At 43.7% G+C, this 51494-nt stretch carries 48 protein-coding genes (1 of these 48 cut by a window edge); 25 read left to right on the top strand and 23 right to left on the bottom strand.

Annotated elements, in window-relative coordinates; translation table 11 throughout:
* Positions 1-693 precede the first annotated feature (693 nt).
* A complete protein-coding gene (locus AC1RRY_RS18230; RefSeq protein ID WP_492821951.1) occupies positions 694-1278 on the top strand; it encodes a hypothetical protein in 585 nt (194 codons plus the stop codon).
* A gap of 219 nt (positions 1279-1497) precedes the next feature.
* On the opposite strand, the gene AC1RRY_RS18225 is transcribed toward AC1RRY_RS18230, so the two are convergent.
* The 3 genes from AC1RRY_RS18225 to AC1RRY_RS18215 all read right to left on the bottom strand — a co-directional run bounded on the left by AC1RRY_RS18225 (position 1498) and on the right by AC1RRY_RS18215 (position 3295).
* Positions 1498-1758: a Kazal-type serine protease inhibitor family protein gene (locus tag AC1RRY_RS18225; RefSeq protein ID WP_492821953.1), complete on the bottom strand. Its 261-nt coding sequence runs from the start codon at positions 1756-1758 to the stop codon at positions 1498-1500.
* A gap of 118 nt (positions 1759-1876) precedes the next feature.
* Positions 1877-2752 carry a PorP/SprF family type IX secretion system membrane protein gene (locus AC1RRY_RS18220; RefSeq protein WP_492821955.1) on the bottom strand — a complete coding sequence of 292 codons (876 nt, stop codon included), beginning with the start codon at positions 2750-2752 and terminating at the stop codon, positions 1877-1879.
* 198 nt (positions 2753-2950) lie between these two features.
* Entirely contained in the window at positions 2951-3295 is a 345-nt protein-coding gene (locus AC1RRY_RS18215; protein ID WP_492821957.1) for a zinc ribbon domain-containing protein YjdM, read from the bottom strand.
* A gap of 205 nt (positions 3296-3500) precedes the next feature.
* On the opposite strand from AC1RRY_RS18215, the gene AC1RRY_RS18210 reads away from it, so the two are divergent.
* Positions 3501-3776 (top strand): hypothetical protein, encoded by a 276-nt coding sequence (locus tag AC1RRY_RS18210; RefSeq protein ID WP_492821959.1) that lies wholly within the window; start codon positions 3501-3503, stop codon positions 3774-3776.
* 184 nt (positions 3777-3960) lie between these two features.
* Here AC1RRY_RS18210 and AC1RRY_RS18205 read toward each other — a convergent pair whose 3' ends face one another.
* Positions 3961-4881, bottom strand: coding sequence for a helix-turn-helix domain-containing protein (locus AC1RRY_RS18205; RefSeq protein WP_492821961.1), 921 nt, complete (start codon positions 4879-4881; stop codon positions 3961-3963).
* 2 nt (positions 4882-4883) lie between these two features.
* Positions 4884-5681, bottom strand: a complete 798-nt coding sequence (locus AC1RRY_RS18200) for an SDR family NAD(P)-dependent oxidoreductase (protein WP_492821962.1) — start codon at positions 5679-5681, stop codon at positions 4884-4886.
* 414 nt (positions 5682-6095) lie between these two features.
* On the opposite strand from AC1RRY_RS18200, the gene AC1RRY_RS18195 reads away from it, so the two are divergent.
* Entirely contained in the window at positions 6096-8522 is a 2427-nt protein-coding gene (locus tag AC1RRY_RS18195; RefSeq protein ID WP_492821963.1) for a TonB-dependent receptor domain-containing protein, read from the top strand.
* A 269-nt stretch (positions 8523-8791) separates the two neighbouring features.
* Here the strand turns inward: AC1RRY_RS18195 and AC1RRY_RS18190 are convergent, their stop codons facing one another.
* The gene (locus AC1RRY_RS18190; protein ID WP_492821965.1) at positions 8792-10174 is read right to left on the bottom strand and encodes a phage portal protein; all 1383 of its coding nucleotides are present in this window, start codon (positions 10172-10174) and stop codon (positions 8792-8794) included.
* A gap of 250 nt (positions 10175-10424) precedes the next feature.
* Between AC1RRY_RS18190 and AC1RRY_RS18185 the strand changes: the two genes are divergently transcribed.
* The 3 genes from AC1RRY_RS18185 to AC1RRY_RS18175 all read left to right on the top strand — a co-directional run bounded on the left by AC1RRY_RS18185 (position 10425) and on the right by AC1RRY_RS18175 (position 13538).
* Entirely contained in the window at positions 10425-11300 is an 876-nt protein-coding gene (locus AC1RRY_RS18185; RefSeq protein ID WP_492821967.1) for a chymotrypsin family serine protease, read from the top strand.
* Positions 11297-12376: a hypothetical protein gene (locus AC1RRY_RS18180; RefSeq protein WP_492821969.1), complete on the top strand. Its 1080-nt coding sequence runs from the start codon at positions 11297-11299 to the stop codon at positions 12374-12376. Before AC1RRY_RS18185 ends, AC1RRY_RS18180 begins: the two co-directional genes overlap by 4 nt.
* 433 nt (positions 12377-12809) lie before the next feature.
* On the top strand, positions 12810-13538 hold the full coding sequence (locus tag AC1RRY_RS18175; RefSeq protein ID WP_492821971.1) for a YfaP family protein: 729 nt from the start codon (positions 12810-12812) through the stop codon (positions 13536-13538).
* Between the two features lie 306 nt (positions 13539-13844).
* On the opposite strand, the gene AC1RRY_RS18170 is transcribed toward AC1RRY_RS18175, so the two are convergent.
* The gene (locus AC1RRY_RS18170) at positions 13845-15401 is read right to left on the bottom strand and encodes a hypothetical protein (RefSeq protein ID WP_492821973.1); all 1557 of its coding nucleotides are present in this window, start codon (positions 15399-15401) and stop codon (positions 13845-13847) included.
* Positions 15394-15861, bottom strand: coding sequence for a terminase small subunit (locus AC1RRY_RS18165; RefSeq protein ID WP_492821975.1), 468 nt, complete (start codon positions 15859-15861; stop codon positions 15394-15396). The genes AC1RRY_RS18170 and AC1RRY_RS18165 overlap by 8 nt, the downstream gene beginning before the upstream one ends.
* 274 nt (positions 15862-16135) lie before the next feature.
* Between AC1RRY_RS18165 and AC1RRY_RS18160 the strand changes: the two genes are divergently transcribed.
* The gene (locus AC1RRY_RS18160; RefSeq protein WP_492821977.1) at positions 16136-16906 is read left to right on the top strand and encodes a DUF2490 domain-containing protein; all 771 of its coding nucleotides are present in this window, start codon (positions 16136-16138) and stop codon (positions 16904-16906) included.
* A 61-nt stretch (positions 16907-16967) separates the two neighbouring features.
* Positions 16968-17366, top strand: coding sequence for a VOC family protein (locus tag AC1RRY_RS18155; protein ID WP_492821979.1), 399 nt, complete (start codon positions 16968-16970; stop codon positions 17364-17366).
* Positions 17367-17496: 130 nt separating this feature from the next.
* Here the strand turns inward: AC1RRY_RS18155 and AC1RRY_RS18150 are convergent, their stop codons facing one another.
* Both AC1RRY_RS18150 and AC1RRY_RS18145 read right to left on the bottom strand, forming a co-directional pair.
* The gene (locus AC1RRY_RS18150) at positions 17497-18219 is read right to left on the bottom strand and encodes a carbon-nitrogen hydrolase family protein (RefSeq protein WP_492821981.1); all 723 of its coding nucleotides are present in this window, start codon (positions 18217-18219) and stop codon (positions 17497-17499) included.
* A 396-nt stretch (positions 18220-18615) separates the two neighbouring features.
* Positions 18616-20049, bottom strand: coding sequence for an IPT/TIG domain-containing protein (locus AC1RRY_RS18145; RefSeq protein ID WP_492821983.1), 1434 nt, complete (start codon positions 20047-20049; stop codon positions 18616-18618).
* Between the two features lie 423 nt (positions 20050-20472).
* Between AC1RRY_RS18145 and AC1RRY_RS18140 the strand changes: the two genes are divergently transcribed.
* From AC1RRY_RS18140 to AC1RRY_RS18125, 4 genes are all read left to right on the top strand, one after another.
* Positions 20473-22719, top strand: a complete 2247-nt coding sequence (locus AC1RRY_RS18140) for a TonB-dependent receptor (protein ID WP_492821985.1) — start codon at positions 20473-20475, stop codon at positions 22717-22719.
* A 168-nt stretch (positions 22720-22887) separates the two neighbouring features.
* A complete protein-coding gene (locus tag AC1RRY_RS18135) occupies positions 22888-24333 on the top strand; it encodes a serine hydrolase (RefSeq protein WP_492821987.1) in 1446 nt (481 codons plus the stop codon).
* A gap of 339 nt (positions 24334-24672) precedes the next feature.
* Positions 24673-25416, top strand: coding sequence for a hypothetical protein (locus tag AC1RRY_RS18130; RefSeq protein ID WP_492821989.1), 744 nt, complete (start codon positions 24673-24675; stop codon positions 25414-25416).
* Between the two features lie 126 nt (positions 25417-25542).
* A complete protein-coding gene (locus tag AC1RRY_RS18125; RefSeq protein WP_492821991.1) occupies positions 25543-25995 on the top strand; it encodes a YciI family protein in 453 nt (150 codons plus the stop codon).
* Positions 25996-25999: 4 nt separating this feature from the next.
* Here the strand turns inward: AC1RRY_RS18125 and AC1RRY_RS18120 are convergent, their stop codons facing one another.
* Positions 26000-26368, bottom strand: coding sequence for a winged helix-turn-helix transcriptional regulator (locus tag AC1RRY_RS18120; RefSeq protein ID WP_492821993.1), 369 nt, complete (start codon positions 26366-26368; stop codon positions 26000-26002).
* 122 nt (positions 26369-26490) lie between these two features.
* Between AC1RRY_RS18120 and AC1RRY_RS18115 the strand changes: the two genes are divergently transcribed.
* A complete protein-coding gene (locus AC1RRY_RS18115) occupies positions 26491-27360 on the top strand; it encodes an SDR family oxidoreductase (RefSeq protein ID WP_492821995.1) in 870 nt (289 codons plus the stop codon).
* Positions 27361-27500: 140 nt separating this feature from the next.
* Here AC1RRY_RS18115 and AC1RRY_RS18110 read toward each other — a convergent pair whose 3' ends face one another.
* Entirely contained in the window at positions 27501-28469 is a 969-nt protein-coding gene (locus AC1RRY_RS18110) for an alpha/beta hydrolase (RefSeq protein ID WP_492821997.1), read from the bottom strand.
* Between the two features lie 550 nt (positions 28470-29019).
* Between AC1RRY_RS18110 and AC1RRY_RS18105 the strand changes: the two genes are divergently transcribed.
* The 7 genes from AC1RRY_RS18105 (at position 29020) to AC1RRY_RS18075 (ending at position 38510) form a co-directional block, all read left to right on the top strand.
* A complete protein-coding gene (locus AC1RRY_RS18105; RefSeq protein WP_492821999.1) occupies positions 29020-30615 on the top strand; it encodes an Ig-like domain-containing protein in 1596 nt (531 codons plus the stop codon).
* 290 nt (positions 30616-30905) lie between these two features.
* Positions 30906-32390 carry an Ig-like domain-containing protein gene (locus tag AC1RRY_RS18100; RefSeq protein WP_492822001.1) on the top strand — a complete coding sequence of 495 codons (1485 nt, stop codon included), beginning with the start codon at positions 30906-30908 and terminating at the stop codon, positions 32388-32390.
* Positions 32391-32576: 186 nt separating this feature from the next.
* Positions 32577-33401, top strand: coding sequence for a KilA-N domain-containing protein (locus AC1RRY_RS18095; RefSeq protein WP_492822003.1), 825 nt, complete (start codon positions 32577-32579; stop codon positions 33399-33401).
* A gap of 546 nt (positions 33402-33947) precedes the next feature.
* On the top strand, positions 33948-34379 hold the full coding sequence (locus AC1RRY_RS18090; protein ID WP_492822005.1) for a MarR family winged helix-turn-helix transcriptional regulator: 432 nt from the start codon (positions 33948-33950) through the stop codon (positions 34377-34379).
* Between the two features lies 1 nt (position 34380).
* Positions 34381-35700 (top strand): TolC family protein, encoded by a 1320-nt coding sequence (locus tag AC1RRY_RS18085; RefSeq protein WP_492822007.1) that lies wholly within the window; start codon positions 34381-34383, stop codon positions 35698-35700.
* A gap of 134 nt (positions 35701-35834) precedes the next feature.
* Positions 35835-36947 carry an HlyD family secretion protein gene (locus tag AC1RRY_RS18080; RefSeq protein WP_492822009.1) on the top strand — a complete coding sequence of 371 codons (1113 nt, stop codon included), beginning with the start codon at positions 35835-35837 and terminating at the stop codon, positions 36945-36947.
* 3 nt (positions 36948-36950) lie between these two features.
* Positions 36951-38510 (top strand): DHA2 family efflux MFS transporter permease subunit, encoded by a 1560-nt coding sequence (locus tag AC1RRY_RS18075; RefSeq protein ID WP_492822011.1) that lies wholly within the window; start codon positions 36951-36953, stop codon positions 38508-38510.
* Between the two features lie 364 nt (positions 38511-38874).
* Here AC1RRY_RS18075 and AC1RRY_RS18070 read toward each other — a convergent pair whose 3' ends face one another.
* From AC1RRY_RS18070 to AC1RRY_RS18040, 7 genes are all read right to left on the bottom strand, one after another.
* Complete coding sequence (locus AC1RRY_RS18070) at positions 38875-39591, bottom strand: hypothetical protein (RefSeq protein ID WP_492822013.1); 717 nt, start codon at positions 39589-39591, stop codon at positions 38875-38877.
* 149 nt (positions 39592-39740) lie between these two features.
* A complete protein-coding gene (locus tag AC1RRY_RS18065; RefSeq protein WP_492822015.1) occupies positions 39741-40583 on the bottom strand; it encodes a hypothetical protein in 843 nt (280 codons plus the stop codon).
* Between the two features lie 361 nt (positions 40584-40944).
* A complete protein-coding gene (locus AC1RRY_RS18060; protein ID WP_492822017.1) occupies positions 40945-41316 on the bottom strand; it encodes a hypothetical protein in 372 nt (123 codons plus the stop codon).
* A gap of 251 nt (positions 41317-41567) precedes the next feature.
* Complete coding sequence (locus AC1RRY_RS18055) at positions 41568-42320, bottom strand: FkbM family methyltransferase (protein WP_492822019.1); 753 nt, start codon at positions 42318-42320, stop codon at positions 41568-41570.
* 232 nt (positions 42321-42552) lie between these two features.
* Positions 42553-43305, bottom strand: coding sequence for an FkbM family methyltransferase (locus AC1RRY_RS18050; protein WP_492822021.1), 753 nt, complete (start codon positions 43303-43305; stop codon positions 42553-42555).
* A gap of 150 nt (positions 43306-43455) precedes the next feature.
* Complete coding sequence (locus AC1RRY_RS18045; RefSeq protein ID WP_492822023.1) at positions 43456-43941, bottom strand: CinA family protein; 486 nt, start codon at positions 43939-43941, stop codon at positions 43456-43458.
* Positions 43942-43954: 13 nt separating this feature from the next.
* Entirely contained in the window at positions 43955-44611 is a 657-nt protein-coding gene (locus tag AC1RRY_RS18040) for a DUF6766 family protein (protein ID WP_492822025.1), read from the bottom strand.
* 221 nt (positions 44612-44832) lie between these two features.
* On the opposite strand from AC1RRY_RS18040, the gene AC1RRY_RS18035 reads away from it, so the two are divergent.
* From AC1RRY_RS18035 to AC1RRY_RS18025, 3 genes are all read left to right on the top strand, one after another.
* Positions 44833-45372 carry a YciE/YciF ferroxidase family protein gene (locus AC1RRY_RS18035; protein ID WP_492822027.1) on the top strand — a complete coding sequence of 180 codons (540 nt, stop codon included), beginning with the start codon at positions 44833-44835 and terminating at the stop codon, positions 45370-45372.
* Positions 45373-45747: 375 nt separating this feature from the next.
* A complete protein-coding gene (locus AC1RRY_RS18030) occupies positions 45748-46212 on the top strand; it encodes a YdeI/OmpD-associated family protein (protein WP_492822029.1) in 465 nt (154 codons plus the stop codon).
* 233 nt (positions 46213-46445) lie between these two features.
* The gene (locus tag AC1RRY_RS18025) at positions 46446-47186 is read left to right on the top strand and encodes an Ig-like domain-containing protein (RefSeq protein ID WP_492822031.1); all 741 of its coding nucleotides are present in this window, start codon (positions 46446-46448) and stop codon (positions 47184-47186) included.
* A gap of 253 nt (positions 47187-47439) precedes the next feature.
* Here AC1RRY_RS18025 and AC1RRY_RS18020 read toward each other — a convergent pair whose 3' ends face one another.
* The gene (locus AC1RRY_RS18020; RefSeq protein ID WP_492822033.1) at positions 47440-47790 is read right to left on the bottom strand and encodes a winged helix-turn-helix transcriptional regulator; all 351 of its coding nucleotides are present in this window, start codon (positions 47788-47790) and stop codon (positions 47440-47442) included.
* A gap of 72 nt (positions 47791-47862) precedes the next feature.
* On the opposite strand from AC1RRY_RS18020, the gene AC1RRY_RS18015 reads away from it, so the two are divergent.
* Entirely contained in the window at positions 47863-48942 is a 1080-nt protein-coding gene (locus AC1RRY_RS18015) for an alkene reductase (protein ID WP_492822034.1), read from the top strand.
* Between the two features lie 68 nt (positions 48943-49010).
* On the opposite strand, the gene AC1RRY_RS18010 is transcribed toward AC1RRY_RS18015, so the two are convergent.
* From AC1RRY_RS18010 to AC1RRY_RS18000, 3 genes are all read right to left on the bottom strand, one after another.
* Positions 49011-49367: a VOC family protein gene (locus AC1RRY_RS18010; RefSeq protein ID WP_492822036.1), complete on the bottom strand. Its 357-nt coding sequence runs from the start codon at positions 49365-49367 to the stop codon at positions 49011-49013.
* Positions 49368-49539: 172 nt separating this feature from the next.
* Positions 49540-49953 carry a hypothetical protein gene (locus tag AC1RRY_RS18005; RefSeq protein WP_492822038.1) on the bottom strand — a complete coding sequence of 138 codons (414 nt, stop codon included), beginning with the start codon at positions 49951-49953 and terminating at the stop codon, positions 49540-49542.
* Between the two features lie 266 nt (positions 49954-50219).
* Entirely contained in the window at positions 50220-50648 is a 429-nt protein-coding gene (locus AC1RRY_RS18000; RefSeq protein ID WP_492822040.1) for a hypothetical protein, read from the bottom strand.
* A 211-nt stretch (positions 50649-50859) separates the two neighbouring features.
* Between AC1RRY_RS18000 and AC1RRY_RS17995 the strand changes: the two genes are divergently transcribed.
* Positions 50860-51494 carry the 5' portion of an NYN domain-containing protein gene (locus AC1RRY_RS17995; RefSeq protein ID WP_492822042.1) on the top strand. 139 nt of this gene lie beyond the right edge of the window, so only the first 635 of its 774 coding nucleotides appear in the window; its start codon is at positions 50860-50862; the stop codon falls past the right edge of the window.

Here is a 51494-nt window from a genome sequence, read left to right as displayed (position 1 = left end):
CCACAGGAATTGAAACTTGTCTGGACGAACCAGAATCAGAAACTTTTCCGTGTCATAATCGCACCATACAGGAATTGAAACTCATGGCTATTTTGGTATTGTGTATCAACTCTCCTGTCATAATCGCACCATACAGGAATTGAAACGTGTAAATCATGACCCAAAAGCCATTAAAAGTCATTGTCATAATCGCACCATACAGGAATTGAAACTAACTGAAAATGAAGTTTTTTAACAGAACTAATAGCGGTCATAATCGCACCATACAGGAATTGAAACTTGTCTGGACGAACCAGAATCAGAAACTTTTCCGTGTCATAATCGCACCATACAGGAATTGAAACAAGTTAGCGTTTACTCCGTAGGTGCCTCCGGATATTGGTCATAATCGCACCATACAGGAATTGAAATGCTGTATAAGCCAGTTTGTTTGTGCCTACCTCGAACGAGTCATAATCGCACCATACAGGAATTGAAATACAGTTAACTTGCCATCCTTGTTAGTGTCCATAGCTGGTCATAATCGCACCATATAGGAATTGAAACTTTTTATTTATATAATACCTGCCTCCGTGCGGGCCGGTCATAATCGCACCATATAGGAATTGAAATTACCCTTGTTGTAAAGGTCTAAAATCTGCCCCGCCTGTTACAATCGCACCATATAGGAGTTTAAACTAAATCTTAAAAATCATGAAGTATCACACGAACAAAGTTTACTTTAAAACTATTGTCACTGGAATTGAATTGATGCAGGCAAAATTTACTGTTAAAGAATTCAGTATTACAAGTGGGCAAGATCCTGATAATAAAAACAATGCAGGTGATGTTCACAACATTAATTTTAACGACGACTATTTTGGTTTCGATGTTGGAAGAAAACATTCGAAAAGCGTTGCTAAATGGTTTTCAGACAAAATTAATGGTGATCAAACCACATTTAATCATAGCCCGGGTGAGTTAAATTTTGCATTCTTAGGTACTTTAGAGGTAAAAGCGAATTTTGACGGTTATCCAGATTTGAAGGAGAATTATTTTGAATTCCCCGATATTATGTTGGCTCAGGGACATTCTTTCTTCAGTAACAATTGGTGGTTTGGGGGGGGGAATTGTAGCCACGTTGACGAATGGCTTGTTAAAGTTAAGTCAAAAGAGCTAATAATAGATAATAGCATATACAGGTTTAAGCGCGGTGGAGACGGAGCGAATGATGGAACAGCTGTAAACAAAGTAGAAATACCCTATTTTAACTTGGAAATGAAGACGATACCAGCATAAAATTCTATTGAATTGATCCGAGGAAACCCATTTTGCTAAAGTAATCCTTTATATATCTTTATTTTAGACAGGACGCGACATACGGAGCGTGCTAGAATTTTTATTGCAGTATAAGCAACTCAATAACAAAACCGAAATTGCCATTTTCGTTTTCATGGTCTCTTCAATTTTAGCTCATAATCCAAAATCCATACCAGCATTTTTATCCCCCTTCAGGGGCTAGGGGTGGTTATTTACACCCCCTTTAGGGGCCGGGGGTTTACATTCCCCCTCCGTAAATTTCGTTATCCCACGGGCTTTGGCTTCGCAGGCATTTCCGTAGGTTTTGTTATTACAACCGCACACAGGCTCGTAGATAGCATTACAAATGGTGCTGTCGCGCGGGGTTTCATTGCACAAACCCATCGAATTGGTTTTCTGATTACAACCAAAGCAAGCCAGTAATAAGGCAAATGGTATGAATGCTTTTCTAGTTTTCATGATACCTTCAGTTTTAGTCATAATCGCAAAAAAGCATACCAGCCATTGTATTCCCCTTCAGGGGCTAGGGGTAGTTATTTTTCATCCCCCTTTAGGGGCCAGGGGTGGCAGTTATGCTTCATCCCCCTTTAGGGGTTAGGGGTAGAATATACCTGAGCCAGACGCTGTGGTACTTAAAATCGGTTTCATCCAGTGCATCACGCTGATACCCGACCATCAGCCAGGGCAAGGGTTTTATACCCGCTCCGAAACGTTGCAGTTTCACCTCCCCAAACCGGAAGCCCTGCACACTGACAGCCCCATTGATGTAAAGGAAGTCTTTGTATCTGAGCGCCACATCGGTTGATAGCACATCGGCCGGACTCATCGACCCGCCGGGTTTAAAAACTCCTACCTGCAGATACGCCGTAGGTATAAATTTCAGATCACGATGCAAATAAACCGTGTATCCTCCCTGTAGAATCAGCGCGCGGTAGGCGGCATGTACCACGTCTCCCCTGTATATACCTATGGCATTGTGTGGAAACGACAAACCCACATAGTTTTCTTTATTTTTGCTCTGTAAGGCTACTCCGGCACCGTATCTAAACACCTTGCCGCCATTAAATTCAAGCGGATCATACACCCCCAGGTTCACGCCCGCAGCAAAGTTGGTATGCCTGCCTACTTCTATCTCATAGGCATAGTTGAGCCCGAGCAAATTGCCGCTTTGCTCCTGCCCGAAAACATACATGCCAAAATGGTGCTTACTTTGATACGGGTGAAAAGTACCCGCTGCCAGATACTGATAATTCTTAAATGTAAACGTATCGGCAGGGAATTTAACGGTATACTGCCCCGGCGAAAAGGACACCAGCGCATGGTTGGCAGGGGCATTTACCAACAGGGCTGCATTGGTAATCTGTTTGTCTAAATACCATTGCCTGAACTCACTGACGGTCTGTGCATGCACACCGCCCGACAGCAGTAGCAGTAGAATAAGCAATCGTTTCATGGGCTGTTTACGTATAATGCATTGTGTGATTATATGTATCAACGCAACTGCCGTTTGATTGTTATCACCCGTAAAACAATGTTATTGAATGGCAAAAGGTCACACCGGAAACCGTGATTTTTCCGGGTTCAGAAGGAAGGGAATGGTTTGTTTATTAATGAGTAGAGCCGGCAAGATTACCGGCTCTGTGCTCAATTCTCAGGCTTTTTTTACAAATTCAGATTTCAGGCGCATGGCTCCGAAACCGTCTATTTTGCAGTCAATATTATGGTCGCCGTCGGTGAGGCGTATATTTTTTACCTTAGTGCCTGCCTTTACAGGCTTGGGAGCTCCTTTAACGGGCAAGTCTTTGATTACCACCACCGAATCGCCGTCGTTCAGTTCATTACCATTGGAGTCCAGCACTTTCAATCCACTGTCTTCAGTTTCTGCTTCCGTTTCTTCGGGATTCCACTCATAAAAACATTCCGGACAAATCAACATGCCGTCGCTCGGATACACATACTCACATTTACATTTCGGACAAGGTGGAAATTCAGACATACTATTTTATTTTTCTGTTTATAGAGGAAAATACCAGACACAAAAATACGGATAATATATGGATTACTAAACAATACCCGGGCTGTAAAAAACAACCGGTAAACGAACTGCTATATCTCGTTCTCCGGCTATTAAAGCTCCCCTTTAGGGGCGGGGGGCTCTGGCATATTTTTTTTAACAGAATTCTTCATAAAACAGTATAGCCATGAAAACAACAACCATACTGACGCTGATGCCCGCACTGATGTACACAGCCAGATTCTTTAATTTATTTATGAATCCAGGCGACGGCACTTCTTATAACGGCGGAGAGGTGGACGACGAAGACATACTGGAAGACGAGAACCTGGAAGATGAGGATTTATCGGAGGAAGCCCCCGAACCACAGACAGATGCCCTCAGCTATGTAGCCAACGACCAAAAAACTCCACCCGAAAGGGAAGAATCAGAGTTTGAAGCCAATGATTTGGATGAGAAGTGAAGGAATTGTCGATTTTCGATTGCAGATTGTCGAATTGTGGTCCATTACGATGAACATTCTGTCGGCAACAAATGAAAATTATTGCCACTAAGTTCACAAAGCACACAATGTCTCACAATAAAATATCTGATTCCCTGCAATCGCTCATTCATTAATTCGACAATCTGAAATCGAAAATCGATAATTAATTAAACGCCGTTCTATATTCCAGCGGTGTCATTTTCGTTTTGCTTTTGAACAATTTATTGAATGACTGCGGATATTCAAAACCCAGAGCATACGCAATTTCGCTCACTGTCAGGTTTGATGACCCCAGCAATTCCTTTGCTTTTTCAATCAATTTGTTATGGATATGCTGCTGCGTGTTCTGTCCGGTCAGGTTTCGCAATAAATCGCTCAGGTAATTGGGCGACAGATTCAGTTGATCAGAGATATACTTCACAGTCGGCGGGCCTTTTTCTTCCATTTGTGTACCGTTAAAATAATCAGCCAGAATCGATTCCAGTTTTACCAGCAAATCACTGCTGGTGTGTTTCCGGGTTATAAACTGCCGGTTATAAAAGCGGTTAGCATAGCTCAGCAACAGCGAAATATGCGAAAGAATAATCTCCTGACTGAAATTGTCAATATTCGTATGGTATTCCTCATAAATATTTTTCAGAATCCGCTCTATCATTTTTTCTTCTTTGGGCAACAGAAGCAGCGCTTCGTTGACCGTATAATGAAAGAATCCATACTCCTTTATTTTCTGTTCCAGCGGATGCCCCCTCAAAAAATCAGGATGGATAGCGATCGACCAGCCCTCTTCAGGCATTTTGTCTTCGGCTGTCCAGCTTAGCAGTTGGTCAGGCGCAAAGAACGACATCATGCCCTGGTCATAATTATAATACTGCTGTCCATAAATGGTATGGCAGGTGCATTTGCGCTTGACAGCCACCGAATAAAACTTATTCATAAAATGCCCCGTTTCGTTGACCGCCATTCCCTTCGAATCTTCAAAGCGGGCAATGCTCATCAGCGGGTGCTGAGGAATCGGCAAACCCATCAACAAGTGTTGCGTTGCAATCGAATCAATCGTAAACAGTTTATTGGCTCTGGCTTTCATAATTAAGCTCTTTGTAGGGTAGAACGCGCGCCATCGGCAATAAATTTCGTAATCATCGAATTCGGCACGAAGTTGCACAATTTAGCAAAAATCCGGTTCATTGCGCCTGACACCACCACCAGTTTTTTAGATTTCAGACCTTTCATGGCAGTTTCGGCCACCATTTCAGGGGTTTCAATATTGGTTTTGCCGAGCAAGGCCTTCTTATCGGCTTCGTTTATATTAGCAGTTTCGAAGAATCTCGTTTCGGTAGCGCCGGGACACAACAACATAACCCTGATATTAAACGGGCGGTTCTCTTCCGCTATGGCCTCAGTAAATGATTTTACAAACATCTTGCTGGCGGCATAGGTAGCCATAAAAGGTGAAGGCAAAAAGGCCGCCATCGAGGCCACATTTACAACAGTGCCACTGTTACACGCCCGCATCAGGTTCAGGTACCGGTGGGTTAGTCCCACCAATGTTTGTATGTTCAGTTGCAGCATGGCGAATTGTTCGGGCAGGGTAAGCTGTATAAAATCTCCGGCTGTGCCGATTCCGGCATTATTTATCAGGCACTCGACCGTCAGTCCGCGCTTTTCGGTTTCTTCAAAAACCCGTAGGTCTGCTCCTGCTTCGCTTAAGTCTATAGCCATATATTGCGCCGAAATGCCGTGCTGACGGCTCAGTTTTTCGCACAGTGTTTTCAGTTTTATTTCAGAACGTGCCACCAAAAAAAGATTGTGTTTCTCGGCAGCCAGTTTTTCGGCCCAGGCCTCGCCTATTCCGCTTGATGCCCCCGTAAGCAATGTATATGTCATGATTTTTTTATTTAATTGAATACACTGCAAAGGTCGCATGCATCAACCGGATAAACAGTATCCAAACCCCTGCGCGTTGTGTCCAAAACAAGGAAGATTTTTGATTGTCGATTTTCGACGGTTCGCCGCTGCGATTGCGGATTGTCGAATTGTTTTTATAGAGCTTTTAGGATAGAAGTTATTGTGTCACATTGAGTACGTTGTGGCTGCTACATATTTGACCACAATGTATATATGTATAGAATGTTACACGATTTTTTGTTGCTACGAATAGGATGTTCGCGCCACAAATTCGACAATCTGCAATTGACAATCGACAATACAAACGTTTCATCAATCTTTCACTGCAGTTCATCAATTCTCAAAAAAACACAAATGGTAGTTTTCTAAACTTGAATAAAATTTCAGGACCTGATGAAAACGCTATTACTATTACTGACAACCTTTTGTTCATTCAATCTTTCGGGCCAAATCACGGGCAGAGTAAATACCTCCAAAGCCGCGTCTGTCCCTTTTGCCAATGTGGTGCTGTTGTCGGCTGCTGATTCAACCATCGCCGGTGGCACCAGTACCAATGAAACCGGAAATTTTCAGCTGAACCCAAACAAAACAGGCACCTTTTTTCTGCGGGTAAGCAGCATCGGGTTTCAGAATTATCAATCTGCTGCTTTCACTTTCAATGGCAGTACTTTGCCGATACCGGCCATTCAACTGTTGGAAGAAAGCCAAGCACTCAATGAAGTAAGCGTATCAGCCCGCAAGGAACTCATTCAGAACACACCGCTAGGCAAGGTAATCAATGTACAAAGCAGCCTGATGACCAAAGGCAGCAATGCCCTACAGGTGTTGGAAAGACTGCCGGGTGTGATATCCGACCGGCGAAACAACCAGTTCAGCCTGAACGGACAAGCCGGAGTAACCATCCTTTTCAATGGCCGCCGGGTACCGATGTCTATGGACGAGCTCATGAACCTGCTGGAAAGCACCCCTGCCGACAACATCGAGAAAATAGAGTTGATTACCTCTCCCACCGCTCAATACGATGCCGACGGAGGCGCAGGTATTATCAACATCGTGTTCCGAAAGAATGAAAACGAAGGCACGCGTCTTAACCTATCGGCCACTGCCGGATACGGTTACCACGAAAAAGCACAGACGTCCCTCAGTCTGTCGCATGGATTCAAAAAGGCAAGCCTAAATGCCTCTTATTCTTTCGGTCACAACCACAGTTACTCCGGTTACCGGGGGCATGGCACATCCAATTTTCCGTTTATGGGTGGTTTCAACAGTACCGAATTCGGTGGCCTGACCGACAGGAACCAGCAATCACATAACCTGAGTCTGGTGTCAGAGTTCCGACCAGATACCCGCACTACTTTCGGCACAGAGTTGTCGCTTTCGTCATCAAAAAATCATAATCTGGTGAAAATCCTGGGCGATAGAATCATGCCCGACAGCAGTTTTCTAGGTTCAACGGGTCTTTCCGACGGCACCAGCCAGCTGCAAAACCTGATTGCATCAGCCTATTTTAACCGCAAACTATCCACCCGCTCGCAGCTCAATTTTGATGCCAGCTATATTGGCTATCAAAACAACAGCCCTAACCTGATCACTTTTCGTTATTATGATGAAACCGGCACCGACATCCCTCCCACCAATCCTATTTTTAATTACGGTAATCGCGGGCAGAGCCACTCCACCATTCATGTGGGTGTGCTCAAAGCCGACTATACGTTGGAACTTAGCCCGAAACTCAGAATGGAAGCAGGTCTAAAAGCCAGCTTTACCCGCAATGCCAATGACAGCAACGTAGAGCGCAAAGTAAGCGATGTATGGGAAGTTGACCCACGCACGCAAAGCAACATTAACGGTACCGAGAAAATCATGGCTGCTTACACGCAGTTCCGCCTGATGCCCAATGCCAAATCAACCTTGCAGGCCGGGCTGCGCTATGAGTACTGGCAAAGGTCTGTCAATACCTATGCATACGCCTTTACTATTGCGCAGTTTTTCCCCTCGGTGTTGTATACGTATTCACCCAACAATCATTCAAATCTGAGTTTTAATTATAGCCGACGCATCAGTCGCCCGACTTATACTGATTTAATATCGAACCTTTTTTACAATGATGCCACCTTTGTTTTTTCAGGAAACCCGCTACTAAAACCTACCCTGACCGACGCCCTTAAAGCTGAATACAATTATAAAGGCTACAGCGCAGGACTCACATTTCAATATGATTTACACCCGATACTCCGCTATCAGATAACAGCCAATCCGCAGAACGACATCGGTGTGTCATCCCCTCAGAACCTCGACTACCAGAAAAGCATCAGCCTTTCGCTGAACGCACCATTTCAACTGGCCGCGTGGTGGAAATTGACCATAGGAAGCACCACCGCCCTGCGCCGTTACAAGATATCGTACAGTCTGAGTCCGGCAGAAAAAACCTATCTGTTTCAGAACCTCAGTTTTTCGCAGACCATCAGCCTACCGAAAAACTTTGAGATAGAACTATCCGGCTGGCAGAATTTCCCGTTCTTTGACGGAGCTAATCGTCTCAATGGTTTTGGCGTAGTGAACCTGGGCATCGCCAAAAAACTAAAAGGCGACAAAGGCACGTTTCAGCTATCCATGCCCGATGTTTTCCAGACTTTCTCTATTTACACGCACATTGGCATTGTCACGCCAATCGCCTTTCAAATCAGAAGCGAGTCGAACTATAAAGATGAAACTGCATTCTACAGGGTTATCCGACTGACCTACTCACGCAGTTTCGGAAAAAACGCAAAGAGTATTAATAGAAATACGGATAATGAAGAAAGAGAGCGGGTGAGGTAGAAATTTTTTATAAAAATTTCTACTCCTTTTTCAAGGAGGGGTGAGGGCGTATCAAAAAAAATTCTCACTAAATAATCTTTGGTAAAAAACCCCATCCCGACCTTCCCCAACAGTGGGGAAGGAGTTAAAAGTCTCTCTCCCCACTGTTGGGGAGAGAGATTTAGAGAGTGGGGTTGTATTAACATCAAATATTATTTGGCTTCATTGGGTTTTTGACACACGCATGGGGTGGTTGAGGCCTATAAAATAGCGTTGAACCAAATCACCCCCTACTTCACAAACTCCACATTCTCCTCTGCCTTAATCCGCTCCCATTCCAGTTCGGCATTGGCTACAAGGCCCGATTTTTCAATAGCCGTTTTCTGCGACAACAACGCCTTGCCTCCGTTGGCACTTTGCATGTTTCTCACTGCGCTGTCGAGGTCATTAATCAGGTAAGGAGTAATCTCCGGCCGGATATCCATTGCCCCCAATGTTATTTTTAGTTCAGGTTTCAACCAGCCGATATACGCTTTCACAAGGCTGATGCGGCGTTGCAGGTACTCATCAAAAACCTCGCGTTTTTCCTGCACTTTCAGATGTGCATCCATAAACAGCATCTGAAGTGCCACACCTGATATCCCCTGCTTCAGGTCTTTCAGGGTATCAAACGAAATATCCGGTGTCTGGGTAAACGAATAAATCACCTTAAAGAGCGTCTGGATTTCTAACCTGACCGACTCCGGTGCATGGTCCCAACTGAGGTACGAGGCCTTAGAGCCCTTTTCTCCCTGTATAATCGCTCCGGACTCCCCTTTTTTCACAAAGCCCTCAATCTCTCCCTCAATAAAAATCTTGGGGTTGCCGTGGTAATCGTTAGTATCGGCAAAATTACTCAGCAGGTGCTCCAGCCGCTCAATAGCGGTCTGCACATCTGCCCAGTCCGACTGCTCTTCCCGGGCAAAAACTACCGGAATCTTCCCGATGCTGTTAATGCCAGACTCCCGCTCCTGCCAGCCATCGTCCGTTTTCTCAAAAAGCTTGTATTCCTCGTCAGTATATACCTCAAAGTGCGCTACCTCCTTACCATTCTGAAACACACCATACCCACGGCAAAAGGCAATCATGTCGCCGTAGCTGTCAAAGCAGGGATACAGTTCGTCGCCATCCCAGGGGCTCAGTTTCATTGTTTTTATTCTGTAGGGGGTCTCAAAACCATAATCGTTGTGTTTACGGTCTGTGCTTTCGCCACTCACAAACCATACCTCGGCCACAGTCGTAGCCCTCAACAAATCACGTGCGATTTTCCTGTTAAAGCTATCGATTTTGTTATGCTGAAGTACTTTTCTTACCAGATTCAAGGCCTGTGTCTCGGCCTCATTTCCGGTCTGACAAAGTAGCTTCACCGGATTCCCGAAAAGAAACGCCACCGACGCCCCCACTATTTTTTTCTGGATGGGCAACCCCAGCCGGTTCACGGCATCCCAGCGTTCAAAGCTGCCGTCTTCCTTCAGCACCTTGCGGTCAGGGCGTTTGTGCAGATCAAACACAGGGTGCTCGGCCACCTGATACTGTGCTTTCAGTTCGTCGATTTCAGGTTGTTCTATGGCACCTTTGAAGAATTTAACCGATGCCTCAATGTCGTCAGTTTCCGTAATTTCAAATACTTTCATGTAAGTTGTGTTTTTTCAGTAAATATAAAAAATTTATGCTTACAATGTAAGCATTGTTAGAAAATAATAATTACCCAATCCGTCAGGTTTTGGCAGCAACGCACATACCTCTTTACTCCCCTGAAACAAACCATAGGAGACCGATAACTCAAAAAACAAACCGATAAATAAGCACATCATTGGGTTCAACCACAATACACTCAAATTCAGCATAGAATTACCGGACACATTTAATCTTCTTTTTGAAAAAATGAAAAAATTAACAAAGAAAAGGTTCAGTTCTATCTACAAAGAGTTGAGTAGAATAAGAGGAGTGAATTATGTTGATATTGGTTTCAAAGAAATCAATGGTGAAATTGATATGGAACAAATAGCTCTAAGAGTGCATGTGATCAGGAAACGATCTACATCAGAAATTCTACCCAATGAAATAATTCCTTCGCAGATAGACGGGATTCCGACAGACATAATAGAAAACACATGGGTAAATGACGCCAATCCATTACAGCAGCGCTTTAATGATCTGCAAGGAGGAATCCAGATTTTTAACCCTGCATTAAATATGGCCGGAACACTTGGCGGTATCTTTGAAGAAGTCGGAACAGGTAATTTACTTGGCCTGACCGCTGCGCATAATTTAAAAGAAGGCTCTGTCGGAGCCATTGGAGATAGAATTTATCAACCATTTCCGGGTGCTAATGATTTGATAGGCACTACCCATTCTATCTATTTACCCTTAGATGCAGGCACTATATTATTGAATGGTAACCGGAATCAACTACTGGGCCGGATATTTCATGACAATGTTTCGACACTCATTCAAAGAATCATACCTCCTGCGCACGGTATGTCTGTTTTCAAAGTCGGATGCGTAACTGAATCTACCTATGGAATAATAGACGGCGAGTCACCAGACACATTTACAATTACATTAAGAAGTACAGACAACCCACCTTTAAGCGATTTCGGTGATTCCGGAGCGCTGTGGATTGACACCAACACCGGTTGCGCAGTAGGCTTGCACATACAGGGGAACCCTATCACGCGTAGAAGAGCAAAAGCATCAAAATTGACTGAAGTATTCTCAAAATTACATTTAAACACTAATCTCACTTTACTAGCATGAAAAATCTCATTTTCACAACCATTTTATTTCTTTACGTCACCATTCTTGCTCAAAGCCAAACGTATGATAGCAAAACTGGTCTGCTTATCATTGACCTTGCCCAGACAAAACAGAATCTAAAAATTAAAATTACGCCTAAGAAAGAGCTAAAAATAAGGATAGAGAACCTTTTGCCTTTTACAAAGTATACAATTATTGCAGAAAAAACACAAGAAAGAGTTCCTCCTATTAATCTTGACGACTTTATGACTAAACAAGGCCGACCTTTGGGTGCAGATCAATGTACAATCGACCTTGAAAAACTTCTAACAAACGTATACAAATCTACTACTGAAATAAAACTGGGTGAAAATTGGCGTGAATTGAAGAAAAAAATTCATGAGTGCGGCGGAGAAAATGCAATACGCGATCCATCCATAAAGCAGAGTCTTTCTTTTATTAAGGGGCTTACTCAAAAAGAGTTTTCATTAAGTGAATTAGGCTCAGGTAATGATGCCTTGTTAATTGGTGAAAAAATCACATTGACAATCATCAGAGAAGCTACCCCCGGTTTAAGTATCACAAAGGAAGATTTTAAACCATTTGAAATATCCGGAGGTTCTAAAGGAACCTGGGAAACCAACTATGGTTTTTCTTTCAATACAACTGCATTTGGCAAAAACAAAGAGTATTACTCAAAAGCTGATACCGGCAGCACTTATCTGATAACTGAAAAAGGAAGCAAAGTTGGATTGGGAAATGTGTATCCCACCGTATTCCTGACATATTATCCGCAAAAACGAATACTTGACCCTGTATTCGTAGGATTCACATCCGGCCTGGGATCAAATCTGGATGATATTTCAATTTTTATAGCTCCCAGTTTAGTGATAGAGCAGAACGTGCTGATAAGCTGCGGTGTAAGCCTGACTAAATCGCTGGCACTGAAAGGTGAATACAATGTAAATCAGAGAATAAAAGAAAATCTCAATTCCGACCAGTTGCATAGCAACACCTACAGGCCTAATTTATTCTTCAGTATATCCTACCGATTCAATAAAAGCCCGTTCAAAAAAGCAAGTGACGCAGAAGAGTAAGAATTACAACCTTTCCAGCAGCTATATACGCCAACACTCATGCATGACTCCCAGTCTCTTTTCAATAAGAGGGTGGGAGTTTTAGTATTACACAACAGAAGACACTTCATCCTCTCCTATTAGAAATAAAATACATCTTCCTGTTACCATTTTCATGCTGTTAGTATTAAATGCCTGAAAGAACACCGGCACTAAAGAAGAGTCTAGTGATGTAAGAGAACCCATTCATGATGGCTGTTTAGAGCTAGACATTTCACTCAAAAACGATTAATCTTTTATATAAAATAAACAACTAAAATAAGCAATTATGAAAAAAATAGTATTCGTCTGTATATCAGCTTTTTTCTTATTTGTTGGCTGTGAGCGCAATAAAGAAATTACGCCAGCCAGCATCAACCCGGCGGATGTTAATTTGCTAAGCAAATTTTTAAAGATGCCTCAGGGTACTGAGATATTGAATGGTGAAATACCAGCCACAACAAGTGGACAAAACGTGCCAGTAATTACTAATTTTGGAAATTCATCTGTTACAACCAGTAATGGTGGTACTACAGCTTTGACCGTTAATATTTCTAATCAGGGTGGGGGCATTCAGGGGTACTACGTTCAATTAGAAGGCTCTAATATATACTTTAAAGTGCCTTATACTGCTTCAACAGACAATCCCAATATCATAAACATTCCATTAGGTATTCCGACCATGACCGAGAATGGTTCGTTTTGTGTCAATATATGTGTTTATGATCGCAGCAACCGAATAAGCAGGATTGTACGCCAATGTGTTGATGTACTAAAATTGGGTTCAGGGTCTTTGCAGGTTAATCTTACCTGGAATACCAACTATACAGATATAGATTTGCATGTGTTAGATCCTAGTGGAACAGAAATATACTATATGAATGATTATTCTAGTACGGGAGGACAATTAGATAGAGATGATATTGACGGATTTGGGCCTGAAAATATTTTCTGGCTGGGCACCGCACCCGATGGTCAATACAAGGTATGGATAGAGTATTATTCTGGTTATACATCAACTACCAGCTATGTTACAATCAATGTGCCGGGAGCAAGTAAATCTTTCCAAACTACGATGACAAGCGAAGGACAGCGCAAAGATATCGTAACAATTACTAAAAGAGGAGATACTTATACTTTCTGACAAAAAACCAATTCATAATTTTAATAAAACCGGGTAAGTACTTTCAAAATTCGGATTTTATTCACTCCACTGTATCAACGAAATGTGCAATTAACGCTAAAGCCCGACAAAATCGGGCTTTAGCGTCTAAAATAGATATTTTGACGTTTCTTTCTTATCAAGGCTTACAATCACTAAATCGCTCATCAAATAATAATAGTTCTGCAACTGGTTTACATATTCATTTTTCCCTCTTCCCTCCATTTTTTATCTTCTTCTTTCTGTAATTCCAACAATTCGACAATCCGAAATCGAAAATCGACAATTTCAAAAAAGGTTCCCCAAATTCTTCACTTGTCTACTCATCCGCACCGGATAAAACGTATTCGCTAAAGCGTCAAAGGCATCCGTTGAGCGGCCGAGGCGTTTTCTGATTTCATCCTTCGGTTCAATAATCACAGACCCGTTACTCTGAAACTTCCACCGTATTTCGGTAGCCTCTTCCGTTAGTCCGAATCCCGGCGGCAGCATAGCCTGCTGATTATTCCGGGGATCCAACCAGTCGCGCACTGCCCAGAACAGATACGCCCGCATATTAGCAAAAGTATACTGGCCCGTCAGGTCAGTCAGTTTCTCTCCACGCTCATCTGTGGCTGCCTCACTATACTTGCATGAAAACGCCCTCGACCTGTAACCGACCTCCCCTATACGTGCATATACCCCTGCCCCCTCACCAATGGTGTCTATCAAGCTTATCGCCCGGGCATCCTGCTCCAGAACCGCGGCAACCTTTCCTGCCACTTTCATGTGGTCGGCGGCACCACCACTGTTGCTCATTTCAAACTGCTTCACAATATTACCGTAGCGATAACAATACACGGTGCTATCGCGCCCCATACCGGCCACATCCACCCCCAGGCGCAGCGGCTCAGGATAATTAGATTCCAATCCATGCGACTGGTGGTACTCCACCCAGCGTTTCTGTGCCAGTTCAATCCACACTTCGGGTATCAGGCTATCTTCCGATACCTTCGGGAAACGCCCCAGCACTTTTTTACGGAAATTATCCTCCGGCCGGTACCACACACCCTCAAACTGAAAATCGTCCAGCGTTTCATTATAATCCTGCTCCTGTATGCGTGTGCACCAGTTTTCAATCTTGTCTTTCACCCAGAGGTAATCTACCTGTCCGGGTATCACCACCTGCTTTTGCAGCACATTAGGAGCCGTCAACGAATTGAGTCGGAATTTCTCCCATCGTTCTCCTTTCTGGCTTCTGGCCGCATAGCCAATAGTGGTATTGGGATTAAATACAATCAATATGCGTGAATTCCCTTGCAGATTCCCTTCGATAGCCACAAAGGTATCATCCAGAATGCCCGACGCCTCGGTTACCACAAACATGGTATTAACCGCATGAAACCCCGACCACGACTCGTGCCGGTGAGGATCAGCCCTGAAAGCCGTCAGGAACCATTCTTCATAATCTGTCCGGATATCAAAGGTTGTCAGCTTACCCGGCAAATCAATGCCGCGGCTGCGGGCACGGTTAAACAAACGGGCTATTTCCGGCACGCAGATGTTCTTCACCTGTCGCTCGGTGGGGGCGGTCATGGCCACTTTGGTATTGGCTATCAAATCACCCTTTTCGTTCCACCTGGGGGTCAGGTACATAAAACAGATGGCCGCCACGGCTGCCACAAAATCTTTACCCCGTGCCGTGCCAGAAGCCACACTGGTACGTGGATGCACCTGCACCGACCGCAGGATAGCCTCCTGCTCGACATCCAGATGTACCCCCAGCGCCTCACGCGCAAACAAACACCAATCCTGTCGCCACGCTATAACCCTGGCCTTAGCGGCCAGTTCATAGTTTTCATTCATCGTCATCCCCTGCTGATGTTTCTTTCAGAAAATCAAAAAAACCTCTGTTTAAACTTTCTCCACTCGTCGTATGATCCTTTTTATCGACCAGACCCAGTTTGCGGGCTATAATATTTGCATTGAGCAGCCCGGCCGCTACTCCCTCAAACTGCTGATTATCTATAATCTGCCGTATACGGGCAGCCGTAGATTTAAAATCATCCCGCTCTTCGTAGGTTTTAAAAGCAGTCAGGCTGATATCGATATAATTGCAAAGCCCCTCTAAGGTGAACGGTCTCACCCGTTTGATTTCAGCCGGAACAGGTCTGCCCTGATGCTGAAATACCTTTTCTTCCAGCAATGGATTATCGATGCACCACTTGAAATAATCATTGCAGGCGTCAATCAGGGCTTTCGGGGTCTTGAATACCCTGTCATGTCCGGTTTTCGACCGTAGTTGGTAGTATTCTTTTTCAGTCATGCGGATTCATTTAATAACAAATATAACAATTTACACTTACAATATAAGCATAAACCAAAGAAAAATATAATAAGTAATGGCACCCTAAAAAGATGGAAAAGCGGCATTATCCTGAAAAAAGGGTATTGGTAAATCAATAATTTTTTACAGACATTTTTTGACAATCAGAGGGTAATTCTCTTACTTTGAGCAGTAATAGACATTATCTATAAAATAAATAGACAATTAACAAAAACATAAACTCTCCTTAACAATTAAGAAGTCTGACAGACAGATGCGTACACGCCTTACTATAGTTCTGCTCATGCTCGGTATGGCTGAAATCTCAGCCCAAACCAGATACCACCACAATGTGGTGTGGGGCAGGCTGGCATTGACTGACACCATCAATAAAAACCTGAGGGCAGAAATACTCTTACAACACAGACGACAAAACATAGAACAAAACGATTTGAATGCCTTTGCAGCCGACCAGTTTACCAGTTACTGGGCATGGTTGCATTACACGCTTACTACTACTACCAGAATCTCGTTTTCACCCATCGGTTATTTCGAAAGCTGGGTGCTGATTGCCCAGCCATCTGACGTCGACAAAGACCCCATCAAAGAATGGCGCGTCTCGGCCCGAATAGAACAAGAAACCAAAACCAGATATTTCAGTGTCTTTAACCGCTACGGGCTCGAATACCGGCAGCGCGACTTACTCAATAACGGTGTATTTCAACCCAACTGGCGGGTGAGATACATGCTCCGGCTTGAAAAGCAGCTCAGGCCCGGTTTCTTAAAAAAGCCCATCACAGCCATTGTAAACGATGAGATATTCATTCAGTTCGGAAAAGCGGTGCGCGGAAACCCGAATATTTTTGACCAGAACCGGGTATACGCCGGGCTCAATTATGCGTTTACACCGTTTCTTCGGGGTAGCCTCGGATACGTATGGGGCATACAGGCACGCAATTCGGGCAAGGAAATTGACTATTACAACTATTTGTGGGCGATTCTTACTGTCGACAACATCACATCTATCTTCAGAAAAAAAGGCTGAGTTTTGCTCGAATTCTTGAATTAAACGCTATTATTGTAAACACCTTTTCAGTTCAACAGCAATGGCAATACCTTCTATTCCAACCAGTCTGGCTCCTTGGCTATCGGTAACCGACGGCTCCGCTGCCGTAGCTTTCTACAAAGCTGCCTTTAATGCCACCGAAACCTATCGGCTCGAAATGCCTGATGGCGGACTGGTATTAAAATTATCTGTTGAGGGTGCCGAATTCTGGATAAGCGGAGACCCCTCCCAAGCCGATGAATCCGGCTCGCTCCCCTTGGCTCAAAAAGCGGTACGGATTATTCTGACTGTTGTCGACCCCGACACAGTTTTCAACAAAGCCCTGGAAGCAGGCGCCACAGAGGTATATCCCGTCAGCATAGGCCACGGCTGGAAAATCGGCCGCCTGACCGACCCTTTTGGTCTGGACTGGGAGATTGGACATTTGGTGGATGAATAATCACCCTATTTGGTAGAGCCGCATTGCAATGCGGCTCCGTTGGCCTATTAATTCAATAAAATCATTTTGAGGAATCTACCTGACAAAACCATTTCGGAAATAACTCAATTCGCCGATAAGCCGTAATGCATTACGGCTCTACCTGATTCGATAAATTTTTCACTTCCACCACCAAAACCCCTTCCTCATTCTCCAACTGTGCAACCAATTCGCCATTTGCATTCCAATATCCACTGCGCCCTACGCTCTCAAAATTATCACAAAAGCCTACACAGTTTACCATCAGCACAGGCATTCCGTATTGCCGGGCAATAGCGGGGTAATGTTCATAGGCTTTATCAACCCCCTTTCGCGACTTCGCCACACTCGCCAGATATACTTTTGCGCCTAATTCGTTGGCATGCCGGGCATGATTAGCCTGTAATGATTCATAACAAATAGCCGGAGCCACACGCAAGCTATCGGGCCAGAGTATCAGTTGCTGGTTGCCCTCAACAAAATACGGTTGCTCATCAGCATGCAATTTTTGCTTAGCATAGATCTGCAATGGCGTATGTGGTTCAAAAACCAACATGCTGATGATAATGCCCTTATCTGTTCTTATAGGCATTCCCACACCTATGGTTAAGCCTTGCCCATTGCTCATTTGCTGAAAAACGGCCAAACGAATATCATCCGGAGTAGTCGCCAACGTATCTGCCAGTTCGGGTTCATAGCCAGTCAGCGACAGTTCCGAAAAAAACACAGCCTCTGCCCCCTTTACCAGTGCATCCTGAATCATCCGCAAATGATTTTCGATATTGGCTGACACATTACCTCTAACGGCTCGTATCTGCGCTAATGCGATTTTCATAATACCCCTAACCCCTAAAGGAGAATTTTTACAACATTCTTATTTTCCGTATTTGTTTCCCCCGTGTAGCGGTCGCTCCCTTTTTCAAGGAAGGGTGGCAATTTTCTTGACGCATTCAGAAAATTGACGGGGTGGTTTAATACTATCACACCCAATAGCCTATCATCATTCAATATAAGTATTTAACTTTGTTCTGTTTTCACGTTCGGCAAAATTTTAATCAGCAATAGAATTGTGGTTAACATTCAGTCAGGTGATAGAATACAATTCTAAGCCCTCTGCCAAATAGATTAAAATCATTTATGTGCACCAGCAGCGTCTCCCGTGGGCGAGAGCATGCGCAAAGCAAGGGGATTGCGCGTTGCGTTGTATTGAACAGCATTTCATAAAAAACAACTATTGGCATTTGTCATAAACAAAAGTGAGCGTTATGATATCAGTACCATAAGTAGTATCTTTCATCTCAGCCATTGCCTTGGTCGGGTAACCATTACTATCATACGTATAGCTATAGATACCTGAACCCATAAGAACGTTTCCTGTATAGCCAGAGTATGTCAGAATGTTATTAACACTCCAATTATTTGCAAAATAACTGAGGCCGTCACCAACTCCTACCAGACCATCTATTTTATGTGCTTCAGATATAAAAATAGACTTAAAAGCATTCTTATATTGATCGTATGTTAATTTTATGGATAGATTATCTTCTCCTCCTTTAACTTCCTCAGAAATTAAATTCTGGTTTTCATAGTACAAGAAAATCTCCTCTCCGGTTTCTAAATTTTTCACTTGACTGATAAACCCCGCATTATTAAGGATTATCTTATACTCGTCATGATACGAAACAGAACCACGCTGCACGGTTTTGCCAGTATATCCTATCAGTTTAGTGCCATCGTAGCTGTATTCATGAATAAACCAGCCGTCATATTCCGGGTCAAATAGGTGCTGCGTTTTTACTAACCTGCCCGCATTGTCATATTCATACGTCTTCGTTGCTCCCTCACTGTCTGACATCTGGCTTATCCTTCCATTGGCATCATACTTGAAATCTATTTCTCTGGATGACTTACGCCCCGAACTGTGCACAGTAGATACGAATAGTTTTGACAATCTACAACCTGCCACTTGCCCAACTGGCGAAGTAGCACTTGTAAACACAAATGCATCACTATAAGTGGTGGCACTTTGCGTTGTTACGTATGCCCGCACGGTATACGTCGAAGCCGCGTCCAGATTCTTTAAGTCGCTTGAAAAACTAACAGGTGCATTCCCGGTCAATTGCCCCAATTCGGTCTTGCCTGTATTACTCGACAATGACGGCGTTTGATTTCCTTTAATCCAGACATGTCCGTGCTGAATAATCGGCTCGCTACCCAGCTTATCTATTGTCGATTTTGCCTTCGCCGAAACGCTTGTTATATCGCTCGTAGCATTTGCTCCTGTAATGGTAGCAAAAACGGGCAGTGTCGCTGCAACACTCACTTCAAATTCAGTCGCACTCGAAACCGTTTTGTTATTAACCATTACGCTTATCTTCCCACGCTGTGCTCCCTGAGGCACTCTGGTAACCAATCTTGTTTGAGAAGCGCTGTCAATCACAGCAGTCGTATTGCCAAACTTAATGGTGTTTTCGGTGATATTCTTACTAAAGCCGGTACCCATTATCACAACCTTTGCACCGACCACGGCTTGCATGGGCGTAATGCTTGTAATAGTCAGCGGTTCATCTATCGGCTTATTGCCATCTGGTGCTGGATCGGATTTGCCACATGACGACAGCATAATCAAACTAACCATTACCATGTTTTGTATATATTTCTTCATAAAGATTGCTTTTATGTTATTTATTGAGACAATTAGGACTAAACATTCAGCGGGGCATCTTTTGAGGGAATAAATCCTCCACACCGGTAGAGCCGACAATAAAATGCTTATTAATCCTCTTTCTCAAAAATAGCAATAAGCTCTGATTCAAACTTGTTGCACTTTCCGAATCCGGGTATTTGCTTTCTAAATTTTCGCAATTTCTTTCCGAAATTTTTCCATTCTTTTTGAACCCGTAATCCTTGAAACCTTACATTCTCTATCTTCGGTTTGGCTTAATTAAGCATCCAGCCTAACGGTAAAACTACCTTTCTCCTCATTAATTTCATTTTTTGCTCCGATAGTCCATCATCTTTACTCACAAGTATTTATCTTTGTATTCTGTAGATATCACCCTGATTTTCATCAATCAAACCACCACTTATGACATTGCTTAAACGTTTACTATTCTTACAATTATTAACCATTACCACCGCCTTCGCCCACCTCGGAACCATTGTGGGTAAGATAACCGACGCCCGAACCAAACAGCCGGTTCGTGGTGCCAATATCGTTTTAACTGGCCTCAGCCGGGGAGCTATCACCGACGAATCAGGCTATTTTCAGATAAACAATCTCTCCCCTGCTCCATACACGGTCGAGGTCTCTTTTATGGGCTACATAGGCCAGACCCGTGCAGTAGAAGTAAAAGCCGACGAAGCCTCAGTAGTCAATTTCATACTGGCCGATACCGAAGTATCGCTGGACGAAATACAGGTTTCCGCCGCCAACCCTCAGCATCAGCAGGTCATTTCCGGTCTTGATATCAAGCTCCGCAACATCAATAATTCGCAGGAAGTGCTTCGCGTTATTCCTGGGGTTGTCATTGGGCAGCATGCGGGAGGCGGTAAAGCCGAACAGATTTTCCTGCGTGGCTTCGACATCGACCACGGTACTGATATCCGCCTGACGGTCGACGGCATGCCGATCAACATGGTTTCTCATGCTCACGGTCAGGGCTATGCCGATGCCCACTTCATTATTCCCGAATTGATTGACGGCGTAGATTTCAAGAAAGGTTTATACGATGCCGATAAGGGCAATTTCAGCACGGCAGGCTGGGCTAATTTCCGTACCAAAACGGTGCTGGATCAGAATTTTGTAAAGGCCGAGGCGGGTCAATTCAATACCTATCGACTGGTGGGTGGTGCCAATGTGCTGAAAAAAAACGACCAGAACGCCTACCTGGCTGGAGAGTACAATTATTCTGATGCCTATTTCGATGCCCCTCAGCATTTCAAACGCCTCAACCTGCTAGGCAAATACCATGGTCACTTAAGCGCTAATACCAACCTCAGCCTGACGGCCACTACTTTCTGGAGCAAATGGTTGGCATCAGGACAAATACCTGACAGAGCAGTGGCTAACGGACAAATCGGCTTTTTCGGTGCAATTGACCCTAACGAGGGTGGACAAACGAACCGAACTAACCTGAATGCAGAACTGGTAACGCTTACGAAGCACAATCATGTTTGGAAGAACCAGTTTTTCTATGCCAACTATAATTTCGAGTTATACTCAAACTTTACTTTCTTTCTGGAAGACCCCATCAACGGCGATCAGATCAAGCAAGAAGAATCCCGTAACCTGTGGGGATACAACAGCAATTATTCCATTGCCCATGGCATAGGTCAGAAACAGTCGACATTCAATATCGGGCTGAATTACCGCCACGATATGACTAATAATTCGGAGTTGTCGCACACCAGAAACCGAACCGAAATGATTGAAACCTTCAAACTGGGTAACATCAATGAGGCCAACATAGGCATTTATGCCGACGAGAGCATTCAACTCAGCAACCGCCTGTCTGCAACGGTGGGCATCCGTTTCGACTATTTCCATAATCAGTACCTCGACCACCTGCATAACTATACCACCGGCAAGGCCAGTGCATCAATCGTATCACCAAAGCTGAATTTCTATTATACTCAAAACAAAAACCTGCAGTTTTATCTGAATCTGGGCAAAGGATTCCACTCGAACGATACCCGCGTAGTAGTCGCTAAAAACGGTCTTGACATACTTCCTCCGGCTTACGGAACCGATTTGGGCACAACCTGGAAGCCCTTCCCTAAGCTGCTCATCAATGCCGCCTACTGGTACCTGTGGATGCAGCAGGAATTTGTATATGTGGGTGATGCCGGTGTGGTTGAACCCTCGGGACAATCAGTCAGAACCGGATTTGATGTATCGGTGCGTTACCAGTTGACCAGAAACCTATTCGCCGACTTCGATGCCAACTGGGCCAAGCCTCGTGCGGTAGGCGAAGCCGAAGGACAAAACTTCCTGCCATTGGCCGTGAAATTCACGAGCATCGGCGGCTTGACCCTGAAAAACAAAAGCGGATTCAGCGGTAGCCTGCGCTACCGTTATGTAGGCGACCGCCCCGCCAATGAAGATGGCAGCATTGCCGCCAAAGGCTATTTCGTTACCGATGCCCTTGCCAGCTACACCAAAGGCAAATATACACTGGGCGTAACGATTCAGAACCTGTTCAATACCCGTTGGAAAGAAACCCAGTTTGCCACCGAAAGCCGCCTGCAAAACGAAACCGAACCGGTAGAAGAAATCCACTTCACCCCCGGCACACCATTCAATGCCCGGGCCTTTTTGCAGGTTAGTTTTTAATGAAAAAATTGTGAAATATTACCGCAATAGAATTGTGTAAACATCGTGCACATAGTGAGTGTAGTGGCTAATAGCTAATTGCCACAAAGTACACAAAGCTGCACGATGTTTCACCATTGCTTAAACTGCAAATAATCTGTAACCTTTCCCCTAACCCGCAGTTTCCACATGAAAATCATAGACATTTTCATGAAAAAGCTCATTACCCTGTTAGTACTGATAAGTCACCTGGCTTACGCCCAATCGAAAGAGAAACAAACAGAAGCATTCCTGCTCAGGCAGATGAAAGACCTGAAAATACCCGGCCTGCAGGCAGCCGTGGTACAAAATGGCAAAGTAGTGTTCAACAAATCTTACGGAATAGCCAATTTGCAGGATAACATTCCGGTCGATAACCAGAGCATTTTTGCCATCAATTCATGTACCAAGGTGTTTACGGGTGTAGCCATCATGCAACTGGTAGAAGAGGGGAAACTCAACCTTTCAGCACCTATTTCAACCTATATCGACAGCCTGCCTACGCTCTGGCAACCTATTACCATTAAGCAATTGCTCACACATATTTCCGGCTTGCCCGATATTGTTCGCCTACAAGACCCCGCCGGTAGTGCCAATGAACCCGCCAACTGGAAAAAAATACAGACCATGCCAATGGATTTTCCGACCGGCGACCAATATAGTTACAACCAGACCAACTATTTTCTGCTGGCCAAAGTAATCGACAAACTGCGCGGTAAACCCTTTACACAGGTGTTTCAGGAATTGCAATTTGATAAAGTGGGTATGCCGCATACCGTTTTTGGCGACTCCCGGGATGTGATTCCACATTTTGCACCTACTTACACTTTCAAAAAAGCAATGGACGGGTATCCGTTGGCAGAACCTAGGCTGACTAATAATTATGCGGAATTCGCACCTTATCATAGAACAGCCTCCGGTTTAAACACAACCGCCGGAGAAATGGCACAATGGGTTATAGCCTTGCAACAAGGCAAATTATTAAAAACCAAAGAGGCCTTGAAAACGCTGTGGTCGCCAGGGACATACAATAACGGTAATCCCACACATTCAGCTTTGGGTTGGGGTTTAACCAAATTCAGAGCCAAACATTGGGCCATAGGTATGTCGGGCGGTGGTCGCTCGGCGTTTCTGGTATACCCAGACGACAACCTGGCTGTCATCGTACTGACTAATCTCGGTGGTTCGTCGCCCGAAAACTTTCTGGAAGAACTGGCCGGCATCTATAACCCTGATATTCCGGCGGCTGACCCAATCACCCTGCTCAGAGTAGAGCTCAACAAACGTGGTTTCGCCAAAGCCCCGGAGGTAGTGGCAGAAGCACGCAAAAAAGACCCCACATTCAAGCCTGACGAAAACGAATTGAACGACTGGGCTTACAGAGTTATGAGCACAGACCGCAACCACGATGCCCTGGCACTCTTCCGCCTGAACGTAAGCCTGTATCCCGAAAGCTGGAATGTGTATGACAGCCTGGGAGAAGTACTGCTGAAACTCGGCCAAAAAGAAGAGGCCATTCAGATGTACCGGAAATCAGTAGAACTTAATCCGAACAACAATGGCGGCAAAAAAATACTGGAACGGCTGGGGAAATAAAATTCAAGCTATTTTTTTTCATTTGAGGCTGTCTCAAAAAGATTCTAAACCAAATAATTTTTGGCAAAAACCCCATCCCAACCCTTCCCCAACAGTGGGGAAGGACTTAAAGTCTCTCTCCCCACTGTTGGGGAGAGAGATTTAGAGAGTGGGGTTCTTTTGGCACCAAATAATATTTTGCATCTTTTCTTTTTGAGACAGCCTAATTAAACCCTTCTCACCCTCACAAAAAATTTCCAACCGATAAATCATGAAAATGCATTTTTTTTCACCTTTCTGCATGGTTTTTATTAAATTTGATTAGAGTTCTCCGCACTTTCATTCAAATTTTATAACACAATGAAAAAACTGGCTATTTTATCAGTATTTGTTTTGAGCATGAGCTGTTCCAAAGAATCGGTTGATAGCGATAAAAATACACTGGGTATTCAGGGTAAAAAAATGGTTGCACTTACAGCCAACGATAAGCCGAACCTGAAACTGGAATACAACAAAGACCTGTTGGTGAAAGAAAACTCTTTCATTATCTGTGAAACCAACCCGACCGACGAATACACTTACGAATACCGCAACGGACGAATCCATAAGTTGTTAACCACTATGCGCAGCATGTATTCGAGCACTATGTCGTTATGTAATCCGGCTGCGGGTATCAAATCGGAAGAAACTTTTGAATACAACACCCAAGGGCAGTTGGCAAAGGTTGTCAGAACCAATTCTACCACAGAGTTTACCTACAATGCCAAAGGACAGGTGGAGAAACAATCTATTAACAGCATTTTTGATAGCCGCACGAATTCAGTAGTTACTACTTTTGAATACGATGACCGGGGAAATCTGATAAAAGAAACCAACGCCGGCGGTGAAGTAACTTATTATACTTTTGACGACAAAATCAATCCGTATTATCGGGCAAATCAGCGCCCGCAATGGATAAGCGCTTTCAACAAAAGCCCCAACAATGTAATCAAAGCCACGGGAAGAGTTAATTTTGAGCGTACTTTCAAATATGACAAAGAAGGTTACCCTACCGAAGTGCATGAAGACAACGGCATTACTTATAAATATGAGTACAAGTTGTAAGTCTATCGCTTGAATTCTATGAAATACCCACCGGAAAATCCAAATCCGGTGGGTATTTTTTGGTAATTATCTGCTTGCATATAATGGCGTATTTTCCAATATTTACTGCATCAAACAACCGGACCTATGCCGAAACATCTGCTAACCTTATTCCTGCTTGCGTTTACTTTCGCAGCCTACGCCCAAAAACCCAAATACAACAAGTCTCTGGCCGACTCCCTCGGTGCCGACGACTACGGTATGAAAATGTATACGCTCGTGATACTGAAAACCGGAAGCAACACTACTGCCAATAAGACCACCACCGACAGCCTGTTTCGCGGACACATGCAGAACATGGATCGCATGGTTTCTATCGGTAAACTGGTTATCGCCGGCCCTTTGGGTAAGAATGACAAGAATTACAGAGGAATATTCGTACTGAACACCGCATCGGTTGAAGAAGCAAAAACACTGCTCGACACCGACCCCGCCATCAAAGCCAAAGTACTGGAAGCCGAAATATACCCCTGGTATGGCTCTGCAGCCTTGCCGCTCTATTTAAAAGAACACGACAAAGTGCAGAAGAAAAGCTTCTGATATTTTAATTGGCGTTCATAGTTACTCTGCGGTGGTTCAAACCCCAAATCAGCATGCTGTCAATCACGTCTGATACCCTGCGGGCAGAGTCCGTCAATTCATATTCTACCAACACCGGGGTGGCATCATACACCACCCGTTTCACCATGCCGTTCAGCTCCAATTCTTTCAACTCTTTTGAAAGCATGCGGGGAGTTATCTTAGGTATATTCCGCTGAATCTCAGTAAACCGCTTAATACCAAACAGCAACGAGCCCAGTATAGGCAGTTTCCATTTGCCTGTCAATACATTCAGGGTGTCGTTCAGCGCCAGCACAAACTGCTCGGGGCAGGCTTTCACCTCGGCAAAGTCCATTATTTTAGTCGGTACCATATTTTTTTGATCTACTATACTTTAGTATAGCACTATACTAAAGTATATAACTATATTTTATATAGCAAATATAGATACTTTTGCATCAACAAGTTCATTTCAAAAAGAAAAAATTCAAGACCATGATTTTAGTAACAGGCGCAACCGGACCTTTCGGTGCTGCAACCATCGATTTTCTGTTAAAAAAGGGCACTCCTGCCAATGAAATAGCGGCGCTCGTAAGAGACGAAGCCAAAGCGGGCGACTTAAAAGCTAAAGGCGTCCATATCATAACCGGCGATTATGACAATTACACCTCTCTGGTAGAAGCCTTCAAAGGTATAGATAAACTGCTTTTTGTATCGGGCAACGACGTAGTAAACCGCGGGCTACAACATGAAAATGTAGTAAAGGCTGCCAAAGAAGCAGGTGTAGGGCATGTAGTTTATACCAGCTTTATCCGTAAAAACGAAACCGAAACTTCTCCGATAGCATTAGTAGCCAAATCACACCTTTCGACGGAAAAAGCATTGAAAGAGAACGGACTAACCTACACCATTCTCCGCAATAATATCTATGCTGATATGATTCCGGTATTTGTAGGACCAAACGTGACCGAGACCGGCGTATTTCTCCCTGCCGATGATAGCGCGGTAGCTTTCACACTACGCAGCGACATGGCCGAAGCAGCCGCCAACATTCTGACAGGCACAGGCCACGAAAACCAGGACTATCTGATTTCAAACACTGAAACCGTTACGTTCCATGATATCGCCCGTATCATCGGCGAGGCAGCCGGTAAAGAAGTGGCTTATGTAAGTCCCGAACCGGCAGTGTTTGAGCAAGTACTAAGTGGCGCAGGCCTTCCTGCTGAAGTGATAGCCGTAACAGTTGGCTTCGCCGAGGCATTCAAACAAGGAGAATTCGATTCTACCGAAACCGATTTAGAAACATTACTAGGCAGAAAACCCGGTTCTGTGAAGGATTTTTTGACAGAGGTTTATTCGGCGTAGAGACGGATTGCATCCGTCTCCAGGGGATGATATCACACTTTAAATGAATATCCTCCCCAATTGCTTATCATCTACTGAACAGACATGCTGAGAGCCACATGCAATGTGGCTCTACCAAATTCTATCGCAAATTCACACCCTTATTTCACAAACGTCTTATCCAGCCAGTTGACACACTCCTGCCAGCTCTCAGTCGGGAATTTAGCATGATACGTATCCTTCAATACCACAAATTCCTTTTGGTTTCCGGGTATCAGATCGTAAAATTCTTTGGCTTTTTCAACAGTAAACAACTCGTCTTTGTCGCCAATGCCGACCATAATCGGCAGATGTGTATCCTTGAATATTTTCAGTTCTTTAGGTGGCACCAGGGTCACAAACCGGAGCGTATACCTGTAATTGTACAGAGGGTCTTTAGAAACGGTCATGCCCTCACGGTAATACTCAACCGCCTGATGCGATGGCCGGAAAACCGAGCTGGCAATAATTCTGGCTTTCTGCAGCCACGAGGGTTGCACTACTTCGGCCTCCTTGCGTCTCTCATAAGCCCCCGAAAGCAATATCAACCCGGCTAGTTCGTCAGGAATAGCATTAGCCACCACAATGCTCGACACCACCCCAAGGCTATGCCCCATTACCACTACTTTACTGAAACCGAGACTCTTAATATATCGCACGGTTTCTGTCAAATCTGCAGTAAACCTATCTTTGCTTTTAGCATCTGCCCGGTTACCTCCCGACAGACCGTGCCCTCGATAATCCAGCCCAAAAGTGGTATAGCCACCGGCGGCTATCGTTTTCCCGGCCATGTCATACGCCCCGCTATAGGCCGTAATGCCATGAAAAATCAACACTGCCAGATCTTTTTTGGCAGCAACAACACTATCAGGATTCCATCGCCGGATGAACAGCGTTTCACCATCAGAAGTAGTAAGCACCTGATGGGCATCTGTGTAATTCTTTCTTAAACGGGCAGCCTCTTCAGGCGACACACCCACATGATGGGTTCTTGATTCGGCAGGGAAAAATGCCAGCGCCAGTCCGACAACGAGAATAAGGGCAATAAGTGCGAGAACAACGTACACGATTTTTCTGAGATTTATTTTCATAGAATTCCAAAGGCAGGGTTTATATACAAAAATAAATAAGATAAGTGCAATTTCAACAAAACAGAGTGGATTTTTTATTACTGCAATTGCCATTAAACTAATGGGAATATCATGTTTAAAATGCAAACAATAGGCAAATTATATCACGTGAATCTGTAGAGACCGGGCTATGCCCTGCCTTTACCATCCTATGCTCTTCACCCTCGACCCTTTGCTCTTTGCCCTCTGCTCCCCCGTTCGGCTAAATTTTCATCCACAATGGAATTGTTAGTCGGTGTGTAAAGCGTTCTTAGAACGCATAAAGAACAGGTGCAAGAATTAACATCCTCTTACTCAAATTTATGGTACTCTTCTGATAGAATTTCACATAAATCCATTGAGACCGGGCAATGCACGGTCCCTGCCACCTTATGTGCTCTTTGCTCTTGGCCCTCTGCTCTTTGCCCTTGACCCTTTGCTCTCTGCCCTATGCCCCAGACATAAATAAATTACCCGTGCATATTGTTGATTTCAGTTCCGATTTCTATATTTGAATATTAACCTATGCCCGATGAAAAATATTTTTAACACCTCTGCTGTTCTCTTATTTCTTGCCATTTCAATTACAATCTCCTGTAAAAAAGAAGACCAATCACTTCAACCAAATTCAGGAACCGGCACCGGAACAGGGACTGGTCCGGGTCCGGGTACTGGTACCGGCACTGGCACTGGCCCAGGTACCGGAGGTACTGGCACAGGGACGGGTACTGGTGCAGTCGGCATCACTTCTTCAATTACAATAACGGTTGCAACTGAACTCAATCGTATCGGGAAAACCTCGCAGGCTATTGCGGAGGTTAAAGACGGGGCAGGTAATGTGCTGACCGGAAAAACAATTCAATGGTCATTGACAGATCCTAATCCGATTTCAATCAGCAATACAGGATTGGTAACGGCACTTGCGGCGGGTACGAGTGAGATCCGGGCTTTTGTCGATAATGTGGTTGGAAAGGCAACCATCACAGTTGGCGCCAATCAAACTGCCGTTAGTAAAAGTCTTGGCTGCTTATGTGATGCGACAGATTACCCGGGCACAGGCAATGTGACTTTCACAGCGCCTATCATGAAAACCGAAGACCTTGAAATTATCTATCCTTTGGGATACATGTGGAAAGGTCACGTTACACCTATTGATCACCAATACTATTACCCTAAAAACTTACTCGCACCGATTCCCCCGCAATTTGCCGTCTATGCTCCCGGGGATGGTTACATAGTAAAAGTAGGGCACACCCAAACACAAATTGAAGCACACCTGGCACCCCGTGATAATTATGATATCATGATTCAGCACTCTTGTAACACCTACACTTATCTTTCTTTGATTACCGGTCTGCCTGACGATATGGCGGCGGCTTTTGGCAATATACCTGCCGGAACAAGTAAGAATATGTATATCAAGGTAACTGCGGGTCAACAGGTGGCAAAAGTTGGTGGGCAATCGCTCGATGTCAGTGTTTTTGACACGAATGCTCCGGAGAAAAAGTGGATCGTTCCTGAACATTATACCGAGCAAGGAAAGATTTTCGTGTCTGATCCTTTTTTCTTTTACAATGCAAGCGTAAAGGCCATGATGCTCGCTAAGAATCCGCGTACTGTAGAGCCTAGAGGTGGAGTAATCGGATACGACATTGACGGAAAACTGGCAGGCACCTGGTTTTTACAGAATACAAACGGCTATACCGGGGCATCAGGACAGGGAAATGACTACTGGCGCGGCCATCTGGTTTTTGCCTATCATACATTCGATCCTGATGCCGTTGAGATATCTATCGGAAGGTGGTATAAGCCCGGTGCCACTGATGATCAGGCAAGAGCCGGCTGGCAGTTTGCTGTTAAGGGAAATACGCCCGATCCGAAAAACATCACAACCTCAAGTGGTTTGGTGAAGTATGAACTGGCTGACCTCACTTATACTGTACCTGGTGGACAATGGGACAGGCAAACCTATCAGGGACCCATAAAAATAGGTGCTGCCAATATAGTTGAAGGTGTTTTGCTGGTTCAGATGATAGACAACAGAACAATTAAAGTCGAGGCATTTCCGGGAAAAACAGCTGCACAAGTAACTGCCTTTACAAGCAATGCGCAGATTTACGAGAGGTAGGTTTTGGTTCAATAGGTTTCGGGCGGGTCATAAAGTCCGGAAGTTTTCATTACTTTCCCTGTTCGGCTAAATGCTCATCCACATTTGCCGACAGTGAAGTGAATCATCAATAGTTAGAGACAGGGCAATGCCCTGCCTCTACCACCCTATGCTCTTTGCTCTTAACACCCCCTCTGCTCTTCGCCCTCGACCCTTTGCTCTCTGCCCTATGCCCCAGACATAAATAAATTACATGGGCATCTTGTTGATTTCAATTGTGATTTCTATATTTGATTATTAACCTATGACCGATGAAAAACACTTTTAATACGTCTGCTGCGCTCTTACTTCTCGCCATTACATTAACCATCTCCTGTAAAAAAACAGACCAGTCGCCTAAATCAAATTCAGGTACCGCTTCAATTACAATAAAGGTTGCCGCCGAACTCAACCGTATCGGAAAAACTTCACAGGCTGTTGCGGAGGTGAAAGACGGGGCAGGTAATGTGCTGACGGGAAAAACAATTCAATGGTCATTGACAGATCCTAATCCGATTTTAATCAGCAATACAGGATTGGTAACGGCACTTGCGGCGGGTACGAGTGAGATCCGGGCTTTTGTCGATAATGTGGTTGGAAAGGCAACCATCACAGTTGGCGCCAATCAAACTGCCGTTAGTAAAAGTCTTGGCTGCTTATGTGATGCGACAGATTACCCGGGCACAGGCAATGTGACTTTCACAGCGCCCATCATGAAAACCGAAGATCTTGAAATCATCTATCCTTTGGGATACATGTGGAAAGGTCACGTTACACCTATTGATCACCAATACTATTACCCTAAAAACTTACTGGCACCGAATCCTCCTGAATTTGGCGTATATGCTCCTGCTGACGGTTACATAGTAAAAGTAGGACATACCCAAACACAAATTGAAACGCACCTGGCACCCCGTGATAACTATGATATCATGATTCAGCACTCTTGCAACACCTATACTTATCTCTCTCTGATTACGAGTCTGCCTGATGATATGGCGGCGGCTTTCGGGAATATCCCCGCCGGAACAAGTAAGACTATGTATATTAAGGTAACTGCGGGTCAGCAGGTGGCAAAAGTTGGCGGGCAATCGCTCGATGTCGGTGTTTTTGACACGAATGCTCCGGAGAAAAAGTGGATCGTTCCTGAACATTATACCGAGCAAGGAAAGATTTTCGTGTCTGATCCTTTTGTCTATTACAATGCCAGCGTAAAGGCCATGATGCTTGCCAAAAACCCGCGTACTGCCGAGCCAAGAGGTGGTGTAATCGGGTACGACATTGACGGCAAACTGGCAGGCACCTGGTTTTTGCAGAACACCAATGGCTATAGCGGTGCATCAGGGCAGGGATATGACTACTGGCGTGGCCATCTGGTTTTTGCCTATCATACGTTCGATCCTGATGCTGTTGAGATATCCATCGGGAGATGGTATAAGCCCGGCGCCACTGATGATCAGGCAAGAGCCGGCTGGCAGTTTGCTGTTAAGGGAAATACGCCCGATCCGAAAAGCGTCACAACATCAAGTGGTTTGGTGAAGTATGAACTGGCTGACCTCACCTATACTGTGCCTGGTGGACAATGGGACAGGCAAACCTATCAGGGACCCATAAAAATAGGTGCTGCCAATACGGTTGAAGGTGTTTTGCTGGTTCAGATGATAGACAACAGAACCATTAAAGTCGAGGCATTTCCGGGAAAAACGGCTCCACAAGTAACTGCATTTACAAGCAATGCACAGATTTACGAGAGATAGGTTTTGGTTGATTCAGAACGTCATTTCATCCTAATATTGCCCAAGCAGAGTCTCCTATGTTTGAAAGCCTCAGCCAGGTAAAAGGACATTGCAATGGTATTCATGGTTTGTAAATCTATTTCAGGATTATATAATATAAGCATCGGCTAACTCCTTTTTGTATATTTGTTTTTTACATGAAAGTTTATGACAAAAAATAAGAGAATAGAAGTTCAGGGCATTGACATTGTTTTGTATGAGGATCATAAAGAAGATTTCATATCACTGACCGATATTGCGAGGTATAGAGATGCAGAGCGTAGTGATTACATTCTTCAGAACTGGATGAGAAACAGAAGTACCATTGAGTTTATAGGCTTATGGGAAACTTTTAATAATCCTCATTTTAATTCCATCGAATTCGATGGAATTAAAAATATGGCAGGCGCTAACAGTTTTTCACTTACGCCCAAACGTTGGATTGAAGAAACCAATGCTATTGGGATCGTTTCAAAAACAGGTAGATACGGAGGTACCTTTGCTCACAAGGATATAGCGTTTGAATTTGCCTCCTGGTTAAGTGCTGAGTTTAAGTTCTATCTCATCAAGGAATTTCAACGCTTGAAAGAGGAAGAAAACCACCGTCTGAAATTAGAATGGAACCTGCAACGCACATTAGCTAAAGTAAATTATCACATTCATACCGATGCCATCAAGGAAAACCTGATACCCAAAGAAATTACTAAACAACAAACCGGTTTCGTGTATGCCGACGAAGCTGATTTATTGAATATGGCTCTTTTCGGAATTACTGCCAAAGAATGGCGGACAAGCAACACAAACAAAGATGGAAACATAAGAGATTATGCAACATTGGAACAACTAGTTGTGCTAAGTAATATGGAAAGTATTAATGCTTTGCTCATTCGACAAGGGCTTTCTCAAAGCGAAAGGCTTATCCAGCTCAATAAAGTTGCTATAACCCAAATGAAATCTTTGCTTGAAAACAAGGCAATAAAGAAATTGAAATAAAATTAATGGAAAATGAGATATCAGCAATTATAATAATCCCCCTATCCTACTATATATAATCTGCAATAGAATTGTTAACCTGTACATCAGGGTCTGTTCGGCTAAATGTTTATTTAGCCGTTGTTCAAAGCGTTTTTAGAACGCATAAAGAATGGTTTGCAAGAATTGATAGTCTCTTGGCTATTTCGAACCTTCCATTAAACCGACAGGAATATTAACCGTATTAAATATTGCCGAGACAGGGCAATGCCCTGCCTCTACATCCAGGTTGCTTTGCCCCATGCCCTCTGCCCTATTCCCACTCCCAATCCAACTTTAATCACATTTTAATAAGAACTCACAAAACCATCACACTAAAAACACAAACCACTAATAACAAATTACTTACTTCATTAAAATTCTTTAATACGCCTCTATTTCGTTTCTAATTATTCCACAAAAAAATCTAACTAATCTTTCCATAATCCTATTCGAACACACCATTGTTCAAACGTTATTTGTTTAAACGAATATCATCTCTACATTTGCTTCGATTTCGAACAGGACATGGAAAAAAAGTATAAAAATCAATACCACGAGCTGATAGCCAATCTGCATATCACAGATGGCTACATCTTCAATCATTTCGACCAGAAGCTCGCCCCTTTTCAGCTTTCGGTTCAGCAATATAGTGTGTTGCGCCAACTGCAGGAGGCCTACCCCAATAGCCTGAACGCCGGAGAACTGAAAAGTAAAATGCACGAATCTAATCCCGATATGACCCGCCTCACCGACAGGCTGATAAAAAAGAACCTGATTGTGCGCGAAACAGACCCCGTCAACCGCCGGAAGGTAATGCTACGGCTCACGGAAGAATCGAACGAGTTTGTGAAGCAAGTGGGATTGGAATTTCAGAATTTCGAGTCAATCGTCAATCACTTGTCCGACGAAGAAGTAAAAACACTGAATACACTTTTGTTAAAAATCAGAACCAGATAAAATGAAAAAGTACATCACAGCTATTGGAATAAGCTGCCTGAGCATCGGCTCTGCCCTCGCCCAGCCGGAGCCAATGCCCTTGAGTCAGGCCATAGAAATGGCCGTCAAAAACAACAAGGGATTGAAAGCCGCCGACTTGCGTGTGCAAACCGCCGAAGCCAAAGCTCAGGAAACAAAAGACCGCAACTTGCCGACAGCCGGCGCCAACTTAACGTATTCCCGCTTTAGTCTGATCACGCCATTTGCCTTTGGCGAGGGTGAAGACGGCAAACCATTGTTAGGCCTCCCGGCCGGAGGATTCAGCGCCACCATGGGAGGCGTATCTATCAAAAAAGAGATTTTCGCCGGTTTTGCCGAGAAAGCTGCCCAACAATCGGCCGACTTGCTGGTACAAGCCAGCAAACTGGATGCCCAACGCAACCGTCAGGATTTGGTATACACCGTTACCGAGTCTTACTATAACATCGTGAAGCTCATCCGCACCACAGACATCATCAACCGCAACATTGCACAGTTTGACGAACGCGAACGTGATGCCCGTAACCTCGAAAAAGAAGGAGTAATATTACCGAATGAAGTGCTGAAACTGCAATTACAGAAACACAATCTGGAGCTAAACCGCCTGCAGGTAGATAAAGCCCGCCAGACCGCCCTATTTAACTTCGGTTTGCTGATAGGTTATGAAAACAGCAGCGCTATAGCGGTAGATACTACGTTGAGCAACGGTGCAGTAACACTTGAATCGCTGAGCGATTTTCAGAACAACGCCATCCAGCGGCGCCCTGAGCTGCAAGCCAACGCTTTACGACAACAATCAGCCGATGCTCAGCTACGACTGGTGAAAAGCAATAAATACCCACATCTGGGGCTGTCGGCAGGATATAATTATGTCAATCCGTCGGCGAGCATCATCCCCGAGGCCAATACGTTCATCAATGCCTGGAACGTCGGCCTGGGTATCACCTACAATATCGGGGCACTTTATAACCTCAAAGGGCGCATCAACAGTGCTAAAGCAGCCATCAACGAAAGCATAATGCAGGGCCAGCAGCAAACCGACCAGATTCGCAGTGAGGTAGTAGCCGCCTATCACAATTACGAACTGGCATTAGAACAGCAAAAGGTAATCAACACTGCATTGGCACAGGCACAGGAAAACTATCGGCTGACCGAATCGCGTTTCCGCAATGGTCTGGTTGGTTCCACCGAGTTGCTCGATGCCGATAGCTTTTTGTTGCAGGCACGTTTAAACCTGATTAACTCAAAAGTAGATGCCCGGCTGGCCTATCAGAAATTACTAAAAGCCACGGCAGGGAATTAACCCTATAAAAAATAAAAACAAACGCAAAACCGACCGCCAACCCCGAAAACAAACGCAAAAAAGCCCCTCTCCTCCGGGAGAGGGGTTGGGGTGAGGGCAAATCATTTCAAAACACATTATTTCATAATAGAATCATGAATAACAAAATCATTTTCAGAGTAGTGGGGGGCATCGTACTGATTGCCGCACTGATATATGGGTATAAAGAGATCCAGTACCTGCAACGCTTCGAAACCACCGACGACGCCCAGATTGATGGAGACGTTGACCCGGTAACACCGAAAATAGGCGGATATGTAAAAGCCATTCGCTTCAAAGACAACCAGTTTGTAAAAGCAGGTGACACCCTTTTTGTAATTGACGATGCCGACTACCGCATTCGTGTAGCACAGGCAGAAGCAGCCTTGCAAACCGCCGAAGCCGGTGGTGGAGTGAGCCAGTTTAATGTAGGTGTTGCTTCGGCTACCATTCAGAGTTCACAGGCCAATGTACAAACAGCCCGTAATCAGGTAAGCACTGCACAAGCCAACGTAGCAGCCGCACAGATTCGCCTGCAAAAAGCTACCCGCGATTTCGACCGTTATAGTCGACTACTGGCCGAAAAAACCATTCCGCAACAGCAGTTTGATAACATTCAGGCAGAAAGAGACGCGGCACAGGCTGCCCTACAAGCCGCGCAGTCACAACTGGAAACTGCCCAGTTGCAGGTAAATGCCGCTACCAGCCAGACAGGCGTTACCAGCTCGCAACGCAAAGCCATTGCCAGCCAGATTGGCGTAGCACAGGCTACTGTTAAGCAACGTCAGGCAGAACTAGACTTAGCACGCTTGCAGTTATCATATACGGTTGTGATAGCGCCATCATCAGGTATTGTGTCGAAACGCGCAGTGCAGGTGGGTCAGTTAATTCAACCCGGCCAGGCGCTTTGTGCCATCGTGAACAACGATGATCTGTGGGTAACCGCCAATTTTAAAGAAACCCAATTGACCGAAATGCAGCTTGGCCAGCCGGTTGAGATAACGGTTGATGCTTACGGTGAAGAAAAACTGACAGGCAAAATAGAATCTTTTGCCGGAGCCACCGGTGCCAAGTTCTCTTTGATACCACCAGACAACGCCACCGGTAACTACGTAAAAGTAGTACAACGTGTACCCGTAAGAATTGAAATAGACAAGAAAAGTCCGGTTTTTGCCAAATTACGCCCGGGTCTGAGCGTAGCAGTAGCCGTTGACATCCAAAAGAAATAAGCTATGTTGAAATTAGGATTTGATAAATGGATAATAGTGCTGACCGTCACCACGGCTGCTCTGCTCCAGACCATCGACTCGTCCATCGTCAACGTTACGTTGAACCAGATGATGGGGAATCTGGGGGCATCGCTGGGTGACATCAGCTGGGTGGTAACGGGCTACGCGGCCGCCAGCGCCATCATGATTACCATGTCGGGCTGGTTGAGCGCCAGGCTCGGCCGCCGTAATTATTTTGCCGCATCCATCATTGTGTTTACGATTTCCTCTATTTTCTGTGGATTATCGACCAATGTATGGGAGCTGGTGTTCTTCCGTGTGGTACAGGGTATCGGAGGCGGAGGCCTACTGACAACCGCGCAGTCCATCCTGATTCAGACCTTCCCGAAAGAAGACCTGGGTCTGGCCAATGCCATCTTTGGTATGGGCGTTATCATCGGGCCTTCTATCGGGCCTACACTGGGTGGGTACATTACCGACCACCTTTCGTGGAGCTGGATATTCTACATCAATATTCCGTTCGGGATACTCGCCACCTTTCTCACGTTCAGCTATATCAAAGAACCTGACGAGCCTGTACCCGCAGGTAAGATGGACTGGCTCGCACTCGTGATGCTCGTAATGGGTGTAGGTGGTTTACAGATTATCCTCGAAAAAGGACACGAAAAAGATTGGTTCGATTCGGGCTTCATAGTCATGATGAGCATCATTGCCGCCGTCGGACTGATAGGTTTCATCTGGCGCCAGATTATTGCCAAAATACCGATACTCGATTTAAGGCTCCTCGCCAGCAGACGGTTTGCCGTAGCCAACCTCTTTAACTTCATACTGGGTTTTGGTTTGTTTGCTTCGGTGTTTATCATACCCGTTTTTTGTCAGACCATCCTGGGCTTCACTGCCAGCCAGACGGGGCTATTGTTGATGCCCGGCTCGCTCATGACAGGCTTCATCATGCTCGTGGTGGGGGTTATCATGCGTAAAAACCTGATGTCGCCCATCTGGTATGCCGCCATCGGTTTCGGCTTGTTTGTGGCCTTCTGTTATGATTTATCCGGCCTGAGCCTTTCAACCGGCCCGGATGATTTCTTCTGGCCACTCATGATTCGCGGTATCGGCATGGGTCTGATTTTTATTCCGCTTATGACCATCACCGTGGCCGACCTCGAACCCGCCAAGATGGCGCAGGGCTCTGCCCTATCTAGCATGGTGCGTCAGTTGGGTGGTACTTTCGGTACAGCCATCATGACCACGTACATCTCTACACGTACGGTTTTTCATACCAATCGTTTAGGAGATAACCTCTCGGTTTACAACCCGATTTCATCCGACCGCATGAAGCAATTCATTGGCATGTTTATGTCTAGGGGCGATGCACTGGTAACCGCCACCGAAAAAGCCTACAAAATGATGTATGGCACCGTAGTGAAGCAGGCATTGGTACTCACCTATGCCGACACCTTTCTGGTGATAGGCGCGTTCTTTTTAGTCTGCCTGCCATTATTATTACTTTTTGCAGGCAAGAAAATAGAAGCCCCCGCCCACACCGAAATGGCAATGGAATAATTTTTTATTGTTTTGATAGATTGAAAAAGGCACGACGATAGTTGTGTCTTTTTTTGTGGGGTATATGATTGATTAATTTTTTGTAGAGCCGCAATGCATTGCGGCTCCGATGCTAGGCACTCCTATGTATTATAAATGAATGGCAGTTCGGCTAAATATAAATTTAGTCGCTGTGTCAGGCGTTCTTAGAACGCAAGCAGGAATTGAAATTAAGCACTGTCTGATTTCTACATTTAATATCGCCATTTCAGATAAGCCACAGAGCAGATAGGCTTTGAGCCGTATAGCAATACGGCTCTACAAAAGCCAATATTTATTCTTTGTTGTTTGGAAAGCTTTCTAGAACACTAGGTTAAATAAACTTTCACTCTTGGTTTTTTAAATAAACAACCAGACTTTCCACCTCCTGAGTAGTGAATTCAGGTATTACACAATCCATTTCCTTTAACCCTTCAAAGGTATTATATGAGCTGCGTTTGTTTAAACTACGAAAGGACTCACTCTTCAGCCAATCATTTATCCAATCAGCATTTTTATCTTTAATCAGATTTTCCAAGGATATTTTTGCAAAGCCCTCTTTAAAATTGCCATGACAACCAAAGCATTGCCTTTCATATATTATTTCTCCAATAACATCAGGATTACAAATTCCATTACAATTTTCATTTATATACAATGACGAAAAAACCTCTTTTACCACAGAGACATTTTTCTCATTTGTTACTGATGATGTTATGTTAAACTTATTACTGATTTTGCTTCCTCCTATATAAAGTCCCCAAAGACCTAAATTGCCGGACTTCGGCTTTATTTTTTGAACAATATATGAGCTTAAAGTATCAAAAGTTTCTTTGGAATCTTCCAAGTCAGTAAATTCGCCAACATACATGCCATAACTAATAAAAATTGTATCTTCTTGATTGGTATAACCATATACAGCCACATCAATACCTTGCAAATCGATTTTTGACCAGTCACTGGGAATCGAAACAACATAATCATCAATTTGAATTTGATTATTTGTCTTTTGCTTGCTACAACCAAAGAGGATTACTAAGAAAAGTAAAGTGATAACTCTCATATAACTTTGCCTTAATTTATTCTAAAATTTTACTTCGAAAAGTTCTCCTATAATTCCTTTTTACTCTCACGTTCGACTAAATATAAATTTAGTCAGTATGAAATGCTTTCTTAGAACGCATAAAAGAAAAATCTCTCCTCTGAATAACACTACCTCTTCCTCCGACTTCTGCCTCTGTAAATCGACAACAGATACGTAAGGTCACTTATGCTGGTTTTTAACTCGCCGATGTTAATCTTTTCTGAACCTTTCGGGTGATAATAAATCAGATAGTTATTAGTTGTTTTGCCTGTTCTCTCTATGCGTACTTCTTCTCCGATTACGTCTTTCCAGAGCACAAATTCCATAGAAACAGTCTGTATTCCCTTGTCATTGATAATAATTTGGGGGCGGCCATCTGTTGCATCTCTGTAACTCACATATATAAGTACCAGCCCCAGAACAATACCTATAATACCCGAGAAGTAATCAGGTTCTATCAATAAATTATAAGCCCCCCAACCCAGTAAACCGACACCCACTCCAACGTTACCCCATTTTATCCATTTTACATGGTAAATCTTCGTTTCTGCAGGCACATTGAAATCATCATAAAATACATCTTCTTCTGTGAACTTCTGCTCAAGTTCTTTCCATTTTTTCCGCTGTGCCGTAGTCCTTATCTCTGTTTTTTCAAAGAAACTGCCAGTCGGCCATATCAGTTTGTTCAATACCGCTTGTTTTTTAAGTTCATGTACATTTCTGACGTTCTCAAAAGCCCACAAGCGCCATTGGGTAATGGCAAAACTCCAGTACAACCAGCCAAGGCCATACGGCAGAAAAAATGCCAGCGCTATAAACCAGAGTGGCAGAATCTCAAGATAAATCAGATAACCGAAAAGCCCAAAAGAAAGGGCCATGATAGCGTAAGCCGGATAGTTTACTATCTGCTTGCCCCGAGCAATGGCTTGATTGACAGTCACATACATCATTTCAGATTTGCTTGGTAGCACAGCGTTTTGCAGTTTCAATTAACAGATTCGCTAATTACATCAAATTTGGGTACAAATAAAAACCTGAGTATATATTTTTACTGCCTCCTGCTTGAACATACTAAAAACAGGCTTTCCGTGTTCGGTAAATATCTATTTTGTCGGCGTATCAGACGTTCTTAGAATGCAAGCGGGAATTGAAATTAAGCACTATCTGATTTCTACATATAATATCGCCATTTCAGATAAGCCACAGGATAGGCTTTGAGCCGTATAGCAATACGGCTCTACCAAAAAAACCATTCTGATAGAGCCGCAATGCATTGCGGCTGGGGTGTAACGGCGCTCCTGATATCATTATATGCAGCCGACTAAATTCACACTACTTATCTTTCGTATAAACCCTTTTACCTCCTGAAATTTTGCCCATATTGGTGGAAAGCACACTACCATTAGCTATGCCACCTATGGTTGTTTTATCAATCTTCCAATAAACAGAATCATTTCTTACAAAATAAGTACCCTGAGCGGATGTAGTTCCCGAGCCAAAATTTTTGGTTTTTCTGATGTCAATTTCCTGACAGGTGGTTTCGGTTAAAAATTCAATGGTTGTAGTGCAGGTGGGGCCATAGATAAACTCGGCTATGTCGTCGGTGGTTGTCCAGCTTGTACCCACGTATTGGTTCTGTTCAACATCTTTCTGGCAGGCAACAGCAATCATTACAAGCAAAAGTGGTAGTGTTTTTTTCAGCATAAGTGTTAATAGTTAAAATATATAAAATTGTGAGAAGCCTTTCAGGGCTTGCCGGTAGGTGCAAAATCTCATCATTTTATGATGCCATCAATCGGATGATTGTTCCGCGGAAACCGACAGACAAAGTACTCGCTATACGTAGCTTCTTTTAAAAATCACAGCTATTGTTCAATTATACTGCAAAGTAAAATACGGAAGAAATATTTCCAAGTTTTTTAATCTTTCAATGTGCAGCGGATTCAAAATCAGGACTACCTCACCATATCAAACAACAGGTTTTCTCCTTTTACTTCAAAATCAAAATTATATTTATGCAGGGCATTAAAAACAGCTTTCGCCGTGCCTTTCTTGAATCGGTCATGCGTTTCAACAATTAAAGTACTTACATAAGGCAGCCATTCATCTTGCCCAGTTTCAAATACTTCTTTTTCAGCGCCTTCAATATCCAATTTCAGTAAGTCAATTGCTTCTAAATTATAGGTATCAATAATTTCTTTAATCGTAATGCTTCTTACGGTTGACTTGGCTGAATCATCCGCAGGTTGTAATCGGTATGCCCAAGCTCCATAGTTTAAATCTACAATTTTCAGATTTGTTGCCGAACCCCAGATACCTGCTTTAACACAAACAATGTCAGAATAGCCCGCTGTATTTTTTAGCAGCATCTCAAAGTTATCATCATCAGGCTCAATCGCGATGATTTTTGCTTCTGGAAACCGGTTTTTGAAATAAATTGTAGCCATACCGATATTTGCTCCACAGTCAACAATAATCCTGGGTTTCTTTGTATAATCAAAATTATATTCGTTTTTATAGAACACCTGTGTAAAAGCAGAGAAATCGGTGCTGTTGTTTCTTAAGTAGAACGGGAGTTTCAAATTGCGAAAAGTAAACCGGAGTATTTTCCGTCTGCTCAACAATGTTTTCGCAATCAAAGCAAGGCCATCGAAACCCAATCGCAATCGGTCTTTTATTCCATAGAACAGGAATTTACTGGTCTTCATATTATTATCAGTTGTGTGATTATATCTTTTTAGCAGTAAGCGTCGAAGATAGCCATTCTCAATTTATTTGCCATTTTCTCTGGATTAAGAAAAAATAAATTTAGTACAACCAGAAGAAAAATGGTAGTTAAACAATACCCATTACAGGTACCACCAGGCAGACAAAGTAATGGCTATACGTAAACTCTTTTTTTAGATCACACTTATTATTCATAATCAAAGCATCCCTCCCCTACCTCACCATATCAAACAACAGGTTTTCTCCTTTTACTTCAAAATCAAAATTATATTTATGCAGGGCATTAAAAACAGCTTTCGCTGTGCCTTTCTTGAACCGGTCATGCGTTTCAACAATTAAGGTATTCACATAAGGCAGCCATTCGTCTTGCCCAATCTCAAATACTTCTTTTTCAGCGCCTTCAATATCCAATTTCAGTAAGTCAATTGCTTCTAAATTATAGGTATCAATAATTTCCTTAATCGTAATGCTTCTGATGGCAGACTCAGTAGTTTCACTAATGGGCTGCACCTGATACGCCCACGCACCCAAATTACAATCAACTATTTCAAGATTTGTCGACGAACTCCAGATGCCCGCTTTAATACAAACAATATCAGAATAGCCCGACGTATTTTTTAGCAGCATTTCAAAATTATCATCGTCAGGTTCAATTGCGATAATTTTCGCCTCGGGAAACCTGTTTTTGAAATAAATTGTAGCCAAACCAACATTTGCTCCGCAATCCACAATAACCCTGGGTTTCTTCTGAAAAGGAAAGTCATATTCATCCTTATAAAACACCTGAGCGAAGGTAGAGAAATCTGTGCTGTTGTTTCTTAAGTAAAACGGCAATTTTAAATTATGAAACGAAAACCGGAGTATTTTTTGCCTACTCAATAATGTTTTCGTAACTAAAACAAGGCCATCAAATCCAAATCTCAATCGGTTTCTTAGCGCTCCAAATAGGTATTTGCCGGTTTTCATTTATCCGTTAAGGGATTAGTTAAATTGTTATATACCCCTAAACTAGATAATATCAATCTATTTTCAATTATTGGTCAGTAGATTTAATTTATACGAATACCCCACCACCAGAAAACCAACACTAATGCAGTACACCAATTGCCGGGGTCATCAGGCAGACAGATGCTTCCTTATCTCTTTCAGCAGTGCATTGGTGTAGCAGATCTGTACTTTAAATGAGTCGTCTTTTTCTGCTTTCAGTTTTTTTTCGCTCACAATTTTACCCTTGTAGGCAATGGCATAATAGGCAAACAACTGATTGTCTCCCTCAGCTACCGGTGCTGCGTATCCTGTAATTCCCAGCCCCCAGTCGCTTTCAAATAAGCGGCACACATTTAGTGCCATTTCTGTCGCTACTTTGGCCGATACACAATCACAAGCCAAGGCATGTATAGGTTCTACATGCAGGTGCTTAAACTTCTGCCCGATGTTATAGGCCGTTATGCCCCCCTGATAAAATTGAGAGGCGTCTTTCACGGTCGAAAAAGCAAGCTGCAAAGCACCCGAAGAAACACTTTCGGCCACTGCCAGCGTTTCCTTCTTTTTTATGAGTGTGTTTCTGATAAGCTCCAGGCTTGTATCATCAAATAAATTCATAGTGGTATATTCGTTATTCATATTCTGAATCCAGCGCATCTACACGTTTCGACTGCGACGACCCCTGCTGGCGTAAAAACACAGTAAAATAAACAATCACAAAAACAGCCAGAAATTCGCTCTGCCAGTTCTGGAACGACTCAAACCAGAAATCGCTGCCCTGTATAAAATCAGCAAAAGATTCAGGCCGCTGGTTTTTAAGCATTTCCTGTTTCTGATGATACCGGTAGCTGCCAAAAGTATGCGCCGCAAACGAACAAATAAAAAACAAAAACAACACGATGCTCAGCGAGTTGGAATACACCCACAAAAACACCCCTCCTTTCTTCACCATCCGGTGCGGGCTGCGCTTGCGGTCAGGCACTTTGTCTGACGGCTCATCGCCACTCATGGAATTTGATTCGGGTGACCCCACCTGAAACAGAAAAATACTGAACACCACAAATACAAACATCTGTAGAAACTCGCTCTCCCAGTTTTCAAACGTGGCCGACAGAAAATGCCCGCTTTGGAGGTAATGAAAAAACGTAACCGGAGGTGCTTCATCTGCTGCCAGTTCTTCATTGTAAACATGCCAGCCTGTCAGCGCCTGTCCGACCCAGAACAATAAAAACATCGACAAGAGTGCAATAGAAAGACCGTTTCTCTTCAAAAAAGACGCCTTTTTCATGGGTATTAATTTGAGTATCCTTAATTACAATTATGCGGTTTATAGCAATAAAAAAGAAGACCACCCGATTCTGTAGAATCCATTACACATCAATTTTGCTTCTGCATACATTGCTTACCCTTAAGTAGGGTATAATCAACTAAAAATGGTTCATTTCTAATGGTACACGTTTTTGTTTACTAAATGCAGTAGTTTTAATAAATTCTCTTATACCATATACAATGAAAAACACAAAATCAAATCCCTCAACTGCGCTGTCGGAACAAGACGGTGAAAAACTAAAAGAATTGTTCGTTGATAGCCTGAAAGACATTTACTGGGCAGAAAAACATTTAGTGAAAGCTTTAGCAAAGTTGGCCAAAGCCGCTACCTCTGAAGACCTCAAAGCAGCGTTCGAATCTCATCTGACAGAAACAGAAGGCCACGTGACTAAAGTAGAGCAAGTGTTTGAAGAAATCGGAGAAAAGGCAAAAGCCAAACATTGCCCGGCAATGGAAGGCCTGATTGAAGAAGGCAACGAAATAGTGGAGTCAACCGAAAAGGGCACTTTTGTAAGAGACTGCGGTTTGATTATTGCAGCTCAAAAAGTAGAGCATTATGAAATTGCATCTTATGGCTCGCTGAGAAATCTGGCAGGCATGCTGGGGTATAGTAATGCGGCTAAAGTACTGCAATCTGTTTTAGATGAAGAAAGTGCCGCAGACGAAAAACTTACCTCTCTGGCCGAGTCTCAGATCAACGCAGGAGCGCTTCAAGAATAAAAACAGCATTCAAGCCAAATAATTTTGGGCAGAAAACCCCATCCCAGCCTTCCCCAACAATGGGGAAGGAGTTAAAAGTCTCTCTCCCTACCGTTGGGGAGAGAGATTTAGAGAGTGGGGCGGCCGCCGCTGCGGTTGTTTTGGCACCAAATACTATTTTGCATCTTTTCTTTTTGAGACAGCTTCTTATCATTCCATATCCTTTATAAGATATAAGGCAACTGTTCTCCTTTACCATCTGCTTTTTACCCTTTGCCCTCTGCCCCATGCCCTAGCCTATCCCGCTTTTGTCCCAAACAGCCCCACAGATTGTCGTTTTCAGGCACCGGAGTTTTGCGTATATTGCATTTACTTTGTAAATAAAAAAATGCAACGATGGAAACTCCGAAAATAACCTTTGCAACCGAACTGTTAACAGCCGGAAAAACGGCCACCGGACTTGAAGTTCCTCCTTTAGTGGTCGAGCAATTAGGCACAGGCAAACGCCCACCTGTAAAAGTGACCATCAATAACTATACTTATCCTAGCACTGTGGCCGTTATGAATGGCCTATTCATGCTGCCTGTAAGTGCGGAGGTAAGAGAGAACGCGGGTATCAAAGGAGGCGACATTATTGAAGTAACAGTTGAACTCGACAACCAGCCGAGAGTTATTGAAGTACCGACCGATTTCCAAAATGCTTTAGACGGGAATCCGGCGGCGAAACAGTTTTTCGAAGGCATCTCAAACAGTAACAAGAAATATTACATCGGCAGTATAGAACAGGCCAAAACTGCCGAAACCCGCAGTCGACGTATAGAGAAAGCCGTTGCAGATCTGGAGCAACAAAAGAAAATATAAATGCTAGCCGGAGCGGGCTTTGGCAGAAAAGCCTGCTTTTCTATTTATCCTTAAAATCCGGGGTACCGTTAAATAGATTTTTATTGAATCAGTAATCAGATTTTTACAACTTTGCCAAATTAGGGTATCCACACAATCTCCGCAACCAGAGTCTGAATATCCTTATTCTGAAACAAATTAGCTGTAGACCAATTAAATCAACACGAATCACTCAATCAATTAAAATCTCTATCATGAAAAAACTCACAACTCTTTTCATTGTGCTTTGCTTTGCCTGTGCTGAAAAAGAAGATCCCATGATTATTTCAGACGCCAGTATTCAACTGAAATACGACGGCAAACATCAATTTACTATAAAAAAAGGCACTTCACCCATTGCCAATGCTGAAATCACCTGGAAAAGCAGTGACGAAAAAGTAGGCACCGTCAACATCACCGGCAATTTTTCCGGCCGTAAAATCGGTAAAGCCGAAATAACCGCAGCTACCAAAAATGGCACCATCAAATCCAGTGTTGAAATTACCCCTTACAGCACACTCTATACTGAACCCGCGCTGGATTTCAACCAAAGTAAGCAGACAATCAAGTTGAAAGAAAAACGGAAACTGATTTATGAGGATACGGATAATCTGCTCTATGAAGGTGAAAACAGCAGTGTCGAATTGGTATTGTATTCATTTATTAACAATAAGCTAGATGTCTGCGGCCCGGTCTTTAACTCAACAAACGCAGTTATGATTGAAGTAGCTACTTTCCTGAAGGAAAGGTACCCCTTGTATTCAGTAATAGATGGCGATGTTGTTTTTCTTGACGACAGCAAAATGTACGGAATCATTCTTAGTGTCGACTCCGACTTTGGCCTGGTTGCCGTTTATGCTGCCAATGACCCGAATAGCAGAACAACCCCAAAAACCGATAATACGGCTAAATTCAAGAAAACTATTGCCCGGTTGAAAGGTAAATCACTATTTTAAATCTCAGAAAACAGAATAAATATTACAGCTGATCCGGTTGCGCAAAAAGAGTCCGTCTCAAAAAAACAAACTAAATAATCTTTAGGCAAAACCCCATCCCAACCCTTCCCCAACAGTGGGGAAGGACTTAAAGTCTCTCTCCCCACTGTTGGGGAGAGAGATTTAGAGAGTGGGGTTATCGTAGTACCAAGTATTACTCGTCTTAACTAAACTTTTAAGATCAACTCTTTTTATATCTAAAATAGAAATAAGCTCAATTATCGTTAAAAACCTCAAATTGTTTCAGCAGAGGTATCAGCTTAATACCCTTTTCCGACAAGCTGTATTCAATGTGCAGTGGTTTCAGTTGTATGGTGGTTTTCAGAATGTAACCATTCTCGGTCAGGTCTTTCAGCGTCACAGACAGCGTTTGTTTGTTAGCACCTTTGATTTTTCTCAGAAACTCGCTGAAACGGGTTGTACCTGAAAAATGCAGACGAAACAGAATTTGCAACGCCCATTTACCTGTCAGCAATTTCAATACTTCCTCCGCATGGCATTTTGTTACGTTACCATCCATCGGGCATACATTATTAAAGTTTAATCCGGTAGTAGTAGTGGTCATATTTTTCTGACTTATTGACTTTGAATCTGCTTCATTGCACATTTGCAACATAATTTCTAAACGAATAGGTTCATGTCAGAAACAATTAATTTATTTACGCCTTACGAGGGTAAACTTAAACTCAAAAATAGAATTGCAATGGCCCCCATGACACGCAGCAGGGCCATAGGCAATACTCCGAACGACCTCATTGCTGAGTACTATAAACAAAGAAGCTCGGCCGGGCTGATTATTACAGAAGGAACTGCCCCCAGCCCCAATGGTTTGGGTTATGCACGCATTCCGGGTATTTTCAGCCCCGAACAAACCGAAAACTGGAAAAAAGTTACGCAGGCAGTACATGCCGAAGGCGTAGTTATCTTTATGCAGTTAATGCACGTAGGCCGCATTGGTCATGCCGCCAATTTACCGGCTGGTGCACAGTTACTGGCGCCCTCAGCCGTTGGCGCCGAAAGCCCCATGTGGACTGATACCCAAGGTATGCAAACCACCGAGACACCTAAAGCCATGACAACCGAAGAGCTTAAAGCCACCATTGAAGAATTTGCACAGGCTGCCGCCAATGCTGTAGCAGCTGGTTTCGACGGCGTCGAACTACATGGTGCCAATGGTTACCTGTTAGAACAATTTCTGAATCCGGGTGTAAATCAACGGACAGATGAATATGGCGGAAGTGTGGAAAACAGAGCCCGCTTTGTGATTGAAACGACAAAAGCCGTAGCTGAAAGGATAGGTGCTGATAAAACAGCCATACGCTTATCGCCCTATAACAACTTTAACAGCATGCCCGCGTATGAAGAAACCGTGGCAACTTACCAATACCTGGCCGAAGAACTAAACAAGCTGGGCATCGCGTATCTGCATGTGATTGACTACGCAGCAAGGGCTACAGAAGAAGGCCGTGCATTACTGAAAAATATCCGGACTAAATTTACATCAACATTGATATTGAATGCAGGCTATACCAGAGAAAGAGCCGATAAAGCCCTGCAGAATCAGGAAGCCGATTTGATATCATTCGGAACACCTTTTATTGCCAATCCTGATTTACCGAATCGCCTGGCTAATGGCATTGCACTTGCCCAGCCCGATACCAATACATTTTATACGCCTGATGCCGTAGGTTTTACTGATTATCCCGTAGCAGGATAAGACTGAATCTGGTGAAGAAACGAACACAAAAAGCCGTCTGGATATCTGTTCCGACGGTTTTTTTGTGTTCACACCTCACACCCAAACGTAACCTGAAAGCCGTTCAGGTCTTTAAAGACAATCTCTTTTTTACCGTATTCCGTTTCAGGATTTACCTCAATCACTTCGGCAATGGCTTCTATGGGGGCTATCAGTTCATCAATAGAATCAACATCAAAGTACAGGCCGGCATTTTTATTGAGCGAGGCATCCTCGTTGCCCTCCGGATACAGCATAAACCGGGCGCCCTCCCAGTCGAGCAAAGCCCAATCCATTCCGCAGCCCGGCTCGGCATGCGTACCCAGGCATTTAAACCCCAGTTTCAGATACCATTGAAGCGTTTGCTCCACATCCGGTACCCGTAGAAAAGAAAGACAAGTAGCCATATTAATCCGTATTTAAGATTTTCCAGAAAACCTGTATTGGTATAAAAATACATCAAATCAGGCAATTCGTCAACACATGTCTTAAATTCGGTTGATGCCCAAACACACAAAAGCCTCCCATACGAGAGGCTTTCATTAAACAAATTCCTGATTATTGCTTTTTATTTAAAGCTTACGGAGTGGTAGTTGCTGAATCTACCGGCATAGCGACAGTACAGCTCTGGCCACCAAAATTAATCAAAAATGAAGCGGTACCTCCGGTAGAAGGTGTACCCGTTACATTAAAAGTAAGATGACCTCCACCCAGAGCAAGTGTACCCGGGGTTAGCGTAGCAGAAAGCCCGGTAACACCAGTAGATGAAATACCCGAGCCGGTGGTATAGGTGATACCATTACCACCGGAATAAGGTACATCGAATGTACTCGTGTAAGCGGTATCTCCTGTAGCTCTACCCGCAAAAGTAGCATCTGTACAGTTAAGTCCGGAAATCGTTCCTACAATAACCTGATTGTCATCATTTTCATCACAAGCCTGCAACGACAAAAGCGCGATCAGACTCAAACCCAAAATTTTAATAATTTTCATAACATTCATTTTTTTGATGTACGTATCTAAAGGTTAAAAATTCCATGCCATACTGATTAAGAGGTAGTGTTTCCACAAAATCACGGGGATATAGTACCTGAATCAGGGGTATTTACGGCAAATAATTCAGCACTAGGCCAATGGCATGAGCCGTAATCAGGAGTTGTCCGGGGAAACAGAAATAGATTTAAAACCTGAATCCGCTGGCGTAGTTCATAAAAAAAGCCTCGTTTAAGAGGCTTGTAAGCTATATAACGAATGGGCATCTATTCCCCCACCGGCTCAGGATTATTGGGAGAACCCATTACAGGCATGGAAACCGTACAGACTTGTCCGCCGAAATTTACCACGAATGACGCCATACCGTTTGTAGCAGGGGTACCTGCCACCGAATAAGTAAGCATACCTGAACCGGTAGCAAGCGTACCGGGAACCAGAATAGCCGAAAGACCCATAACACCGATGGACGACACGCCACTATTAGAAGTATATGTGCTGCCGTCTCCCCCCGAATAAGGTACCGTAAACACGCCGTTATAAGTAACACCCGCCGAAGCCGTACCCGAAAAAACGGCACCCGGACACGTCAGTTCTGATATACGCGCGGAGCCTTCCGAAACTTCAACTTCCTTTTCACAGGCCTGCATTGCAAACATGGCCATCAGGCCCAATCCGAGAATTCTAATAGTTTTCATAGCATTATTTTTTTAGATGTGTGGATGCTGCATTAACAAAAAAATCTATGCCATACCCGGCGGTTATACCGCATACAAAATCTTATTTGTACTTTATCAGCCAAGTGCAGATTAGATATTCTATATTTGTTCAGATAAAAACCCCGGATACAGATGCCATTATTTCTGAAAAAAGAGATAATTGATATATTCAACAAACTATTGAAAACACATGAGCGGAGATCAGTTTAATATTGCTGTCCTGATAGATGGAGACAATGCTCAGGCAAAATTAATCAAGGAAATATTATCCGAGGTTTCCAAGTATGGCAAGGCCACTATCAGAAGGATATATGGCGACTGGACAAACACCGGCATGAAAAGCTGGAAAGACGTGTTGAATCAGTATTCTATTAATCCGATACAAAAATTCTCTTATACAACCGGCAAAAATTCAACCGACAGTTCGCTTATTATTGATGCCATGGATATTTTACATGGTAAAAGTATTAATGGGTTTTGTATTGTGTCCAGCGACAGCGATTATACCGGCCTTGCCAAGAGGATCAGAGAAGAAGGACTTTTCGTGATGGGAATCGGCAGAACCATTACGCCAGCCGCATTTGTTAATTCTTGCGACATCTTTACTTTTTCAGAGAACCTGATGGCCGAATCTGAAATAACAGACAACTCCGTCCCGGACAGAAGAATTGCCAAACAAAGCAAAATTAACCAGAAAGAAATAGTCAAGACCTCGCACACAAAGAAAATCTCTGAACTCGACGAAAGTATCATTGACAAAGCTTTTGAAATATCTACAAGTGAAGAAGAAACCTCTGTTTCGAACATTGGGCTTTCGTTAAGAAA

Source organism: Emticicia sp. GW821-FHT11C11, from assembly GCF_058808615.1.
This window is presented reverse-complemented; position numbering and strand designations above follow the sequence as displayed.

What these genes read in the sequence shown, in the direction of transcription:
- AC1RRY_RS18230 (WP_492821951.1), top strand. Translation starts at nt 694, where the DNA reads ATGAAGTATCACACGAACAAAGTTTACTTTAAAACTATTGTCACTGGA.
- AC1RRY_RS18225 (WP_492821953.1), bottom strand. Translation starts at nt 1,758, where the DNA reads ATGAAAACTAGAAAAGCATTCATACCATTTGCCTTATTACTGGCTTGC.
- AC1RRY_RS18220 (WP_492821955.1), bottom strand. Translation starts at nt 2,752, where the DNA reads ATGAAACGATTGCTTATTCTACTGCTACTGCTGTCGGGCGGTGTGCAT.
- AC1RRY_RS18215 (WP_492821957.1), bottom strand. Translation starts at nt 3,295, where the DNA reads ATGTCTGAATTTCCACCTTGTCCGAAATGTAAATGTGAGTATGTGTAT.
- AC1RRY_RS18210 (WP_492821959.1), top strand. Translation starts at nt 3,501, where the DNA reads ATGAAAACAACAACCATACTGACGCTGATGCCCGCACTGATGTACACA.
- AC1RRY_RS18205 (WP_492821961.1), bottom strand. Translation starts at nt 4,881, where the DNA reads ATGAAAGCCAGAGCCAATAAACTGTTTACGATTGATTCGATTGCAACG.
- AC1RRY_RS18200 (WP_492821962.1), bottom strand. Translation starts at nt 5,681, where the DNA reads ATGACATATACATTGCTTACGGGGGCATCAAGCGGAATAGGCGAGGCC.
- AC1RRY_RS18195 (WP_492821963.1), top strand. Translation starts at nt 6,096, where the DNA reads ATGAAAACGCTATTACTATTACTGACAACCTTTTGTTCATTCAATCTT.
- AC1RRY_RS18190 (WP_492821965.1), bottom strand. Translation starts at nt 10,174, where the DNA reads ATGAAAGTATTTGAAATTACGGAAACTGACGACATTGAGGCATCGGTT.
- AC1RRY_RS18185 (WP_492821967.1), top strand. Translation starts at nt 10,425, where the DNA reads ATGAAAAAATTAACAAAGAAAAGGTTCAGTTCTATCTACAAAGAGTTG.
- AC1RRY_RS18180 (WP_492821969.1), top strand. Translation starts at nt 11,297, where the DNA reads ATGAAAAATCTCATTTTCACAACCATTTTATTTCTTTACGTCACCATT.
- AC1RRY_RS18175 (WP_492821971.1), top strand. Translation starts at nt 12,810, where the DNA reads ATGCCTCAGGGTACTGAGATATTGAATGGTGAAATACCAGCCACAACA.
- AC1RRY_RS18170 (WP_492821973.1), bottom strand. Translation starts at nt 15,401, where the DNA reads ATGAATGAAAACTATGAACTGGCCGCTAAGGCCAGGGTTATAGCGTGG.
- AC1RRY_RS18165 (WP_492821975.1), bottom strand. Translation starts at nt 15,861, where the DNA reads ATGACTGAAAAAGAATACTACCAACTACGGTCGAAAACCGGACATGAC.
- AC1RRY_RS18160 (WP_492821977.1), top strand. Translation starts at nt 16,136, where the DNA reads ATGCGTACACGCCTTACTATAGTTCTGCTCATGCTCGGTATGGCTGAA.
- AC1RRY_RS18155 (WP_492821979.1), top strand. Translation starts at nt 16,968, where the DNA reads ATGGCAATACCTTCTATTCCAACCAGTCTGGCTCCTTGGCTATCGGTA.
- AC1RRY_RS18150 (WP_492821981.1), bottom strand. Translation starts at nt 18,219, where the DNA reads ATGAAAATCGCATTAGCGCAGATACGAGCCGTTAGAGGTAATGTGTCA.
- AC1RRY_RS18145 (WP_492821983.1), bottom strand. Translation starts at nt 20,049, where the DNA reads ATGAAGAAATATATACAAAACATGGTAATGGTTAGTTTGATTATGCTG.
- AC1RRY_RS18140 (WP_492821985.1), top strand. Translation starts at nt 20,473, where the DNA reads ATGACATTGCTTAAACGTTTACTATTCTTACAATTATTAACCATTACC.
- AC1RRY_RS18135 (WP_492821987.1), top strand. Translation starts at nt 22,888, where the DNA reads ATGAAAATCATAGACATTTTCATGAAAAAGCTCATTACCCTGTTAGTA.
- AC1RRY_RS18130 (WP_492821989.1), top strand. Translation starts at nt 24,673, where the DNA reads ATGAAAAAACTGGCTATTTTATCAGTATTTGTTTTGAGCATGAGCTGT.
- AC1RRY_RS18125 (WP_492821991.1), top strand. Translation starts at nt 25,543, where the DNA reads ATGCCGAAACATCTGCTAACCTTATTCCTGCTTGCGTTTACTTTCGCA.
- AC1RRY_RS18120 (WP_492821993.1), bottom strand. Translation starts at nt 26,368, where the DNA reads ATGGTACCGACTAAAATAATGGACTTTGCCGAGGTGAAAGCCTGCCCC.
- AC1RRY_RS18115 (WP_492821995.1), top strand. Translation starts at nt 26,491, where the DNA reads ATGATTTTAGTAACAGGCGCAACCGGACCTTTCGGTGCTGCAACCATC.
- AC1RRY_RS18110 (WP_492821997.1), bottom strand. Translation starts at nt 28,469, where the DNA reads ATGAAAATAAATCTCAGAAAAATCGTGTACGTTGTTCTCGCACTTATT.
- AC1RRY_RS18105 (WP_492821999.1), top strand. Translation starts at nt 29,020, where the DNA reads ATGAAAAATATTTTTAACACCTCTGCTGTTCTCTTATTTCTTGCCATT.
- AC1RRY_RS18100 (WP_492822001.1), top strand. Translation starts at nt 30,906, where the DNA reads ATGAAAAACACTTTTAATACGTCTGCTGCGCTCTTACTTCTCGCCATT.
- AC1RRY_RS18095 (WP_492822003.1), top strand. Translation starts at nt 32,577, where the DNA reads ATGACAAAAAATAAGAGAATAGAAGTTCAGGGCATTGACATTGTTTTG.
- AC1RRY_RS18090 (WP_492822005.1), top strand. Translation starts at nt 33,948, where the DNA reads ATGGAAAAAAAGTATAAAAATCAATACCACGAGCTGATAGCCAATCTG.
- AC1RRY_RS18085 (WP_492822007.1), top strand. Translation starts at nt 34,381, where the DNA reads ATGAAAAAGTACATCACAGCTATTGGAATAAGCTGCCTGAGCATCGGC.
- AC1RRY_RS18080 (WP_492822009.1), top strand. Translation starts at nt 35,835, where the DNA reads ATGAATAACAAAATCATTTTCAGAGTAGTGGGGGGCATCGTACTGATT.
- AC1RRY_RS18075 (WP_492822011.1), top strand. Translation starts at nt 36,951, where the DNA reads ATGTTGAAATTAGGATTTGATAAATGGATAATAGTGCTGACCGTCACC.
- AC1RRY_RS18070 (WP_492822013.1), bottom strand. Translation starts at nt 39,591, where the DNA reads ATGAGAGTTATCACTTTACTTTTCTTAGTAATCCTCTTTGGTTGTAGC.
- AC1RRY_RS18060 (WP_492822017.1), bottom strand. Translation starts at nt 41,316, where the DNA reads ATGCTGAAAAAAACACTACCACTTTTGCTTGTAATGATTGCTGTTGCC.
- AC1RRY_RS18055 (WP_492822019.1), bottom strand. Translation starts at nt 42,320, where the DNA reads ATGAAGACCAGTAAATTCCTGTTCTATGGAATAAAAGACCGATTGCGA.
- AC1RRY_RS18050 (WP_492822021.1), bottom strand. Translation starts at nt 43,305, where the DNA reads ATGAAAACCGGCAAATACCTATTTGGAGCGCTAAGAAACCGATTGAGA.
- AC1RRY_RS18045 (WP_492822023.1), bottom strand. Translation starts at nt 43,941, where the DNA reads ATGAATTTATTTGATGATACAAGCCTGGAGCTTATCAGAAACACACTC.
- AC1RRY_RS18040 (WP_492822025.1), bottom strand. Translation starts at nt 44,611, where the DNA reads ATGAAAAAGGCGTCTTTTTTGAAGAGAAACGGTCTTTCTATTGCACTC.
- AC1RRY_RS18035 (WP_492822027.1), top strand. Translation starts at nt 44,833, where the DNA reads ATGAAAAACACAAAATCAAATCCCTCAACTGCGCTGTCGGAACAAGAC.
- AC1RRY_RS18030 (WP_492822029.1), top strand. Translation starts at nt 45,748, where the DNA reads ATGGAAACTCCGAAAATAACCTTTGCAACCGAACTGTTAACAGCCGGA.
- AC1RRY_RS18025 (WP_492822031.1), top strand. Translation starts at nt 46,446, where the DNA reads ATGAAAAAACTCACAACTCTTTTCATTGTGCTTTGCTTTGCCTGTGCT.
- AC1RRY_RS18020 (WP_492822033.1), bottom strand. Translation starts at nt 47,790, where the DNA reads ATGACCACTACTACTACCGGATTAAACTTTAATAATGTATGCCCGATG.
- AC1RRY_RS18015 (WP_492822034.1), top strand. Translation starts at nt 47,863, where the DNA reads ATGTCAGAAACAATTAATTTATTTACGCCTTACGAGGGTAAACTTAAA.
- AC1RRY_RS18010 (WP_492822036.1), bottom strand. Translation starts at nt 49,367, where the DNA reads ATGGCTACTTGTCTTTCTTTTCTACGGGTACCGGATGTGGAGCAAACG.
- AC1RRY_RS18005 (WP_492822038.1), bottom strand. Translation starts at nt 49,953, where the DNA reads ATGAAAATTATTAAAATTTTGGGTTTGAGTCTGATCGCGCTTTTGTCG.
- AC1RRY_RS18000 (WP_492822040.1), bottom strand. Translation starts at nt 50,648, where the DNA reads ATGAAAACTATTAGAATTCTCGGATTGGGCCTGATGGCCATGTTTGCA.